The sequence below is a fragment of the Streptomyces sp. NPDC014623 genome (assembly GCF_043088245.1).
Classification (GTDB): domain Bacteria; phylum Actinomycetota; class Actinomycetes; order Streptomycetales; family Streptomycetaceae; genus Streptomyces.
The window spans coordinates 1-41,835 of the sequence record NZ_JBIBZU010000019.1; the positions used below are offsets into that span (position 1 = coordinate 1).

General features: G+C 71.3%; 32 protein-coding genes, 1 pseudogene and 1 riboswitch. Of the genes and pseudogenes, 20 read left to right on the plus strand and 13 right to left on the minus strand.

Going from position 1 to position 41,835, the window contains the following annotated elements; translation table 11 throughout:
* Positions 1-100 precede the first annotated feature (100 nt).
* The gene (locus ACF1FZ_RS26775) at positions 101-640 is read left to right on the plus strand and encodes a DoxX family protein (protein ID WP_391775948.1); all 540 of its coding nucleotides are present in this window, start codon (positions 101-103) and stop codon (positions 638-640) included.
* A 63-nt stretch (positions 641-703) separates the two neighbouring features.
* The gene (locus tag ACF1FZ_RS26780; protein ID WP_391775949.1) at positions 704-1,525 is read left to right on the plus strand and encodes a DUF1206 domain-containing protein; all 822 of its coding nucleotides are present in this window, start codon (positions 704-706) and stop codon (positions 1,523-1,525) included.
* 126 nt (positions 1,526-1,651) lie between these two features.
* Here the strand turns inward: ACF1FZ_RS26780 and ACF1FZ_RS26785 are convergent, their stop codons facing one another.
* Positions 1,652-3,163: an SDR family oxidoreductase gene (locus ACF1FZ_RS26785; protein ID WP_391775950.1), complete on the minus strand. Its 1,512-nt coding sequence runs from the start codon at positions 3,161-3,163 to the stop codon at positions 1,652-1,654.
* Between the two features lie 188 nt (positions 3,164-3,351).
* Here ACF1FZ_RS26785 and ACF1FZ_RS26790 point away from each other — a divergent pair, with 188 nt between their 5' ends.
* On the plus strand, positions 3,352-3,846 hold the full coding sequence (locus tag ACF1FZ_RS26790; RefSeq protein ID WP_391775951.1) for a MarR family winged helix-turn-helix transcriptional regulator: 495 nt from the start codon (positions 3,352-3,354) through the stop codon (positions 3,844-3,846).
* A gap of 96 nt (positions 3,847-3,942) precedes the next feature.
* The gene (locus ACF1FZ_RS26795) at positions 3,943-6,072 is read left to right on the plus strand and encodes an MMPL family transporter (RefSeq protein WP_391775952.1); all 2,130 of its coding nucleotides are present in this window, start codon (positions 3,943-3,945) and stop codon (positions 6,070-6,072) included.
* Here ACF1FZ_RS26795 and ACF1FZ_RS26800 read toward each other — a convergent pair.
* Positions 5,984-6,568, minus strand: coding sequence for a GrpB family protein (locus tag ACF1FZ_RS26800; protein WP_391775953.1), 585 nt, complete (start codon positions 6,566-6,568; stop codon positions 5,984-5,986). The two genes, ACF1FZ_RS26795 and ACF1FZ_RS26800, sit on opposite strands and share 89 nt — an antisense overlap.
* Before the next feature lie 93 nt (positions 6,569-6,661).
* Between ACF1FZ_RS26800 and ACF1FZ_RS26805 the strand changes: the two genes are divergently transcribed.
* Entirely contained in the window at positions 6,662-7,702 is a 1,041-nt protein-coding gene (locus ACF1FZ_RS26805; RefSeq protein WP_391775954.1) for an NAD(P)-dependent alcohol dehydrogenase, read from the plus strand.
* A 59-nt stretch (positions 7,703-7,761) separates the two neighbouring features.
* Here ACF1FZ_RS26805 and ACF1FZ_RS26810 read toward each other — a convergent pair whose 3' ends face one another.
* The 6 genes and pseudogenes from ACF1FZ_RS26810 to ACF1FZ_RS26835 all read right to left on the minus strand — a co-directional run.
* The gene (locus tag ACF1FZ_RS26810; protein WP_391775955.1) at positions 7,762-9,246 is read right to left on the minus strand and encodes a SulP family inorganic anion transporter; all 1,485 of its coding nucleotides are present in this window, start codon (positions 9,244-9,246) and stop codon (positions 7,762-7,764) included.
* A gap of 1,000 nt (positions 9,247-10,246) precedes the next feature.
* Complete coding sequence (locus ACF1FZ_RS26815; protein WP_391775956.1) at positions 10,247-11,113, minus strand: energy-coupling factor ABC transporter ATP-binding protein; 867 nt, start codon at positions 11,111-11,113, stop codon at positions 10,247-10,249.
* A complete protein-coding gene (gene cbiQ, locus ACF1FZ_RS26820) occupies positions 11,110-11,859 on the minus strand; it encodes a cobalt ECF transporter T component CbiQ (RefSeq protein ID WP_391775957.1) in 750 nt (249 codons plus the stop codon). The genes ACF1FZ_RS26815 and cbiQ overlap by 4 nt, the downstream gene beginning before the upstream one ends.
* 6 nt (positions 11,860-11,865) lie before the next feature.
* Positions 11,866-12,234, minus strand: a complete 369-nt coding sequence (locus ACF1FZ_RS26825) for an energy-coupling factor ABC transporter substrate-binding protein (protein WP_391775958.1) — start codon at positions 12,232-12,234, stop codon at positions 11,866-11,868.
* Positions 12,231-12,941: an energy-coupling factor ABC transporter permease gene (locus tag ACF1FZ_RS26830; RefSeq protein WP_391775959.1), complete on the minus strand. Its 711-nt coding sequence runs from the start codon at positions 12,939-12,941 to the stop codon at positions 12,231-12,233. Before ACF1FZ_RS26830 ends, ACF1FZ_RS26825 begins: the two co-directional genes overlap by 4 nt.
* A 29-nt stretch (positions 12,942-12,970) precedes the next feature.
* A riboswitch (cobalamin riboswitch) is annotated at positions 12,971-13,155 on the minus strand.
* A gap of 124 nt (positions 13,156-13,279) precedes the next feature.
* A pseudogene (locus ACF1FZ_RS26835) lies at positions 13,280-13,703 on the minus strand (hypothetical protein); the annotation flags it as partial.
* Between the two features lie 303 nt (positions 13,704-14,006).
* Here ACF1FZ_RS26835 and ACF1FZ_RS26840 point away from each other — a divergent pair.
* Positions 14,007-15,665 carry a catalase gene (locus ACF1FZ_RS26840; protein ID WP_391775960.1) on the plus strand — a complete coding sequence of 553 codons (1,659 nt, stop codon included), beginning with the start codon at positions 14,007-14,009 and terminating at the stop codon, positions 15,663-15,665.
* A 95-nt stretch (positions 15,666-15,760) separates the two neighbouring features.
* Here the strand turns inward: ACF1FZ_RS26840 and ACF1FZ_RS26845 are convergent, their stop codons facing one another.
* Entirely contained in the window at positions 15,761-16,399 is a 639-nt protein-coding gene (locus ACF1FZ_RS26845) for a Dps family protein (RefSeq protein WP_391775961.1), read from the minus strand.
* Between the two features lie 533 nt (positions 16,400-16,932).
* Positions 16,933-17,583 carry a type III effector protein gene (locus ACF1FZ_RS26850; RefSeq protein ID WP_391775962.1) on the minus strand — a complete coding sequence of 217 codons (651 nt, stop codon included), beginning with the start codon at positions 17,581-17,583 and terminating at the stop codon, positions 16,933-16,935.
* 127 nt (positions 17,584-17,710) lie between these two features.
* Here ACF1FZ_RS26850 and ACF1FZ_RS26855 point away from each other — a divergent pair, with 127 nt between their 5' ends.
* Together ACF1FZ_RS26855 and ACF1FZ_RS26860 are read left to right on the plus strand one after the other, a co-directional pair.
* On the plus strand, positions 17,711-18,145 hold the full coding sequence (locus tag ACF1FZ_RS26855; protein ID WP_391775963.1) for an Hsp20/alpha crystallin family protein: 435 nt from the start codon (positions 17,711-17,713) through the stop codon (positions 18,143-18,145).
* Positions 18,146-18,520: 375 nt separating this feature from the next.
* The gene (locus tag ACF1FZ_RS26860) at positions 18,521-18,955 is read left to right on the plus strand and encodes a DUF2267 domain-containing protein (protein WP_391775964.1); all 435 of its coding nucleotides are present in this window, start codon (positions 18,521-18,523) and stop codon (positions 18,953-18,955) included.
* An 84-nt stretch (positions 18,956-19,039) separates the two neighbouring features.
* On the opposite strand, the gene ACF1FZ_RS26865 is transcribed toward ACF1FZ_RS26860, so the two are convergent.
* Positions 19,040-19,168: an LPFR motif small protein gene (locus ACF1FZ_RS26865; RefSeq protein ID WP_280118781.1), complete on the minus strand. Its 129-nt coding sequence runs from the start codon at positions 19,166-19,168 to the stop codon at positions 19,040-19,042.
* 662 nt (positions 19,169-19,830) lie between these two features.
* Here ACF1FZ_RS26865 and ACF1FZ_RS26870 point away from each other — a divergent pair.
* Both ACF1FZ_RS26870 and ACF1FZ_RS26875 read left to right on the plus strand, forming a co-directional pair.
* Positions 19,831-20,310, plus strand: a complete 480-nt coding sequence (locus ACF1FZ_RS26870) for an SRPBCC family protein (RefSeq protein ID WP_391775965.1) — start codon at positions 19,831-19,833, stop codon at positions 20,308-20,310.
* Positions 20,311-20,338: 28 nt separating this feature from the next.
* On the plus strand, positions 20,339-21,955 hold the full coding sequence (locus tag ACF1FZ_RS26875) for a phytoene desaturase family protein (RefSeq protein WP_391775966.1): 1,617 nt from the start codon (positions 20,339-20,341) through the stop codon (positions 21,953-21,955).
* 504 nt (positions 21,956-22,459) lie between these two features.
* On the opposite strand, the gene ACF1FZ_RS26880 is transcribed toward ACF1FZ_RS26875, so the two are convergent.
* A complete protein-coding gene (locus tag ACF1FZ_RS26880) occupies positions 22,460-23,440 on the minus strand; it encodes a mannose-binding protein (protein WP_391775967.1) in 981 nt (326 codons plus the stop codon).
* A 518-nt stretch (positions 23,441-23,958) separates the two neighbouring features.
* Here ACF1FZ_RS26880 and ACF1FZ_RS26885 point away from each other — a divergent pair.
* The 4 genes from ACF1FZ_RS26885 to ACF1FZ_RS26900 all read left to right on the plus strand — a co-directional run bounded on the left by ACF1FZ_RS26885 (position 23,959) and on the right by ACF1FZ_RS26900 (position 30,695).
* Positions 23,959-24,792 carry a type VII secretion system-associated protein gene (locus ACF1FZ_RS26885; RefSeq protein WP_391776029.1) on the plus strand — a complete coding sequence of 278 codons (834 nt, stop codon included), beginning with the start codon at positions 23,959-23,961 and terminating at the stop codon, positions 24,790-24,792.
* Positions 24,789-25,994 (plus strand): ricin-type beta-trefoil lectin domain protein, encoded by a 1,206-nt coding sequence (locus tag ACF1FZ_RS26890; protein WP_391775968.1) that lies wholly within the window; start codon positions 24,789-24,791, stop codon positions 25,992-25,994. The genes ACF1FZ_RS26885 and ACF1FZ_RS26890 overlap by 4 nt, the downstream gene beginning before the upstream one ends.
* A 148-nt stretch (positions 25,995-26,142) precedes the next feature.
* A complete protein-coding gene (locus tag ACF1FZ_RS26895; protein WP_391775969.1) occupies positions 26,143-29,454 on the plus strand; it encodes a right-handed parallel beta-helix repeat-containing protein in 3,312 nt (1,103 codons plus the stop codon).
* The gene (locus ACF1FZ_RS26900) at positions 29,451-30,695 is read left to right on the plus strand and encodes a S8 family serine peptidase (RefSeq protein ID WP_391775970.1); all 1,245 of its coding nucleotides are present in this window, start codon (positions 29,451-29,453) and stop codon (positions 30,693-30,695) included. The genes ACF1FZ_RS26895 and ACF1FZ_RS26900 overlap by 4 nt, the downstream gene beginning before the upstream one ends.
* Positions 30,696-30,762: 67 nt before the next feature.
* On the opposite strand, the gene eccCa is transcribed toward ACF1FZ_RS26900, so the two are convergent.
* Positions 30,763-34,809, minus strand: a complete 4,047-nt coding sequence (gene eccCa / locus ACF1FZ_RS26905) for a type VII secretion protein EccCa (RefSeq protein ID WP_391775971.1) — start codon at positions 34,807-34,809, stop codon at positions 30,763-30,765.
* Between the two features lie 410 nt (positions 34,810-35,219).
* On the opposite strand from eccCa, the gene eccD reads away from it, so the two are divergent.
* From eccD to ACF1FZ_RS26935, 6 genes are all read left to right on the plus strand, one after another.
* Positions 35,220-36,629, plus strand: coding sequence for a type VII secretion integral membrane protein EccD (gene eccD, locus ACF1FZ_RS26910; protein ID WP_391775972.1), 1,410 nt, complete (start codon positions 35,220-35,222; stop codon positions 36,627-36,629).
* Between the two features lie 45 nt (positions 36,630-36,674).
* Positions 36,675-38,285, plus strand: a complete 1,611-nt coding sequence (eccB, locus tag ACF1FZ_RS26915) for a type VII secretion protein EccB (RefSeq protein ID WP_391775973.1) — start codon at positions 36,675-36,677, stop codon at positions 38,283-38,285.
* A gap of 467 nt (positions 38,286-38,752) precedes the next feature.
* The gene (locus tag ACF1FZ_RS26920) at positions 38,753-39,088 is read left to right on the plus strand and encodes a hypothetical protein (RefSeq protein WP_391775974.1); all 336 of its coding nucleotides are present in this window, start codon (positions 38,753-38,755) and stop codon (positions 39,086-39,088) included.
* A 91-nt stretch (positions 39,089-39,179) separates the two neighbouring features.
* On the plus strand, positions 39,180-39,488 hold the full coding sequence (locus tag ACF1FZ_RS26925) for a WXG100 family type VII secretion target (RefSeq protein WP_147961256.1): 309 nt from the start codon (positions 39,180-39,182) through the stop codon (positions 39,486-39,488).
* Positions 39,489-39,625: 137 nt separating this feature from the next.
* Positions 39,626-40,090 (plus strand): type VII secretion system-associated protein, encoded by a 465-nt coding sequence (locus tag ACF1FZ_RS26930; RefSeq protein WP_391775975.1) that lies wholly within the window; start codon positions 39,626-39,628, stop codon positions 40,088-40,090.
* A 121-nt stretch (positions 40,091-40,211) separates the two neighbouring features.
* Positions 40,212-41,835 (plus strand): AAWKG family protein (locus ACF1FZ_RS26935; protein WP_391775976.1); only part of this gene is annotated, 1,624 nt, incomplete at its 3' end.

A 41,835-nucleotide genomic window follows, 5' to 3' on the forward strand; every position in this document is an offset into this window, starting at 1 on the left:
CGGAGGACCGGGCGGCCATTCTCCTGGAGCCATCAACGGCAAACACCCCATCAGCCACACCCGGTCCTCCCGGACCGCCCAACATTCTTAAGGACACCTCATGACCCGCATCAACCGGCGTGACCTCGGACTTCTCGTACTCAGGGTCGGTACAGGAGCCGTTCTGGCGGCCCACGGCAGCCAGAAGCTGACCGGCTGGTTCGGCGGCGGGGGCATCGAGGGCACCACCGCGGCGATGGAAGCCATGGGTTTCCACCCGCCGAAGCACAGCGCGCTGGCCGCCGGAATCGGCGAGGCGGGCGGCGGGATCCTGCTGGCCCTCGGCCTCGCCACCCCCGCGGCCGGTGCAGCCGCTGCGGGCACGATGGCGGGCGCGGTCGCCGTGCACGCGCCTGCCGGCTTCTTCGCGACGGGCGGCGGCTACGAGTACCCGGCCTTCCTCGGCTTCACCGCCGCCGCGATCGGAGTGACGGGCGCCGGACGCTACTCCCTGGACCATGCCACCTGCCATGTCCTCGACCGCCCGTGGATCGTCGCCCTCGCGTTCACCGGCAGCGCCCTGGCGGCGGCGGCCGTCGTCGGCCGACGCGCGAAGGGGCAGGAGAAGGCCGGGAGCGAGGCCGGGGACGAGGGCGTGTAGCTCCCTCGCATTGATCGCTGTTTCAGGGGCATCCGGCAGTGCATGAATGCGAAGGCACTGTCGATGAACGCACGTGGTCAGGCCAGAAGAGCCGCGCGCAGCAAAGCCATGGACGCGGGGGCCCGCGCCGGGTTCGTGGCACGAGGGGTGATCTACCTCCTGGTGGGGCTGCTGGCCCTGCGCATCGCTTTCTCCGACGGAGGCGGGAAGCAGGCCGACCGGGGCGGCGCCATCGCCGAGATAGCCGAGAAGCCCTTCGGGAACGTCCTGCTGTGGGTGCTCGGTGTGGCGCTGGCCGGCATGGCTCTCTGGCGGCTGTCCGAGGCGTTCTTCGGCCAGGCGGGCCCCGAGGGCGACAAGGCGAGCAAGCGGGCCATGGCCGCGGGACGTTTCCTCTTCTACGCCTTCGTGTCGTACTCCGTCCTCTCCTACGCCGCCGGCGACCGGAGCAGCGGGAGCGGATCGAGCGACAAGCAGACCGACGACGTCACGGCGCGGGCCCTGCAATGGACCGGTGGCCAGTGGATCGTGGGGATCGCGGGCGCCGTCGTGATCTGCGCGGGGCTCTGGATGGCCTACCGGGCCGCCACGCGCAAGTACCACAAGCACCTGAAGACGAGTGAGATGACGAAGAGGACCCGTCAGGCCGTCGACGTCACAGGTGTCTTCGGCGGCGTCGTCCGTGGCGCGGTCTTCGCCACGGCGGGCGGATTCGCCCTGGCGGCTGCCGTCCAGCACGAGCCCGGCCGCGCCAAGGGCATGGACGACACCCTGCGCTCCTTCACCGAGACGCCCGCGGGGCCCTGGCTGCTCGTGCTCATCTCTCTCGGCCTGGCGGCGTTCGGCCTCTTCTCCTGGACCAACGCCCGCTATCGCAAGGTCTGAGCCGGCGACGTCCCCGGGAGACGGCGGTGGAGCGCTCCCGGGCCTCCCTGGAGCGGGCCGGTCCCTCCGGCCGGCGGCGGATGGTCGTGCAGCCGCAGGCCGGAAGTGAACGGACGATCGCCACGGTCACCGCCGGCCGCCCGTCGCCCTACGGCGCGCCGCCAGCGCGATGTTGCGTGCCATCCCGCCGAACACCACCGCGTGGAAGGGCGACACGCCCCACCAGTACGCGTGGCCGAGCAGCCCCGACGGATGGAAGACGGCCCGTTGCCGGTAACGGGACCTGCCGTCCTCGCCCCCCTCCACGTACATCTCCAGCCAGGCCAGGCCGGGCAGTCGCATCTCCGCGCGCAACCGGAGGAGCCGGCCGGGCCGGATCTCCTCGACCCGCCAGAAGTCCAGGGAGTCCCCGACCCTCAGCCGCTGGGCGTCCCGCCGGCCCCGGCGCAGCCCCACGCCGCCGATCAGCCGGTCCAGCCAGCCCCTGACCGCCCAGGCCAGGGGGAACGAGTACCAGCCGTTGTCACCGCCGATCCCCTCGACGACCCGCCACAGGGCCTGCGGCGGGGCGTCCACGTCGCGTTCGCGCACGTCGGTGTACAGACTCCCGCCCGCCCATGCCGGGTCGGTGGGGAGCGGATCGCTGGGGATGCCCGGGACGGACGCGGAGGACCACCGTGTCGTCACCCTCGCCTCACGTACCCGTTGCAGGGCGAGCGAGAGAGCGGTGGCGAAGGAGAAGGGCTGCCCGGGCCGGTCCGGGACGTAGTCGGCGATGTCGTGTTCGTGGCAGACGACCTCGTAGCGCAGGGACTCCGCGAGCGGGCGGGCGATCGACGCGGGCACGGGGGTCACCAGGCCGACCCAGTGACTGGACAGACCCGGCGAGAGCATCGGCACCGCCAGGATCAGCCGGCGGGGGAGCCCGGCGACCTGCGCGTACTTCTGCATCATTTCGCGGTACGTCATGACGTCGGGTCCGCCGATGTCGAAGGTGCGGTTCACCTCGGCGGGCATGTGCGCACTTCCCACGAGGTAACGCAGCACGTCCCGGACGGCGATCGGCTGGATCCGCGTCGACACCCAGCTGGGGGTGATCATGACCGGCAGCCGCTCGGTGAGATAGCGCAGCATCTCGAAGGACGCCGAACCCGAACCGATGATGACCGCGGCGCGCAGGGCGGTCGTCGGCACACCCGAATCGAGCAGGATGCGTCCGACCTCTGCGCGCGAACGCAGATGCGGCGAAAGCTCCCGTACGGGGACGTCGCCGGGGGTGAGCCCGCCCAGATAGACGATGCGGCGGACACCGGCCGCCTTCGCCTGCTCGCCGAAGATCCGTGCCGCCTGACGGTCGGTCCTCTCGAAGCCCGGCCCGGCGGCCAGCGCATGGACCAGGTAGTAGGCGATGTCGATGCCGTGCATCGCCGCGCTCAGGGACTCCGCGTCGGTCACATCCCCCTTGACCACCTCGGCCTCACCGGCCCACGGGTAGTCGCGGAGCTTCTCCGGGGTCCGCGCCAGACAGCGCACCCGGTGCCCGGCCTCCAGGAGCCCGGGCACGAGGCGGCCCCCGATGTATCCCGACGCGCCCGTCACCAGGCACCGCAGCCCGCCGCTGTCGTCCTTGCTCTCCATGACCCCTCGCTCCGGCTCGCGTCTCCTTCTCCCACCGTGTCCCCGCGCGGGCGGTTCCGCTTGCCGGCGGGGCCGAAGTGCTGAGGCGGGACGAGCCGGCGGAGCGTTCTCCGCGCGGGGCGGGGGGAGCAGGCCCGCGAGCTGCGGCAGACACCCTGCTGCTCCCGTATGCGCCCTAGTATGGGGCGGTGAACAGCACAGACGACCCTCGCGACGGATCCGGCACGGATGCGGCCGGGGTGTCGGAGCTCCAGGCCCTGGCCGCGGAGCTGCGGCGGATGAACGGCGAGATCAACCGGCTGGTTCACTCCTTCGCGCAGGCTCAGGGCCTCCATGCGACGGATGTGCAGGCGCTGGGCGCGATCCTCGACGCGGATGCGCCGCTGACCCCCGGGCGGCTCCGTGAACATCTCGGCCTGACATCGGGGGCGGTGACGGCGTGTCTGGACCGGCTCGAGCGTTCCGGGCACATCAGGCGTGCACGGGAGAGCCGTGACCGCCGTGTCGTGCACCTGTACTACGAGCCCGCGGCGAAGGCGGCCGCGAGGTCGTTCTTCATGCCCCTCGCGGAGGCGGCGGCCGGTGCGCGCTCCGCGTCCGAGCCGCAGGAGCTGGAGGCCGCACTCCGCTTCCTCGCCCGGATGAACGGCGAATTGGCTCACATGCAGGTTCCCGGACGCTGAACTGCCGCGCCGGTGCTTGAACACGCTCAGCGGGCATGTAATCTCAATCATTGAGATACATCATGAATGAGAGATCGCGGCCGATCCAGGAGTGCCATGCCCACCGCATCGAGGCCGGTTCGCCGGCTGATTCTTGTCCCCGTGTTCCTCGTACTGGCCTGGCTGGTCGTCGGTGGTTCGTTCGGCTCGTACGCCGGGAAGCTCGGGGAGGTAGCCACCAACGACCAGGCCTCGTTCCTGCCGCAGAGCGCCGAGTCCACTCGGGTCGTCGAAGCCCAGAAGGCGTTCAGCAAGCAGGAGACCATGCCTGCCGTCGTGGTCTGGACGTCGGACGAGGACGGCCAGGAGCTCGCTCCGGAGCAGCAGAAGGAGGCGACCGCCGCCCTGGCCTCCTTGAAGGGCGGGCCGGGAGTGGCCGGCGAGGTGAGCCCCGCCCTGCTCTCCGAGGACCGCAAGGCCCTGGAGGGCGTCGTCCAGCTGAGGCCGGACCTGGACGACGAACTCCCTGACGCCCTCGCGCACATCCGGAGCGTCGCACAGGACGTCCCGGGCACGATGGTCGGGATCGCGGGCCCTGCGGCCTCCCAGGCCGACCTGTCGGACGCCTTCGCCGGCATCGACGGACTGCTGCTCGGCGTCGCACTGGTGACCGTGCTCGTCATCCTGCTCCTGGTCTACCGGAGCGTCCTGCTGCCCCTGATCATCATCATCGGCGCGGTCTTCGCACTCGGCGTCTCCTGCGCGATCGTCTACGTACTGGCCGACCACGACGTCCTGCGGGTCGACGGCCAGGTCCAGGGCATCCTGTCGATCCTGGTGATCGGCGCCGCCACCGACTACGCGCTCCTGCTCACCGCGCGCTTCCGCGAGGAGCTCGGCCGGCAGCCCGACCGGTGGACCGCGATGCGCGCCGCTCTCCGTGAGTCCGTCGGGCCCATCACGGCCAGCGCCGCCACCGTGGCCCTGGGGCTGCTGGCCCTGCTGCTCAGTGACCTGACCAACAACCGGGCGCTCGGCCCCGTGGGTGCCATCGGCATCGTGTGCTCGGTCCTGAGCGCCCTCACCTTCCTGCCCGCCGTCCTGGTCCTGCTCGGCAGGGTCGCGTACTGGCCGTCCGGCCCGAAGAAGGGGCAGACCGAGCCCGAGGCCGGTTCGACGGGTGTCTGGTCGCGGATCGCCGGGCTCGTCGACCGCTCCCCGCGCAAGGTGTGGGCCGTGACGCTGGTCGGCCTTCTGGCCTGCGCGGCCTTCATGCCGACGCTGAACTCCAGGGGAGTGCCCCTCGAGGAGATCTTCGTCAACGACACGCCGTCCGTCGCCGCTCAGGAGACCCTCGGCCGCCACTTCCCCGGGGGGTCGGGCAACCCCGCCGTCGTGATCGCCGATGCCGGCCGCTCCGGGCAGGTCGTCGCCGCCGCCGAAGAGGTCCCCGGTGTCGCGAGCGTTTCCGTGATGACGGCCTCCGGCCGCCCGGGCAGCGGTGAACCGCTCGTCGTGGACGGACGGGTCCGTATCGACGCCACCCTGGCGGACGCGGCGGACAGTGACGCCGCCAAGGAGACGGTCACCCGGCTGCGCGACGCCGTCCACGCGGTCCCCGGTGCGCAGGCACTCGTCGGCGGCTACACCGCGCAGCAGTACGACACCCAGAGGACCGCCGAGCACGACCGCAACATCATCGTGCCGGTGGTGCTGGTCATCATCCTCGTCATCCTGATCGGCCTGCTCCGCTCGCTGTTGATGCCGCTGCTGCTCGTCGCCACGGTGGCGCTCAACTTCCTCGCCACCCTCGGCATCTCGTCGCTGGTCTTCGAGCACGTCTTCGGCTTCAGCGGCACCGACTCCTCCGTCCCGCTGTACGGATTCGTCTTCCTCGTCGCCCTCGGGGTCGACTACAACATCTTCCTGATGTCACGGGTCCGCGAGGAGTCCCTGATCCACGGCACGCGCAAGGGCGTACTGCGCGGACTGACCACCACGGGTGGAGTCATCACGTCGGCGGGCGTCGTCCTGGCGGCCACCTTCGCGGCCCTGGGAGTCATCCCGCTCGCCTTCCTGGTCCAGATCGCGTTCATCGTCGCGTTCGGCGTCCTGCTGGACACCCTCGTCGTGCGCTCGCTCCTGGTGCCGGCCCTGGTCAGGGACATCGGGCCGAGGGCCTGGTGGCCGGGAGCGCTGAGCCGGAGCCGCGAGGAAGCGCCGGCGGGGGCGGACTCCCTTCCGTAGCGGCCACCAGGACAAGGAAAAGGCCCGGGACGGCCGTGCGGTCCGTCCCGGGCCTTCCCGCTGCCCGGTGGGCCCGGCTGAGAGGGCGGGCCGCGCGGGGTGGCACGTCGGCCGTGGAGTCCGACGCGTGGCCGCCGTGATTTCTTCGGCGGTGCGTGGCTTGAGTGTCGAACAGGCGAGCAGCGCCGGCGTCCGGGCCGGCCGTCTCCCGCTCGGCGAGGGCATACCGGCGCGGCGCGTCCGGATGGGTGATGAGGGAGTCCCGGAAGAGGACGTCGTCCTTGCGCAGCCGCTCGTCGCGTGCCATGACGCGAAGGCGGGCGGCAGGCACGGAGCGTCTCCGGAGGTGCTCGCGTCCCGGCACTCCGGCAGGGCCGAGGTGTTCGAAGCCCAGGCGGGTGACGGCCTGCGCGACCGCCGGAACGCCGGTGGAGGTCGCCGAGCTCGCCACCTTCCTGATCCCCGGCCGGTCTCCTCCATCCACGGCAGCCACCACCTGGTGGACGGCGGTTCCTCCGCCTCCTGATCCCCGAATGGCGCATCGCCGCCCCGAGGGTCACAAAGGAAGTACGGACAACGAAGGAGAGCCATGAAAGCCGTCCAGTACCGCACCATCGGCGCCGCACCCGAGGTGGTCGGGATTCCCGAGCCCGTGGCCGGACCCGGCCAGATCCTGCTGAAGGTCAGTGCCGCCGGTGTCTGCCACTCGGACATCGCCGTGATGAGCTGGCCCGCCGAGGGGTTCCCGTACGAACTGCCGCTCACGCTCGGCCACGAGGGCGTCGGCACGGTCGCCGCGCTCGGCGAGGGCGCTACCGGTGTCTCCGTGGGGGACGCGGTCGCCGTCTACGGCCCATGGGGCTGCGGCACCTGTGTGAACTGTGCGGAGGGGCGGGAGAACTACTGTCTGCGTGCCGCCGGTCTCGGCATCCACCCGCCCGGACTGGGCAACCCGGGCGCCATGGCCGAATACATGATCGTCGACGATGCCCGGCACCTGACGCCCATCGGCGGCCTGGACCCGGTCAAGACGGTATCGCTGACCGACGCGGGCCTCACTCCGTACCACGCGATCAAGCGCTCGCTGCCGAAACTGCTGCCCGGCGCCGCCGCCGTGGTCATCGGTACCGGCGGCCTCGGCCACGTCGCCATCCAGCTCCTGCGCGCCATGACCGCCGTACGCGTCATCGCGCTCGACGTCACCGAGGAGAAACTGGCGCTCGCGCGGGCCGTCGGCGCCCATGAGGCCGTGCTGTCCGACGAGAACGCCGCCGCCAGGATCCGCGAACTCACCGGTGGCACCGGAGCCAAGGTGGTCCTCGACTTCGTCGGCGCCGAGCCGACCTTGAGGACGGCCGGTGCGGCCGCCTCCATCGACAGTGACATCACCATCGTCGGTATCGGAGGCGGCCTGCTGCCCGTGGGATTCGGTGTCCTGCCGTTCTCCACGTCGGTCTCCGCACCGTACTGGGGCTCACGCGGAGAGCTCGCCGAGGTCATCGAACTCGCCCACGCCGGTTCTGTCGACGTACACGTCGAGACGTACTCCATCGACGAGGCCCCACTCGCCTACGAACGTCTGCACGCGGGCGAGGTCAACGGCCGTGCGGTCATCCTGCCCAACGGCTGACCACCGGGAACGGCTCGCCGGAACGCCTGCCGGAGGCGTCCGGCGAACTGTCCGTGCCCTCAGGGAGCAGCCGTCGTGACGTCCGTCCGGGTCAGCCGCACGGGTTCGGTGCCGGTCGAACTGTGCCGCTCGGCCCAGTTCTCCAGCGCGGTACGGCAGGCGTGGTCCAGATGGTGGAGGCCGGACAGATCCAGGGCGACGGGCCGGTCCCTGGGCAGGGCCTCCAGGCTGTCGAGTATCTTCGGCAGCCGCAGAAAGGTCGCGTTCCCGGACAGCCGGGCACGGACGCCGTCGGCGCTGCTGGCGACGATCTCCAGCTTGATGTGGGAGGCGTCCCAGGCGGCCTTGGCCACGGAGAGGGCCAGACCCGTCACCACGCCCTCGAACATGTTCACCATGACGATCGCCGAGGCCGTGACGACCAGGATCACCGCCTCGCCCCGGTGTTCGCGCCACAGCGCCACGAGCGGTCGGAGCGGGATCAGCTTCCATCCGGCGTGGATGAGGATGCCGGCGAGTGCGGGCAGGGGGATGAGAGCGAGCGCGGAGGGGAACAGCGCTGCGAACAGCAGCAGCCACACACCGTGCAGCACCCGGGAGGCCCGGGTCCGTGCGCCCGCACGTACGTTGGCCGAACTGCGCACGATGACGGCGGTCATCGGCAGTGCGCCGAGGAGTCCGCACACGGTGTTGCCCGCCCCCTGGGCCATCAGCTCCTTGTCGTACTCGGTGCGCGGCCCGTCGTGCAGCCGGTCCACCGCGGCCGCGCTGAACAGGCTCTCCGCGGAGGCGATCAGGGTGAACGCCGCCACGGTCCCCAGCAGGCTCAGGCTCACGAGCCCGCCGAACTCGGACAGGGCGGGGGCCTGGACGGCGTCCAGCAGTCCCTGGACCTGGACCGTCCTGACCGGGAGGTCGAAGAGCAGCGTGACGAGCGTGGCCAGTGCGACCGCGGCGAGGGTGCCCGGGACCGCCCTCACCCGCTTCGGCATCCTGTTCCACCCCACCACCAGGGTGATCGTCGCGGTACCGACCGCGAGGGAGGCGAGAGCCGGAGGACTGGACACGGCATCGGCCAGCAGCCCCGGAACGCCGGTCATCTTGCCCGTACCGGAGGACGGGGCCTCGACGCCGGCAGCCGCGTAGAGCTGGCCGGCGATGAGGACGAGGCCGATGCCCGCGAGCATGCCCTCGACCACCGAGACCGAGATGGCCCGGAACCAGCGGCCCAGCCGCAGGGCGCCCATGGCCAGCTGGAGCAGCCCCGCTGTCAGCACGATCACCCCGAGCGCGGGCAGTCCGAAGGACTGGACGGCTTCGAAGACGAGCACGGTGAGACCGGCGGCCGGTCCCGACACCTGGAGACTGCTGCCGCGCATGAGGCCGGTGACGAGACCGCCCACGATGCCGGTGATCAGACCCAGCTCCGCCGGGACCCCCGAAGCGACGGCGACGCCCACGCACAGCGGCAGGGCGACGAGGAAGACGACGAGTGACGCGGTGAAATCCTGCCGCAGGTGAGGAAACCTGCTGACCCGGTCCATGGCCGCCCTCACCCCGTGCGGAAAGGGGCCGAGCGGACGTCGCCGGGCGGGGGTGCCCAGACGGTGTTCTCACTGATGAGCGGAATTTCTGCCGCAGAGTGATCGACGTGGGATTGCATACCGGTGTTCCTCCTGGCGCGCCGGAGGGAGGCGCGTAGGCATACGTACGAGAACGGGGGCCTGGAGGGCAGGTCGACACGGGCCCGCGCCGGTGGGTCCCGCAGGACCGGGACACCAAGGACACCGGGGACAGGGGCGGGTCCACGCGCACCTGGGACCAGCTCAGCAGCGGAACACCTGCAGCACGGGGGAGGAATGGGCGGCCGAGGACCTGGAGGTGCGGTGCGCATGGCCCATCGCAGCGACGGCCGCCGGTGCGAGCATGCCGCCGTCGCTCGTCACCGCGGAACGCGACGGCACCTCGGGAAGGGGAACGGTGGCGGAGCGGTGCCGGTCACGATGACGCAGAAGGCCGTTCGACTCGCCCCCGCGATCAGGTGTGCCGCATGTGCCGTACTCACCGAGAGCCTCTCCCGCGGACATCCTCGGGAGGCCGGCCGCCCGGCTTTCCGGGGCGTACGGGTGTGTCTCCGGCGCCGGCGCACCGGAGAGCGGGGCCAATAGGAAGCCCATCAGGAAAGCGAGCACGAACCGGACTGCCGCTGCTCGCACCCTGCACCTCCTTCTGGAATCCACTCTCCCTTCGGGACGCTAACAGGCCGGAGAGCTTATGGAGTTAACCCTTCGTGAAGAGTCCGAAAGTCGATGCCCGGCGAGTGGAACTATGCAATGGGGCCTGCGGATGTGCCGCGGTGCCGGTTCTCAGTATTCGAGATTTTTCGCGGATGCGCGGATATTGCATATGCCGACCGAATGCCGATCGTCATATTCGCACAGAAGTTCGTCCTAAGGGTGTGTTAATCGGGAGGGAAAGCGACCGGCGTAAAACGGGCCGGTTTCCGGCGGGTCGCCGTCCAGGGGCCGGGAGGCCGCCGAGGGGTCAGCCGTCGGCCGGCGCCCGCCCGGCCGTGGGCGGCGGGGTGAAGTCCGTCGCGAGCTGCTCCGGGGTGCGGGGCCCAGGTGCCGTGGCGTCCAGCAGGCCGTGTGAGCGCAGCAGTCGTGTGGCGGCGACGCCCCACGACAGCCGCAGCCCCGACTCCCGCAGGAGGTCCGTACGGGCCAGCACCGCGGGCGCGGGACCGGCACGTACACCGGCGGGGGTGAGCAGCGCGGCGTCGTCGGCCCAGCGCAGGGCGAGATCGACGTCGTGCGTGGCCATCATGACGGTGGTGCCGCTGCTGCGGAGGGTGCCGAGCGTGGCGAGCAGGCGTTCCTGGCCGTCCGGGTCGAGCCCGGCGGTCGGCTCGTCGAGGACCAGCACACGAGGCCTCATCGCGACCGCGCCCGCGATGGCGGTCCGCTTGCGCTGCCCGTAGGAAAGGAGGTGCGTGGGCCGGTCGGCCAGGCCAGTGATGTCGAGGGCGGCGAGCGCCTCGTCCACCCGGGCCCGCACCTCGGCGTCCGGCAGGCCGAGATTCAGCGGTCCGAACGACACGTCCTGGGAGACGGATGCGGCGAACAACTGGTCGTCCGGGTCCTGCACCACCAGCTGGACGGTGGTGCGCAGTCGGGTCAGTCCTCTGCGGTCGTACGTGACCGGACGACCCTCCACCGTCAACTGCCCTTCCCGGGGGCGCAACCCGCCACTGAGCAGACGCATCAGCGTGGTCTTCCCACTGCCGTTACGGCCGAGCAGGGCGAGCGCGCGCCCTTCGTACGCCTCGAAGTCGAGCCCGCTGAGCACGGCAGGGCCGTCCTCGTACGCGAAGGACGCGCCCCGCAGGGCGAGCAGCGCCGGTGCGCTCATGACGGAGGCCTCTCCAGTACGAAGGTCAGGGTGACGAGGACCGCGAGCAGGGTGACGCTCACGGCCACGAACCGGACGGAGACGCGAGCCTCGGGAACCAGCACGCGAAGGGTGCCGTCGTAGCCGCGTCCGGCCAGCCCCGACTGGAGCCGTGCGGCGCGGTCGAAGGCCCTGATGAAGGCGGTGGCCCCGAGCCCTGCCAGGGAGCGCCAGGCGGCGGCGCGTGTGGTGTGCCCGAGCCGGGCCGCCTGCGCTTCCCTTGTCCGGCGCATCGAGTCCAGGAGGAGAAAGCTCATGCGGTAGGTCACCAGGGCCACGTCCACCACCGGCGCGGGCACCCCTGCCTTGACCAGACGGGGCAACAGGTCGGACATCGGCGTGGTGAAGGCGAACAGCAGGACCCCGAGTGACCCGGCCGAGGTGCGCAGCAGCAGCTCCCCGGCACGGACCGGCCCGTCCGCGGCCACGGTGACGAGCCCTTCTGGCCCGCCGACCTGGACGAGGAGAGTTGCGGCCCCGGTCGCACAGAAACCCAGGGGCACCCGGTACGCACGCCACAGGTGGCGGGGGCCCACGCCCGCCGGCCCCAGCAACGCGGCGAGGGCGGTGACGAGCACGAGGAGTGCGCCGGGCCAGGGCGGCAGCGAGATCGCCAGAACCGTGAGCCCCAGGCCGAGCACGGCTTTGTCCGCGGGATGGCGGCGGCGCCAGCGACTGCTGTGCGCCGCCGCGTCGATCGGCAGCACGTGCGCTCAGGTCCTCCGGGCCGGGGGCTCCCCGGTACCGCCTTCGGCGGCAGCGCCGTCCCGCTGCGCGGTCGCGCGCAGCTCGCCCTGACGGCGTCCGCGCCGCAGACCGAAGTAGTAGGCGAGGACACCCGCGCCGAGCGCGGCCTGGAGGGCGAACAGCGCCGACTCGATCTCACCGGACGGCGGTTCGTACAGCGGGGAGAACCAGGGCTCGTAGCCGGGATCGATCTCGGTGATCGCTGTCTCGGCCTGGGCGTCGGCGCCCGCGAACGGCTCTTCCTTGCCGTCGCCGAGGCCGAGGGCCAGTGGCAGGACGGCCAGTGCGGCCACGACGAGCAGCAGAAGAGCGTTGATCTTCGTGTTCCTGGTCATCGCGCCACCGCCTCGGTCCTGTCCGTCCCCGTCCGGGTCCGCCGGCCGGAGAGGAACACGCCGAGCCGGGTCAGATCCCCCTTGCTGGACTGCACGAGGAGACGCATCACCAGCACGGTCAGAAGACCTTCGCTCACCGCGAGCGGAATCTGGGTGAGAGCGAAGATGGAGCCGAACTTGCCGAGCGCCCCGATGAACCCGCTGCCCGGGTCGGGGAAGGCCAGCGCAAGCTGCACACTGGTGACGCAGTAGGTGGACAGGTCGGCGACGAACGCGCCGAAGAAGACCGCCACCATCAGCGGCACCTCGAACCGGCGCAGCAGCTTGTAGACCGCGTACCCCGCCCAGGGCCCGACGACCGCCATGGAGAAGACGTTCGCTCCGAGCGTGGTCAGGCCGCCGTGGGCGAGCAGCAGTGCCTGGAACAGCAAGGTGATGGTCCCCAGGACCGCCATGATCGGGGGGCGGAACAGGATCGCTCCCAGGCCTGTGCCCGTCGGGTGTGAGCAACTCCCCGTCACAGAGGGGAGCTTCAAGGCGGAAAGGACGAACGTGAAGGCCCCGGAAGCGCCCAGGAGCAACGTGCTCTCCGGGTTCTCCCTGACTTCACGCGTCAGTGACCGGACTCCGTGGAAAACGAACGGCGCGGACGCGACTCCCCAGGCGATCGCGTGCGCCGGAGGCAGAAAACCCTCGGCTATGTGCATGGCTCAGCAGACCCTCTCCAGCACCTCGTGGATGGTTGAAGTGCCTTGACCGGTCTCCTGGCTCACGGGTACCACCGCCCGAACTCCGCCTTCCCGGGTCACAAGGACCCAGTGGCTGCCCGCGAGGGCCGGAGCCGGACTTCCCGATCACAGTGGCGAGGGCCGCACCGGCATCACACCGGATTTCCCGTACACCAAGGCGTGGTGACAGTAGTGGCAGGTGGAGGCGTATGACAAGCAGGCCCCGCCGCAGAGGCCGCGGCCGGCGCAGGGGGCGCCGTGGGCCACCCGGCACAGGGCTTCGCGCTCCACGCCGCCGCCGGGGCGAGCCGGGCCCGGAGCACGCGGAAGAGGCCGGCGGCGCGCACGCCGGTGAGGTCCTCGACGGAGCGGAGGCTGTCGCAGGGGGGCGTCCAGGACCGAGTCCGCCTCCGCGGCGCGCGGGGCGAAGGCGGCCAGGCCGAAGACGCGGAAACCCGGCAGGTGTCCGGCGTCGTTCCGGTCGCGCGTCCACTGTTCGGTGACGCCGCACTCGTCATCCGTGATCATCACGATGTCAGCCCGTGGACGGGCGGTGGCGTCGAACTCCTTCTCCAGCAGCTCGCCGGCTGTGGGCGGAGGCGTCTGACAGCTGGTGCCGCCGCCGAGGAAGGTCTCCGCGAAGTCGAGGATCCGGATGATACCGGCCGGGAAGCGGAAGCCCCGTACCTTGTCGGCGGAGGAGCACAGGATGCCGACGAAATCGCGCCTGGCGTGGCGGGGCGGGGCGGGAAAACATACGCGAGCGCCCCTCGGCCGCACGGCCGAGGGCAGGCGCCGGCCGGGGCGGGGCACGAACCGGGTGTGCGGCCGCCGGAGCCCTGCCCTCCGCCCGGCACGCCTCCCCGGTCCCGACGCACCGGAGACCCTGCTGTCCGTGTGCGACGCCGGACCGCTCACCCCGTGACGGCCAGTCGGATCCTTTTGACGCGGCGGATGGCGGACGGCGGGTTGCTTTTCCTGTTTGTGGCGTCATTCGGGGGAACACTCGGTCGACGTGCCCCCGACGGAGAAGGAGTGCAGGCCATGACCGATACCGAGAGTGCGCGGCCCGATGAGAACGCCGGACAGCCGGTGCTGACCAACCGGCAGGGACATCAGGTCTACGACAACCAGAACCAGCGCACGGTCGGTGCCCGAGGTCCCGCGACCCTGGAGAACTACCAGTTCCTGGAGAAGATCAGCCACTTCGACCGGGAGCGCATCCCGGAGCGCGTCGTGCACGCGCGCGGAGTGACCACGTACGGCTTCTTCGAGGCGTACGGCAAGTGGGGCGACGAACCGATCGGCCGTTACACCCGTGCCAAGTTGTTCCAGGAGGCGGGCAGGCGCACGGACGTAGCCGTGCGCTTCTCCACCGTGATCGGCGGCCGGGACTCCTCCGAGGCCGCCCGTGACCCGCGGGGCTTCGCCGTGAAGTTCTACACCGAGGACGGGAACTGGGACCTGGTCGGCAACAACCTCGGTGTCTTCTTCATCCGGGACGCCATCAAGTTCCCCGACGTGATCCATGCGCTCAAGCCGGACCCCGTCAGCCATGAGCAGAAGCCGGCCCGGATCTTCGACTTCATGTCGCAGACCCCGGAGAGCATGCACATGCTGGTGAACCTGTTCAGTCCGCGGGGCATCCCGGCGGACTACCGCCACATGCAGGGCTTCGGGGTCAACACCTACAAGTGGGTGAACAACGAGGGCGAAACGGTGCTGGTCAAGTACCACTGGATGCCCAAGCAGGGTGTCAGCAGCATGACCGAGGAAGACGCGGCGAACGTCCAGGCCACCGAACTGGGGCACGCGACGAAGGACCTCTACGAGGCGATCGGACGCGGTGACTTCCCCGAGTGGGAGCTCGTCGTCCAGATGATGTCCGACGACGAACACCCCGAGCTGGACTTCGACCCGCTGGACGACACGAAGACCTGGCCCGAACAGGACTTCCCGCCCCGGCCGGTGGGACGCATGGTCCTGAACAGGGTCCCGGACAACTACTTCGCCGAGAACGAGCAGGTCTCCTTCGGGACCGGTGTACTGGTCGACGGGCTCGACTTCTCGGACGACAAGATGCTGGTCGGCCGGACGTTCTCGTACAGCGACACACAGCGGTACCGGGTGGGCCCGAACTATCTCCAGCTTCCGGTCAACCAGGCGAAGCACGCACGTGTGGCCACCAACCAGCGGGACGGTCTGATGGCGTACGACAACGGCCACGCAGGTGAGAATCCGGAGGTCAACTACGAACCGTCGATCACCGGTGGCCTCCGGGAGGGCCGCTATCCGGCGCACGAGGAGCAGGGGCCGGAGATCCGGGGGCGGCTCACCCGGGCCCGTATTCCGCGCACGAACGACTATCTGCAGGCCGGCCAGCGCTACCAGCTGTTGGAGGAATGGGAGCGTGACGACCTGGTCAAGAACTTCACCGGCCTGTTCGCCCAGTGCGCCCGCCCGGTCCAGGAACGCATGATCTGGCACTGCCTGATGGCGGACAGCGACCTCGGCCGGCGGGTGGGTGAGGGCTTGGGGATCAGCCCCGGGGACGTCGCGCACCTGGAGCCGCTGCCCACCCAGAACCTCGACGACGACGAACGCAAGCGGCTCGCCCGCCTCGGCGACAATCCGCCGCGCGACGTCACCGGACTCACGATGACCCACTGCGTCCCCAACAAGCGCCACACGGTCACCCGCTGACCCCGGCCGCTCCCCGTCCGGAGGCCGGGTCCACGAGCACCGCTCGTGGACCCGGCCCGTCCGGGAGCCGTCGCTCCCGCAGCCCGCCCCCGGCGTCACCGGGCGCGTTTGGCGGAGACAGTCTTCTTGGTGGCGCGCTTGGTACCGGCCGTCTTCTTCGCGGGGGCCGTGCGGGACGGCCCGGACGCCGCGGCGGCCTGTGTCTCGCTGCCGGCATCAGCGGTAATGAGAGCCCCGGAACTGTTCTCCAGGTGAGCACGCACGAACCACTGGAACTGTTCCAGGGAACGGAGGTGCTCGATGAGCAGGTCCTCGGTGACCGGGTCGACGGAGCCTGCCTTCGCGGCGGCCTTCCGGTGGTCCTCGATGATGCCCGTGTAGACGAGGTCGAGTGCCCCGAGGTGGGCGATCGCGTCAGCCCTGTCCACGCTGTAGTCGTCCCACGTGCGCTCGGCGACCAGTGTGCCCGCGGTGCCGCGGGGCACCCCGCCCAGAGCGGAGATGCGCTCGGCGGTCGCGTCCGCCATGTCCCGGACCGCCAGGGTCTGGGGGTCGAGCATTTCGTGTACGGCGATGAAGTGGGGGCCGGTCACATTCCAGTGGATGTGCTTCAGGGTGAGAGCCAGGTCGTTGAGCGAGTGCAGACGCATGGTCAACAACTCGATCATCCGCCCGCCTTCCCTGGTGCTGAGTCCGGGAACGGTGTAACGGGGGGTGGAATTCTGAGGGGACATGATGCTCCTGCGACGATGGGACGGTCTGCCGCCATTCATCTGCCACCGGAACTCCGGAAGTCACCCAGGTCCGCGCCGAAACCACTTGACCGGCCCTGTGGAAACCGGGCCGGGAGGCGCCCGGCCCGGTGCCCGGGGCGCCTGGGCGGTGCCACGGACCGCGATCGAGGCGCGGGACCCCCGGACGTCCGGCGGGCTCCGCGCCTCGATGCCCTCACGCACTCCGTCGAAGGCCGTCCAGCCGCTGCCGACCTTCGTGTGCGGGGTGTCCGGGGTGACGGCCTTGCCGCGCTCGGGGGAGTGGCGTACAGGAAGCCGCCCTTGTCGGTGACCAGGGTGTCGTTGGCGCCGTCGTCCCGGAGGTCCCCGAAGGGCACGAGGGCGGAGGTGGTGGGCCAGGTGCCGCCGTCGGTCCGGCCGGCACCAGGTACCCGGGCCGTGACGCCGTTCCTCCCGCTGCCGGCGGTGGTGGCCGCTGTGCCGTACGCCGCCGGGCCGGCAGGGGCTTTTCACCGTGTGGCGGGCTGGCGGCGTCAGGTCGCGGTCCGTTGGTCGTTGCTGTCCTGGCGGAGTTTGCGGGTGTGGCGGGTGAGGGTGTCGACGCGTGCCGCGAGGCCGGGGTGACCGGCCGCCAGGTGTGTGTGGGTGTCGGTCAGCGGTGCGATGAGGTTGGCGGGGTCGTTGTCGGCCAGGGCGGCGGCGAGCCGGGTGGCCGCGGGCGCGGGGAGGTCGGGGAGGGCGGTGATCTGGCCGGCGAGCTGGCGCAGGTCGGCCGCGTTGTCGCGGGCCCAGGCGGTGACCGTGCGGTCGGCGGCGCGGTGGTCGCGGGTGGCCTGTACGCGTTGTTCGCCGGTGGTGCCGGGGGTGCCGGGGCGCACGCGCAGATAGCGGCGTTCGGCGGCCTGGCGGCTGGCGACGCCGAGAGGCTGGGCGAGGTCGGCCCAGCTGGTGCCTGCGGCCCGGGCCGCTTCGATCAGTCCCGGTTCCCATCCGGCCAGCCGGTCGCGCAGTTGGCGCAGCAGGAGCAGAGCCGCCAGTGCCTGCTCGGAGTCGGCCTGCCGGTCGTGGGGGATCCCTGTGCCGGGCGCCGGCACCTGGGCGGTGCGGACGGCCTCGTCGATGGCGTTCAGTGCTGTGGTGGCTGCGGCGAAGGATGCGGGCTCGCCGGGTCGGGATGTGTTCATGAAGGCCCCTTCACGGGTGTCACCCTTCGGACGACACTGTGGTTGTCATCGTTTGGATGACATGGTACAACGGTGTCAGACGAAGCGCATTGGCAGTTTCTGCCCGACCAGTGGAGGTGTTTTCACAATGTTGATGCGCACTGACCCGTTCCGTGAACTCGACCGCATCGCCCAGCAGCTGACGGGTGTGTCCGGGACCTGGTCGAAGCCGTCGGCCATGCCGATGGACGCCTACCGCGAGGGTGAGGAGTACGTGATCGCCCTCGACCTGCCCGGTGTCGCGAAGGACGCGATCGACATCGACGTGGAACGGAACATGCTCACCGTCAAGGCGGAGCGCCGGCCCGTCGCGGTGGGTGACGACGTGCAGGTGGAGCTCACCGAGCGGCCGCTGGGTGCCTTCTCCCGCCAGCTGGTCCTGGCGGACACCCTGGACACCGAGCGCATCAGGGCGGATTACGACGCGGGGGTGCTGACCCTGCGGATCCCGATCGCCGAGCGCGCCAAGCCCCGCAAGATCGCCATCGGCGGAGAAGCCGCTCACAAGCAGATCGGCACCTGAACCGGGCGATACCCGCACCGCACGGGCGGGATGGGGCGGGCATCCTCACGCCGCGCCCGGCGCCGTGTGCGGGGTGGGTGGCCCCCGGCTTCGGCGGGCCGCTTCGCCCCCCGCTCCGCGCCTGTCCCGCCCGCGGTGTGAACGCGCTCCCGGAAGCACGTTCACACCGCGGGCGGCATGCCGCGGAACCCCACGGGGAGCGGGATGCGGCCCGAGCACCCGCCCTGCCCCGCGGAGTTCCACCGGGGCGCTCTTCCGGCGGCCCGGGCGTACCCACTCGGACAACTCTCCCTCAATGATCAACAGTGTGGCTGCCCGCCATCGCCCACCTGGTGACCGCAGCAGCCGCCGCTCGGCGAGAAAGGCACTTCAACCATGCGCTCCCTGCGTGAACAGCCCCGTGCCACAGCGGGTGTGACGTTCGAGCAGATGCTGGAAACAATCAGGTACGAGGGTGCGTACCCCACGCGCGAACGAGCCGAGACCGTCACCCACGCGGTACTGGCCGGACTCGGCCGCCAGCTCTCGGAGGACGGACGAGCCGGCCTCGCCGCCTGCCTCCCCGCCGAGGCCGCCCTCACCCTCACCGCCCAGGTCCGCGACCCCGGCCCGCTCACCGGCTGGGGATTCGTCAAGGACCTCGCGGTGCGCACGGGCGGCACGCCCGCCACCGCCCGCTGGGACGCCGGAGCCGTCCTCGCCCCCGTGGCCCGTATGGTCGACTCCGGTCAGCTGGACCTCGTCCTCGCCGAGCTCCCCTCCGGCTACGCCCTGCTGTTCGGCCGGGCGGAACTCGTCCAGGCCGCTTGACCGCTTGACCGGATCAGGGGGACCACGCACCTGAAGCCCGGGCCGGCTCGATGAGCCGGCCCGGGCCGGGGGAGGTGATGCTGATCAGTGGTGGCCGTGGGCGGTGTCGGAGGCTCCGCCGAAGAGCCGCGCGACAGCACGGAAGGGCAAGGTCACGACGGTGGCAATGGCTCCGCCGATGGAACGGATTACGTCCGCGATCGCCTTCAGCATGTGAATTCCTCCCTTTCGGTGCCACCGCGGCGCTGACGAAGCCGCGATGGGGTGTTCATCAGGCTCGTACCCGGCCGCGAACCGGGGAAACTCACGCCCTTCAGCGGTGAGGAATGAGCGGGCCGTCACCGTGGAAGGAATGCCGTCCTTCACGGAAGACGCAGCGTGCAAAGCCGTCTTCCGTGAAACGTACGGCCGACGACGGTGATTTCCTCGGTGCCCTGCAGGACTCCGGAGGCGGCGGGGCGAGCTCCGGGCGGTGAGGACCGCCTACGCCAGGGCTCCCTCGTGCCCGCACGCCGGAGTGCGGGACGGCAGAAGGGGTGCGGATGCCGCGGTGCCGGCAGGCGTAGGGAACACGCGGGCGCCCCCTTCCCTTCCGTCGCCGTGCTTCGCCCCTTGTTTCCCGTTTTCCGTGCGGAACGTGCACGCTTTTCGTGCTGCTCGACCAGCGATACGCACGAGACGGCCTGGGCGGCCAGGACGTCCCCCATGAATTCGGTGCCATGGACCGGCCGCCGGGAAATTACCGGAAACCCTCCCCGGGCGCGGTGTTCCGCAGGCGGCGAATCCTCCGGGCGCCTGCGAGAGTGGGATATGAATAGGACCGGGCAGGCCGGGTACTCGTGGCGAGCGCATCCACACGAGGGGCTGGAGGGCCGATGGCGGTACGGAACCGGTTGATCGCACGTTCCGTGGAGGACGTCTGGGCTGTCCTCGCGGATGCCACGCTCTACGGCGACTGGGTGGTGGGCACGTCGGAATCCAGGCCCGCGGAAGGTGAATGGCCGCGAGTCGGCTCCAGCATCACGTACACCGTGAGGCTGGGGTGGTGGTCGGCGTCGGGGCGGACCGTCGTCCGGCGCTGCGAGGCGCCCGGGGTGCTGGAACTCGAGGCGGACAGCGGACGGCTCGGCACGGCGCGGATCGCCGTCGAGATACGTCCCTGGGGGGAGAACGCCTTGGTGATCATCGACGAGCACCCTCTGCGGGGACCTGCCGGTTCTCTGCACAACCCGGTGGCGGACGCGCTGATCCAACTGCGCCACCGCAGCATGCTGGCCCGTTTGGCGGACGTCGTGGAGAAAGCTGCGACTCATACGCGTGAACCGGTACGGCAGCGGTCCGGGAGCCCGCGGTAGCGGACCACGAGAACGCCAGGAGGTAACGATGCCGGACGCGGTGGTCATCGGTGCGGGACCCAACGGTCTCGTCGCGGCCAATCTGCTCGCCGACGCGGGCTGGAGCGTCGAGGTTCTGGAGGCGCAGCCGGAACCGGGCGGCGCGGTGCGCAGCGACCGGGGTGTCCACCCCGATTTCGTCAGCGACCTCTTCAGTGCCTTCTATCCGCTCGCCGCCGCCTCCCCGGTAGTCGCCGGCCTGGAGCTGGAGGAGGACGGCCTCAGCTGGAGCCGTGCCCCGCGTGTGCTCGCGCACCCGCTGCCGGACGGCCGGTGCGCCGTACTCGAACAGGGGGCCGCGCACACGGCGGCGGGCCTGGACTCCTTCGCGGCCGGCGACGGGGCCGCCTGGCTCGGCCTGTGCGCCACGTGGAACCGCCTCGGTCCCGACATCCTGGGGGCTCTCTTCACGCCCTTCCCGCCTGTGCGTTCGGCTGTTCGCGCCGCCGCCAGGCTCCGGGCAGCCGGTGGCCTCCGGCTGGCCCGGTCCCTGTTGCTGCCCGTCCGCCGTCTGGGGGAGGAGGAGTTCCGCGGCGAGGCCGGAAGACTGCTGCTCGCGGGCAACGCGCTGCACGCGGACCTCGGCCCCGAGGCGGCGGGAAGCGGAGGCTACGGCTGGCTGATGTCCATGCTCGGGCAGACGTACGGCTTCCCGGTGCCGGTGGGCGGTGCAGGCGCGTTCACGGGGGCCCTGGTGCGGCGGCTCGAGCGGCACGGTGGCGTGGTCCGCTGCGGGGAGCGCGTGAGCGAGATCGTCGTACGTGGCGGACGGGCCGTGGGCGTACGCACAGCGAAGGGCGAGGCCGTGCCGGCCACCCGTGCCCTGCTCGCCGACGTGTCCGCACCGGCGCTGTTCGGCGAGCTGATCGACGCACGGCATCTCCCCGGCCGCGTGCTGGACGATCTGCGGCGGTTCCAGTGGGACTTCGCCACCTTCAAGGTCGACTGGGCCCTCGACGGCCCGGTGCCCTGGACCGCCGGGGAGGCCTCCACGGCGGGGACGGTCCACCTGGCCGACGGGGTCGACGGCCTCACCCGCTTCGCCGCGCAGATCGCGACGGGCCGGGTACCGGACCGCCCCTTCCTCCTCGTCGGGCAGATGACCACGGCTGACGCGACGCGCTCGCCGGCCGGAACCGAATCGGCCTGGGCCTACACGCACGTCCCGCACCGGATCAAGGGCGACGCGGGTGAGGACGCGCTGACCGGGCGCTGGGACAGGCGGGAGCAGGAGATCATGGCGGATCGCGTGGAGAACGAGATCGAACGCTGGGCGCCAGGTTTCCGCTCGCTCATCAGATCCCGCCGCCTTCTCGCACCGCCGACGCTCGAGGCCATGGACGCCAACCTCCACGGCGGAGCGATCAACGGAGGCACCGCAGCCGCCCACCAGCAGCTGGTGTTCCGGCCCATGCCGGGCACCGGCCGGCCCGAGACGCCGGTGGAGGGCCTGTTCCTCGCCTCGGCGTCCGCGCATCCCGGCGGGGGTGTGCACGGCGCCCCCGGTGCCAACGCGGCCCGCGCGGCACTGCGCGGACGAGATCGCCGCTCCCGGTCGGTCCGGCTTCCCTGGAAAGTCCGTGCCGGGCAGAGCATCGAAGGGTGATCCACGGCCGCAGAGCAGCACAGCCGCACGGGTCGTCCGAGGGACGGGGCAGGCCGAGGGGTCTCCTCCAGATCGTCTTCCCGGAGCGGATGCGACGGGTTCCCCGCCTCCTGACGAGCGGCGCGACGACGAACAGGCCACGTCCGCCTTCGTCGTCCTCACCGCTGTGGCGCGGCCGCGGTGAGGCGTGATGCGCGTCCGCGGCCTCGCACACGAGGGCGCGGGCGCGGGTGCGGAGTACGCGGAGCGGTCCTTCGGCACATCCGACCGCGTTGGCCACCAGCTCGCCGGCGACGAGTTCGGTCGCGAAGGGTGCGGCTCGCCCAGGTCCCACGGGAGTGGTGCACGGGGGAGGGGGCCCTGTCCGGCTCCCTCCGGTCTGCTTCCTCGGCCGCGGCCACCTGCCCGCTTCCGAGGGAGTGCCGGGCGGACCGGTGTACCGCTCCGGGGGCGGCCACGAGATGTGGCCGCCCCCGGAGCGGTCCGGCCCGCCGCAGGCCGGTGTCAGGTCGACCAGACGACCCTGCCGTTGTGCACGATGGCCACTTTGGCGTCGGCACGGAGTACCAGCTGGGCGCCCGCGTAGTCGTGGGTCCGGGTGGCCCAGATCGCACGGTCGGCACCGTTGTGGACGACGAGGTTGCCGTCGGGCTGGAAGATCGCCCGGTGGTTCTCACCGAAGGTCATCGACGCCCAGATGGGCTTGCCGTGCTCATTGTGGAGGACGAGGTTGCCGTCGGTCTGCATGACCAGGCGGATGCGGTTGTTGGTCCAGGCCTGGTTGACCGCCAGGACGCTGGGTGCCGAGAAGGTCACGGTCGTCCAGTCCGGCTTCGGGGCCGCCTCGGGCTTGGGCTTGGGCTTGGGCGTGGCCTTGGGTGTGGCTTCGGGCTTCTTCGCGGCCGGGCTGCTCGTCCTCGGCTCGGGTGCGGGCTCGGGAACAGCCGCCTTCGGAGGGTCGCTCTTCTTCGGTCCCTCCTTGCTCGGGGACGGGCTGGGCTTCCCGGCCACGTAGTCGCCGAGCGCCGCAGGAGCGGAGTTCGGGTTGAGGACGGTGTCGGCACCCTCCGCCGCCGGCCGCATGGCGGTCTCGTCCTGCCCCCTGTCGTTCGCACTTCCGACCAGCAGCAGGGGTATGGCGACCAGGGCGGCGCCGACGAAAGCAGCCCCGGCCAGGAGCGGCGTCCTGGGGCGTCCGCCGTCGGTACCGGTGCCGGTCGTGGTGCCGGGCGCCGTCTCGGCGGTCGTCGCCACGCCGATGCTCCGCCGGGGCACCGCAGTGGTCTCGGCGGCGGCCGAGGGCGGTGCCGGGGCGGGGACGGCCGTCCCGGCCGGGGCGGTGCCGGGCTCCGTCCCGGGAGAGGCGGCGGCAGGGTCCGGCGTCTCCTCGGCCGGTGCGGGGGACGGGGACGAGGCCCCGGCCTCCTGTACGTCGGAGGCGGCTGCCGCCGCGTTCGCGCCGGGGACGGGGTGCTGGGAGGACATGTGGTTGCTTCTCCTCGGTTGCAGGTCTGCCGGTGGGCAGCGGTCGGTCCGGACGGACGCCGGGGCCCCGCGGGCGCTGGCGAGCGCCGCGCCGAGGTGGCCGGCCCGGCCCGGCCCCCGTCGACGGATTCCGCGTGGTCCGGCGCGGCGGCGGCCGGTCCCACGCCTCTCCCCGCTGCGAGGTGTACCCGTACGGCCTCGGCCGGGACGTCCGGGCCGGAAGGCGCTGTACGTCGAGGAGGCCGATGGCATACCCAACGTAGTCCGTCGACGGGACGGCAGCTGCCCCCTCATCCCGAACGCACCTGTCACTTTGTCCACTGATGCCTCACTGATCCCGGAAAGTTAACTGTTCGGGCAGCAAACGGGCGCTCATGAGCCTGAAACGGATCTCCGGCGAACTCCCACGGAGGAGGTGCATATGACATCCTGTTGGCTCCCCGATCTGATCGGTGCCGGCGTGCGCGCATGCCGTCCGGCGCCCGAGGGTTCGTACAGAAACAAGAGTTCAGATGGAGATGCGGCCCGCAGAAGGGCAAGTCGGCATAGATGCCGCCCCGTTCGTCGTTCCCGGTACGTCCTCCCCGGCCGCCGGCCCTGAGTCGCCCGTCTCCGCCGGCACCGAGGACGCCGGTGCCTCCGCGATACCGATACCCGAGTCCGTGAGAGCCGCGGCCCGCCGGGCGCCAGGGCACTGGATCGGGGTGGTGGACCCGGAGTGGACCGAGGCGCGGACTCCACCGGAGTGGGCGGTGCTGGGGGAGTGGCAGTCGGACGAGAGCGGCAACGTGGGGGAGTACCGCGCCAACCCGGAGTACCGGCCCTCGGCGAGGGTCCTCGGCTGGCCGGAGCCCACCGACCCGGTCGACGCGGCGGCGCAGCGAGCCGCCACCGGTCACGGCACGGTGGAAGCGGCACTCACGGCACTCGCGGAGGCGGACGTCACCGTGGTGCGCGGGCCGGACGGCGGGCCGCTCACCGCCGCAGGCCGGGACGGGGCCCCGGTGATCCTGGTGTTCACCTCACCCGCACACGAGTTCATGTCCGCGGCACTTCACCATGACACCGTGCCGGCACGGGAACTGGCCCGCTCACCGGGAGGTCCCGGCACCATGCTCATGGTCAACGCCGGTGCGGCGGCCCCCCTGCTCGTCCCGGCGGACAGCCTTCCCGGGCCGGTGCGCGCCGCGGACGACGAGAGGACGCCCGCAGCGGAGGCCGCACCTGAGGAAGGCCCTGACGCCCCCACCGGCGCGGCGGACCGTCCCGGTGCTCCGGCCCCGACGTCCTCCGCCGACCGTACCGACAGTTCATCCGATCCTTGGCCCCTCACCTCAGGGAGGACCCCGTGACGCGTTCGTCCCCACACCCCCCCACCTCCCCCACGGCTCGCGCGGAGTCGGCCACCGAGAGCGAGGAGAGGGCTGCCACCTCCGCGCCCGCCGCCCCTTCCGTCCCCAGGACCGGGCCACCGGAGGCGAAGGCCGGGGCAGCGGCCGGAAGGACCGGTACGGAGGACCCGGAGGCCGGGAACGGATCCGAAGCGGCCGGGAAGAAGACCGAAGGGGGCGAGAAGGCGTCCGGGGAGGCCCGCACCACCGAGCCCGAGACCGAGGTCTCCTCCGGTGCCCGGCCCCAGGCCGAGCCCGAGCCCGAGGCCGGGTCCGGCGCCACCGCGGCCGCCCAGAGCCGGTTGCCCGCACTCGTGCGGACCATGACCGCGACTGCGATCGACCGGCCGCAGCAGCAGGCGGGGCCGGTGGGCCGGCCGGGTAAGGCGGTGCTGGCAGGAGCGGCGGTCGCGGGGGCACTGCTCGTCTCGGTGCCGTTCCTGGTACTCGCCGGGAACGATGACGGGGGCCCCGAGCAGCCCTCGGTGGCGGCGGCGGGAACCGTGCTCGACGGGAGTTCGCAGGAGGCACCGGGTGAGTTCGCGGTGACCCCGCCCGAGAGCGCTTCCCCGGACGAGGACAAGAAGGACGAGGACAAGAAGAAGGACACCGGGGAACCGGTGTCCGGGAAGCCGGTGAAGCAGGTCCCGGCGCCGAGCGGGACCGAGGACGCGCCGAAGAAGGCCGCCGAGCCCGAGGAGGAGCCGAAGAAGACGAGTCCGAAGAAGGAGACCGGTGGTGCGGAGCAGCCGGCCAAGGTCGCTTCCGGTGCCGCCCTCAACACCCCGGTTTCCCTGCGCAGTCATCTCTCCGGCCGTTGCATCGACGTGCCGGCCCACGACTTCAGCGACGGCAAGGCACTGCACGTGTGGGACTGCGACAACAGCGTGGCGCAGAAGTGGAAGTTCGCCTCGGACGGCACCGTCCGCATCAAGGACAAGTGCCTGGACGTGGCCGGCGCGAACTTCAGCAACGGCACGCCCATCCAGATCGTCTGGTGCAACGGCAACGCCGCCCAGAAGTTCACCCTGAACGGCAGTCACGACCTCGTCAGCACGACCGTAGGCATGTGCGTCGACATCAGGGACGGCAACCGGAGCAACGGGGCAGCGCTGCAACTGTGGACCTGCACGGGCTCCGACAGCCAGAAGTGGAGCACCTGACCGCGGCGCCTCGACGCCGGGAGCACCCCTCCCGGAAACCCGCATGCCCCGGACACGAGGCATGATGAACACCGTCGGCTAGCCGGCACGCGCCCCCGGCGAGCGGGGGCGTCCGTAGAAGAAGCCGCCGTAGCAAGGAGGTTGGTGCGTGTCGCGCCAGGTACTGTCGGTCGGCCCCGGGGACCGCTTCTCGACGATCGGTGAGGCACTCGCCGCTGCCCGGACCGGGGCGCTCATCAGCGTCCGGCCCGGGACGTACGCGGAGAACCTCGTGATCAGCACCAGGGTCACCCTCACCGCCGCCGAAGGGCGGGGCACCGTGGAGATCCGGCCGCGTTCGGGCAGCGTGGTCGCGCTGCGCGCCGACGCCGTGATGCTCACCGAGCTGACCCTGCGCGGCGGTGACGCCGAGCTGCCCGCCGTGGACGTACGGCGCGGGCAGGCCGCGTTCGACGGCTGCGAGATCATCGGCGCCGCCTGGACCGCGATGCTGGCCGGGGGGACGGGCTCCCTCGCGCTGCGGGACTGCCGGGTGAGCAACCCGCAGGGCGCGGGGATCGTGGTGACGTCCACCACACCCACCACCGTGGAGTCCTGCACACTCGAACACCTGGGGACCAGCGGCCTGGTCCTCGCCGAACAGGGCGAGGCACGCATCCGTGACTGCACGGTGCGGGACGCCCGCGGCAACGGCCTGCTCGCCAACGGCGAGACCCGCGGCAGCGTCGAGGACTGCGACATCTCCTCCACCGACAAGCCCTCCATCGCCCTGGAGCAGGACTGCGCCGTCTCGGTGGTCCGCACCGTGGTGCACGACACCAGCACCGGTGTGCACCTGAGCAGCGCAGGCCGTACGACGCTGGAGGACGTCCGGGTCAGCGGTGCCTCCGGGAACGGGATCGCACTCGCCGGCGGTACCGACCCGGTGCTGCGCCGCTGCCGTGTCTCCCGTGTCCGCGGCCACGGCGTGCTGGTCACCGACCGGGCGCGCGGCACCTTCGAGGACTGCTGGGTGGACGGCGCGCAGGGAGCGGCACTGAGGGTCGCCGGATCCGCCTCCCCGGCACTGACCGGCCTGACGGTCCGCGACTGCGACGGGGTCGGGTTGCTCCTCGACGAGGGCTCGGCGCCGGAACTGGACCGCCTGGAGGTGATCGGCGGCTCACCGGCGGTCTCGGTGCTCGGCGGCGCCAACCCGTTGCTGCGCCGGGCCCGGCTGGTGGAGCCCGCCGGCGACGGCATCGTGGCCGCCGGGGACGCCCGGGGGCGCGCCGAGGACTGTGAGATCGTCCGGCCGAAGGGCGCGGGTGTGCGCGTGGCCTCCGGCGGCACCCTCTACCTGGCCGGTGGCGGGGTCTCCGACACCGCCACCAGCGGCCTCGTCGTGGAGGACGGCGGCAACGTCACCGTCCGCGACTTCCGTGTCGAGATATCCGGCGAGGAGGGCGTGGTGGTCGCCGCGGGCGGTGAACTGACCGCCAACCGCACCTCGGTGCACGCCCCCAAGGGCCACGGCTTCCTGCTCCAGGAGGGCGCGCTCGCCTCCCTCAGCGGCTGCGAGGCCACCGGAGGCGCCCAGGACGGCTTCCGGGTGGAGTCCACCGCGCCGGTCTCGCTCGTCAACTGTCTCGCCCGGGAGAACGAGGGCGGCGGCCTGGTGCAGACCGCGCCCGGCGAACGGCTCGCGGTCGAGGGCCTGAACAGCACGGGCAACGGGAAGCGGGACGCGTGGGGCACCGGCAGCGCCGAGAACACCGACCCGGCCGGGTCCGGCGCCGCGGACGGCCCCTCCCCCGACCGCGCGGACGGACCGCTCGGCGCCCTCAACGCGCTGATCGGCCTGGAGAACGTCAAACAGCAGGTGCGCACCCTGGTCAACCTGACCCAGCTCGCCCAGCGGCGTGAACAACTGGGCATGCCCGCCCCGCCGATGAGCAGGCACCTGGTCTTCGCGGGTCCGCCCGGCACCGGCAAGACCACCGTCGCCCGCCTCTACGGCTCGATCCTGGCGGAGCTGGGTTCGCTGCGCAGCGGACATCTGGTCGAGGTCTCACGCGCCGACCTGGTCGCACAGGTCGTCGGCGGCACCGCGATCAAGACCTCCGAGACCTTCCAGCGTGCCCTCGGCGGGGTGCTGTTCATCGACGAGGCGTACACACTCACCGCGGACAGCGGCAACGGCGGTGCCGACTTCGGCCGCGAAGCCGTGGACACGCTGCTGAAGCTGATGGAGGACCACCGCGACGACGTGGTGGTGGTCGCGGCCGGCTACTCCCGGGAGATGGACTCCTTCCTCGGCTCCAACCCGGGTCTGGCATCCCGCTTCTCACGGACCGTGGAGTTCGAGAACTACTCGGTGCCCGATCTCGTCGCGATCATGGAGAGCATGTGCGCCCAGCACCAGTACGAGCTGGGTGAAGGCACCGCAGACGCTCTGGCCGTGCACTTCGAGGCGATGCCGAAGGACGCCGGCTTCGGCAACGGCCGTGCCGCTCGCGGGGTGTTCGAGGAGATGGTGGACCGGCAGGCCGTCCGGCTCGCCGCACAGCCGCAGGTCAGCGAGCGAGACCTCCGGCTGCTGCTGCCGGACGACGTGTCGGCCACCGCCGCCGAGACGGCCTCCGGGACCGCCGTACCGGACGACGACCCGCTGACCCGCCTCGGTGACATGATCGGCCTGGCCGGGGTGAAGCGCGAAGTCGCGGATCTGGTCAACCTCATCACCACGGCCCGCCACCGTGCGGCGGCCGGGCTGCCGGTGCCCTCGCTCAGTAATCATCTGGTCTTCACCGGTCCGCCCGGCACCGGCAAGACCACCGTGGCCCGCCTCTACGGGGAGGTCCTGACCCAGCTCGGCGTCCTCGAGAAGGGCCAGCTGGTCGAGGCGGCCCGCGCCGACCTGGTCGGCCGCTACATCGGCCACACCGCCCAGCTCACCCGCGAGGTCTTCGAACGAGCCCGGGGCGGCGTGCTCTTCATCGACGAGGCGTACACCCTCACTCCCCGTGGCGGCGGCGCCGACTTCGGCCAGGAAGCGGTGGACACCCTCCTCAAACTGATGGAGGACCACCGCGACGAGGTGGTCGTCATCGTCGCCGGTTACACCGACGAGATGGAGGGCTTCCTCGCCTCCAACCCGGGTCTCTCCTCCCGGTTCCCGCGCCGGATCACCTTCGCCGACTACTCCTCGGAGGAACTGGTCACCATCGTGCGCGCCCAGGCCTCGAAGATGGGCTACGAGTGCGGGCCCGGCACCGGCCCCCTGCTCAAGGAGTACTTCGACGCGGTCCCCCGGGACCGTTCCTTCGGAAACGCGCGCCTGGCCCGCCAGGTGGTCGAGTCGATGGTCACCCGACAGGCGGGGCGGCTCAGTTCGCTGGCCGCACCCACCCTGGACGACCTGCGCATCCTCCTCCCCGAGGACGTGACGGCCGCAGCGCCGAAGGTGGCTCCCCGATGAGGCCGCCCGTCCGGGGGGCCGGCCGCCTGCTGTCCGGCGCCGGCCTCGCCGCCGCACTGCTGCTACCCGCGGCCGTGCCGGCCCAGGCGGCTCCCCTCCCACGGGTCCCGGCGGCCGACGGCAAGAAGGGCCAGGAACTGCCCGGTATGCCCTCGGCGCTCGACCCGGAGGCCGACGAGGTGTCCTGCACCCCCGCCTCCCGCCAGGAGGCGAAGAAGCAGGACTGGTCGCGCCAGCGCCTCGACCTGGACCGGCTGCACCGGCACAGCACCGGTGCGGGGGTGACCGTCGCGCTGATCGGCACCGGGGTCGCTCCGGACGCGAACGGGCTCGGCGGCCGGGTCACCGCCCAGGGCGCGGCCGCTGACGACTGCGTCGGGCACGGTACGTTCCTGGCCGGGCTGATCGCCGGGACAGGAGGGGGCAGCCCCCGTCTCGCCGGGGTCGCCCCGGGCGCGAAGATCCTGGCCCTGCGCGGCACCGACCGGAGGGGGCAGCCGGACTCCGCCCTCGTCGTGGACGCACTGCGTGAGGCGGCCGCCGCCCGGGCCGGGGTGATCGCGGTGGCCGTGGCCCTGCCGCGCCAGGACGCGGCGCTGAGCAGCGCGGTCGCCGAGGCCCGCCGCGCGGGCGCGGTGGTGATCGCCGCGGCCACCCCGGACCCGCCCCCCCGGGGCGGCGCAGACGAGCCCGCCTCCCGCACCTACTGGCCGGCCGGCGAACCCGGTGTCCTCTCGGTGGCCGACATGCTTCCGGACGGCACCCGTCCGAAGGGCTCCCTGCCCACCGGCGGCATCGACCTGGCCGCCCCCGGAGCCGGGGTGGTCTCCGGCGGACCGCGGGGCGACGGCCACTACCTCGGCGGGGGTGTCCCGGTGGCCACCGCCTACGCCGCCGGGGCCGCCGCAGCGGTCCGCGCCGCCCACCCAGGCGGCTCGCCCGATGACGTCATCCGCCGTCTGACCGCCACCGCCTACCCGGCCGACATCCCCCAGCTGGACGCCTACGCCGCCGTCACCACGGTCCTCGGCGGCCCCGCCGCGTCCACCGGCGCCGAGCGTGCCGCGGACCCCGTGAGTGTGCGCGACACAGCCTCCGCCGACCGTGCCACCGGCCGCGCCACCCTCTTCGTCCTTCTGGGCTCCGCCGGCGTCCTCGCCGTCCTCTGGGCCGGTTTCGCCCTCTCCCGGGCCCGCGCCCGCGGATGGCAGCCGGCACAAGCGTCCCGGACGGAACCGTAGCGAGCTGAAGCCCTGACGACGACACCCTCCTGAGGCGTTTCCAGGAGGGTGTCGTCGTCGTGTTCTCTCAGTCCTGCTGCCCCAGGTTCTCCTCCACCAGCGCCGTCTGCATCAGCCGCGGACGGCGGCGGGCGATGTACAGGGCCCGGCCCGGCGGGAGGTTGAGGGGTTTCGCGTCGCCGAAGAGACGGCCTTCCGTGGGCGGGCAGGAGAGAAGCACAGCGGGGTTGTTCGCCTCGTCGAGGCGGCGGACGAGACCGTCGCTGAGACCTCGGCCGGCGCCCATGGCGCTGCGGGCGACGACCAGGTGCAGGCCCATCTCGAAGCCGAGGGTCAGATGGTCGAAGAGCGGCTCGAAAGGACTCTGGAAGGAGTTGCCGGACACCATTTCGTAGTCGTCCACCAGCACGAACAGACGCGGGCCGGTCCACCAGTCGCACCGGCGCATACGGGCGGGGGCGATGTCGGCGCCGGGGAGGCGGGTCTTCATCGCGCGGGCCGCGCCCTCGATGGTCTCCTTCAGGTTGTCCAGGGAGATCACATGTCCGATGCGGTACTCCTCCGGGACGGCGTCCACCAGGGTGCGGCGGTAGTCCACCGCGATGATCTTCGCCTCCTGCGGGGAGTAGCGGGCGGTGATGCCCTTGGTGATGCTGCGCAGCAGGTTGGTCTTTCCACTCTCGGTGTCGCCGACCACGATCAGGTGCGGGGTGCGGCTGAAGTCGTGCCAGACCGGTTCCAGGGCGTCCTGGTCGATACCGAGCGGCAGGCGCATGCCACCGCCCTCGGTGGCCTCGGGAGCAGGCAGTTCGGCGAGCGGGAGCCGGTGGGGGAGCATCCGGACCTGCGGGGCGGGTGCGCCCGGCCAGTGCCGGGCGACTTCGGCGACCAGGTGGGAGACGCCGTCGCCGAGGTCGTCGAGAGAACCGCTGCCGTCCAGCCGGGGCAGGCCGGCGAGGAAGTGCATCTTGCTGTCGGCGGTGATGCCCCGGCCGCCGCTGCGCGGTACCGAGCGGGCCTTACGGGTGTCGATCTCGGAGTCCATCGGATCACCCATCCGCAGTTCCAGGCGGGTGGCCGCCTGGTCACGGACCTGGGCGGACAGCTCCACCCAGCGGGTGGTGGTGATGATCAGGTGGATGCCGTAGTTGAGTCCCCGGGCGGCGAGCTCGTTGAACTTCGGGATCAGGGCGTCGTAATCCTGGCGGACCGTGGACCAGCCGTCGACCACCATGAACACGTCGCCGAAGGGCTCGTCGGGGAATTCACCGGCGGCCCGGCGGCGGCGGTAGGACTGCATGGAGTCGAGGGTGTGGTCCACGAAGAACTGCTCGCGGCGGGCGAGCAGGGTCATCACCTCGGCGACGGCCCGGTGCACCCTCTCCGGGTTGAGGCGCGCCGCGACGCCGCCGACGTGCGGGAGGGCGGCGAGCTGCGAAAGACCGCCGCCACCGAAGTCGAGGCAGTAGAACTGGACCTCGGCGGGGGTGTGGGTGAGCGCCAGGGCGGCTATCAGCGTACGGGCGAGAGTGGACTTGCCGCTCTGTGAGCCGCCCGCGACGGCGACGTGGCCGCCCGCTCCGGAGAGGTCCACGACCAGCGGGTCGCGGCGCTGCTCGAAGGGCTTGTCCACGAGGCCGACCGGGACCCGCAACCTGCCGGTGCCGGACCAGCCGGCGGCCGTGAGACCCCGTTCCGGGTCGGGAGCCACGCCGGGCAGCAGGGCGTCCAGCGGGGAAGGCTCGTCCAGCGGCGGCAGCCACACCTGGTGGGCGGCGGGGCCGGAGTCGCGCAGCCGGTCGAGGGCCACGTCGAGCAGGGCCTCCTCATCACCCGCCTCCTCGTTCTCCGGCTCAGGCTCGGGGGCCGCGGCCAGGGTCCGGGGCACCACCCAGCCGCTGGTCCACGGCACCACCTGGCTGGCCACCCGGGCCTGCACCACCGCGCCGGTGCGGCGCCGGTAGGTGCCGGACGAGTACGCGGCGCGGAACCGGGTCAGGGACTCCACGCCGGACTTCAGGTAACCGCTGCCGGGCTGGGCCGGCAGCTCGTAGGCGTCCGGAACGCCGAGCACACCACGGCTCTCCATGGCGGAGAAGGTACGCAGGCCGATGCGGTACGACAGATGGCTCTCCAGCTGGTGCATGCGCCCCTCGTCCAGGCGCTGCGAGGCGAGCAGCAGGTGGACCCCGAGGGAACGGCCGAGACGGCCGATCATCACGAACAGGTCCATGAACTCACGGTGCGCGGAGAGCAGCTCGCTGAACTCGTCCACCACCACGAACAGGCTGGGCAGCGGGACGAGGTCGGTCCCGCTGGCACGGGCCCGCTCGTAGTCCAGGGCGGAGGTGTAGTTGCCGGCGGACCGCAGGAGTTCCTGACGGCGGATGAGTTCGCCGTGCAGGGCGTCCTGCATGCGTTCCACCAGGGCGACCTCGTCGGCGAGGTTGGTGATGACGGCGGAGGTGTGCGGAAGTTCCTCCAGGCCGAGGAAGGTGGCGCCGCCCTTGAAGTCGACCAGGATGAAGTTGAGGGTCTCGGAGGAGTTGGTCAGGGCGAGGCCGAGGACGAGGGTGCGCAGGAGCTCGCTCTTGCCGGAGCCGGTGGCGCCGATGAGCATGCCGTGCGGGCCCATGCCGCCCTGTGCGGACTCCTTGATGTCGAGTTCCACCGGGCGGCCGTCCACACCGACCGCGATGGGAACCCGGAGCCGGGTGGAGCCGGTGTGCCGGTTGAAGAGCGTGTGCGGGTCGTGCCGGTGCAGGTCGGGGATGCCGAGCAGCGTGGTCAGCTCGACGTCGGTGTCCATCGGCTGCGCGATGTCGGTGCCCAGACTCATCCGGCGGGGGGTGAGCAGCCGGGCCAGTGACTCCGCGCCGAAGAGGCCGAGCCGGTCCGGCCGGCCGAGCGGCACCGAGCGTTCCTTCCGGCTGCGGTCGGTGCGCACGAGGCTCACCTGACCGGGGCCGACGGTCAGCCGCAGCGTGTTGCGGCCCGGGCGCCAGCGCAGCGCCCCGGATATGTCGAGGGCCAGGGCGTTGCGGTAGCCGTGCCCCTCCCAGCGGTGGCCCTCGGGCACGGTGACGCCGTCCAGGACGACGATCGTGTAGGGCTCGTCGCGGCCGGGGCGGGCTTCCGGGTCGAAGCCGGGGCGCTCGGCGAATTCGGCGCCGAGCAGGTCGTCGAGCTCCGTGAGGTCGGCGGTGATCCGCCGGGCCTGGCCGGCACCGTCCTCCTCGTACGGGTCCAGCGCGTGCGGCAGCCACTTGACCCACTCCCAGTCGGGCCGCCGCTCGTCACTGACGCACAGGGCGATCCACAGCTCCTCAGGAGCGTGGAACACCGCGAGCTGCCCGAGCACGGCGCGCACCAGGGCGCGCACGGCCTCGGCGCCGGGGTCCTCGCCGCTCTCCCCGGACGGCGGGGCGCCGGGCTCCAGGCCGGGGGCCTCCTCGGGGCGCAGCAGGATCCGGGCCGAGGAGCGGAGGTAGAGGCCGAGGGGCTGTTCCGGAATGGTGGAGTAGGCACGGATGAAGCGGCGCAGGGCGTGTGCGCAGAGGGGTTCGAGGTCCTCCACCGGGCGGGTGGAGACCGGGTCCAGGGTGAGCGCGAGCTGCTGCTCACCGACCGCGAGCCGGACCTCACCGAAGTCCTCGTCGGCCGGGCGGCGTTCCCACAGCCGTGAGGTGCGGGCCAGCGAGCGGAGCGAGGCGGGTTCCGGGTGGCGCCAGGCGAGCGCCCGCTGCTGCTCCGTGATGGTGGTGCGGACCCGCTTGCGGGTCTGCGCCAGGTAGCGCAGGTAGTCGCGGCGCTCACCCTTCAGCCGCTGCTTGCGCTCGCTGGAGCGGCGCATCAGCTGGCCCAGCAGCATCGCACCGGCGGAGAGCGCCATGACGCCCATCGCCAGATACATGAAGACGCTGTTCCCACCGCCGGGCCGCAGGAACATCAGCATCATCGACACCGACATCAGCGCCATCGGCAGATAGGTCCAGATCGCCGAGGTGTCGGGCACCGTCTCGGCGAGGACCGGCGGCTCCTGGAGGGTCAATTGCCCGTCGGGCATCTCCGGCCCACGCCTGCGGGCCGGGCGGCGAAACAGCACGACACTCAAGGAACAGAACCTCCGGTTCACAAACGTTCCGGCCCGCACCGGAATTCCGGCGCACCCGGTGGTGGAAAAGGCCGCACCGCGCTGATTCCCCGGGCCCCGCGTGAGGTGCGGTGAACCCCGGATGAATGTTTCGAGCGGATGGCGGGATGCGGGCAACTTCCGTGATGGCCAACCACATACCGGATAAATGGAGCCCGGTCCGCAGCACGACCCGGTGGTCGTAGGCAGTAGTGTGCATTCACGGAACGCGACCTGTCCACGCGGGAGGGGTCGTCACCGGGCCCGGCGGACGCAAATACCGTGCCCGGCCCCCCGGTTCGCGGCCGGACGGACCTTCCGTACTGTTCGCACATCCCCTCTCGCGGGGAAGTCCTCCTGCCATAGCCTTCCGGAAGACGAGAGTTCAGCTGATGACCGACAGCGCGGTGGCCGAATCGTGCCGCCTGACCGTACGTGCACCGAACGTCAGCGTCGATCTGGCGGTGCCCGCCGACGTGCCGGTCGCCGATCTCCTGCCCACCCTGCTGCGTTACGTCGGTGAGGAGGCGGAGGAGGCGGGCCTGGACCACGCCGGCTGGGTGCTCCAGCGACTCGGCGACGCGCCGCTCGACGAGGAGACCACCCTGGCCCGCGCCGGGCTCGCCGACGGCGCCGTGCTCTACCTGCGCCCGCACACCGAGGCGCTGCCCGAGGCGCGGCTCGACGACCTGGTGGACGGGATAGCCGAGACCGTGGGCCGGCGGCTGCACACCTGGTACCCCGGGGCGGCCCGCGGCCTGCTGGTGGGCACCGCGGTGGCGACCGTGGTGACCGCCCTCGTGCTGGTGTTCTGGCCGGGGGTGACGTCCAGCTCCGGCGCCTCCCGGGCGGCCTGTGCGGCCTTGGCCGGACTGCTCCTCCTCGCGGGCGCGGGCTCCGCCAGCCGCGCGGTCGGCGACCGCCTCTCCGCGACCGCGCTCGGGCTGCTGGTCGCCCCGTGCCTGGCACTGGTCGGCTGGATACTGCCCGGCGGCGATCTGACCGGCCCCGACGCAGGACAGGTCGCCGGCGCCCGGCTACTGGCGGCGGGCGCCGCGGGCGCGGGCGGCGCGGTCCTCGCCCTCGCCGCCACCGCGGTGGGCGCCCCGGCGCTGCTGGCCACCGCGACGGTGTCGGTGGCCACCGCGATCGCCGGGGCCCTGATGGGATACACGGGTCTGGACGTGCCGGCCGCCGTGGCGCTGGTGGCGACCGTGATCACACTCGCCGCCGGGGCGGTGGCCCCCTTCGCCTTCAAGCTGGCCGGGATGCGGATGCCGGCGCTGCCGTCCTCCGCGAGTCAGCTCCAGGAGGGTATCGACCCCTACGCGGGTGACGAGGTGGCCGAACGCACCCAGCTGGCCGGACGCTGGGTCACCGCGCTCTTCGCGGCCACGGGCACCGTCGCCGCGGCCGCCCTGGTCGTCCTCGCCGAGAACCCCGACCTGCCCGAGGTGCTGACCGGACTCTCGCTGAGCCTCCTGCTGCTCCTGCACTGCCGCGGCCTGGTGCACATCGGGCAGCGGCTGACCCTGGCGCTGCCCGGGATCTGGGGGCTGCTGCTGATGGCCCGGGCCTGGGCCGTGGACAGCGACGCGGACGGCCGCGTGGTGGTCTTCGGGGTGCTGCTCGCCACGGCGGCCGGCCTGGTGACAGCCTCCTGGACGGTCCCGGGCCGCCGCGTGCTGCCGTACTGGGGCCGTGCGGCGGAGCTGGCACACACCGCCCTCGCGGTCGCGCTGCTGCCGCTCGGTCTGTGGGTGGCGGGTCTCTTCGGCTGGCTCCGCGGCCTGTTCGGCTGAGCACGCCCGTACGCCACTGGATGAAAGACGAGTTGAGGAGAGGCTGTGCAGTCCAAGCGCGACCAGGTACAGGCCCACAGTTTCATGATGGGCAGGCTCAGCTCGGGCCTGCTCACGGCCGACCCTGACGCCCCGGAGAGCCCACTCGGGCGGACCACCCGAGGCGTGGTCTTCGGCGTGCTGGTGACCCTCCTGATCGGTGCGGGCGCCACCGTGTACGGGCTGCTGCGTCCCGGCGGCAACGACGGCTGGCGCAGCGACAGGCACCTGGTGGTCAACCGCGAGACCGGTGCCCGGTACCTCTGGACCGGTACCGACGGCGTACTGCACCCGGTACGCAACTACGCGTCGGCGCGGTTGATCGGCGGCTCCGACCTGGCGACCGTGGACGTCGCCACCGCCTCGCTGCAGGGCATCCCCGTGGGATCCCCGGCCGGCATCCCCGGCGCCCCGGACACCCTGCCCGGGGCCGACCGGCTCGACGGCGGCGCCTGGCACATGTGCGTCACCGGTCCGGGCGGTGCCGTGCCCAGCACCTCCGGTGCCGTCACAGGCACCGGGGTGGAGAAGCCGGGAGCCACCACCCTGGTCGCGGGGGCGCCGCTGGACTCCCGCGGCGTCGGCGCCGACCGCGGCGTCCTGGTGCGCGGGCCGGACCGCACCGAGTACCTGGTGTGGCGGGGCAGCAGACTGGAGCTGGACCGCGCCTCGGATGCCCGTAACGCCCTCGGCTACGGCTCCGAGCGGCCCATGCCGGTGTCGGCCGCCTTCCTCGACGCGCTGGCCCCGGGACCCGCCCTGAAGCCGCCCGAGGTGCCGGGGCGCGGCGGGGAGGGCCCGGAGCTCGGCGGTGAGGCCAGCCGGATCGGCCAGTTGTTCAAGATCAGCGTGCCGGGCGGGGGCAGCACGTACCACCTGCTGCGCAAGGACGGTCTGGTGCCGCTGACCCGGCTCGGCGCCGCCCTGGTGCTGGGCGACCCGGCCACCCAGGAGGAGGCCTACGAGGGGCGGTCGCCCGAGGTGCGCGCGGTCGGCGCGGACGCGCTGCGCGAGCACAGGGCGAAGGACCCGGGCACCGCCGGATCCGCGGAGCTTCCCGATGCCCCTCCGTCCCCGCAGCCGACGCCCCGCGGAACGGCGCTCTGCGCGCAGGTGGACGGCGACAACGGCGGCGCCCGGATCAAGTCGGTGCTGGTCCCGCTGAGCGAACTCGCCCCGATCGCCGTGTCGGAGGGAACCGCTCCGCCGCTGGAGGCCGCCTGCGTCCGGACGGATGCCACGGTGGTGCGGCCCGGGCACGCGGCCCTGGTCCGGGCCCTGCACGCGAGCGGCGCCGCGCACGCCGGGACCACGTACCTGGTGGCGGAGAACGGCGTGAAGTATCGCGTTTCGGCCAAGGACTCCCTGGCGGCGCTCGGCTATGCGGACGGAGACATCAGCTCGGTCCCCGCACCGCTGCTGGCGGCCCTCCCCACCGGCGCCGACCTGGACCCGGCCGCTGCCTCCGGTACCGCGAAACCCAAGGTCACAGCTCCGCAGTGCGGGACAGACGTGCGGCCGGGGCAGGAAGAGGAGGAGGCCGAGACAGGCAAGGCGGACCAGGCCGGCCAGGCGGCCACGGAGAGCATGCCAGGCGCAGAGGCCACCACGCCCTGAATTCCGGCAAACAGCACATATGGCGTCACAGAAAGAGGGAGGGGCGGGGTGGCGTGACTTTATGCTGACCCCTCGTCGCTCTGCGGTGGATTCGGTATGCATCGAGCCTTACGGGAAAGCTCAGAATTAGCTCAAATCTTTTTGCTGGCCGCCCCCTCGGGGGTCTGGCACGCGTCCGTGCCCGCTTCGCCGGGAACGGGCCGTCGCGATGACCGTTTCCACTGTTTCCCTGCCCGCTTCCCGACCGTATCGGGCCGGGACGGGTTCGGAGCCCGTCCCACTCCATCAGACAGGGCGGTCCCGTTCATTTCGCGGAAACCTTTGGACAACTCCATTGCCATGCAAGGATTCGCGCGAGCTGACTTATGCTCAAATCTTCCCTGCATATGTTGCGCCGGACAGTAGATTCTCTTTAGCCTCAGCGGGCAACGGTGCGAGGGGACTCGCCTGAACGAAGGGAGCGTGACATGGCGGACGGTTCCGGCAGGAAAGCGGACTATGCCAAGGGCTTGGGAGGTGTCTCCTCCCTGGAGTCGGCCCGGGCCGCGGTCGAGAAGATCCAGAACAACGTGGCCGAGGTCGCGGCGCGTTCGGGAGTCGGCGGTGACGAGGGCCAGGCTCTGCTGAAGCTCTTCCGCAGCTGGAACGGCGAGGCCCAGAAGGTCGTCGTCCAGATCAGCAAGATGATCGACGCGCTCCAGGAGAACGTGACCTCGGCCAACCGCCTGGCGAAGGAGAACCAGGACCTGACCGAGGTGCTCAACAGCAAGACCAGCCAAGGCGTCTTCGAAGCGCTGCGCTGACCCATCCCCCGCGGCACCCGGGCCCCTCCGGGGAGGCCGGAACCCGTGAGCTTCCCGGGCCTTGGTGCCCGGTCCCCCGAGAGGAGACGTCATGGCCGACGGCATCATCGATGTGCAGTACGCCACGGTCCGCAACGCTATTGAGGAGCTGAAGGGCCAGACCCAGCAGATCATCACGACCCTCAACAACCTGGAGGACGAGCTGAAGCCGCTCGTCATGTCCTGGGAGGGTGACGACCAGCAGATGTACCGCGGGGTCCAGGCGGAGTGGGACCAGGCCACCAAGAACATGGCCCTGCTCCTCGGCGACAGCGGTGAGCTGGTGCAGAGCATCCACGACAACCACTCGCGCGACGAGCGCCGGAGCGCCGACAACTGGGGCAACGTGCGGGCTCGCTGAGGTCCTCCGTCCGGATCGTGCCGGGGCCCATGCGCCCCGGCACGATCCGGACGACAGGCCCCTGGGGCCGGCCGGTGCCCCTCTGCTTCCGGCCGGCCCCCACCCCCGACCGGCACCGAACGGCAGGAGGACGTCCCATGGCTGGTGAGAAGGCCGACGTCAAGCATTTCGACCTCAAGCAGATGGAGAACTTCCGGGACAACGAGGTGCAGCCGGTGTACACCGTCGCGAAGAAGCACCGGGAGGACGGCGACGGGGCGCACATCAGGCCGCTCGGTCACCTCGTCGACGGCCACACCACCCCGGACAACCTCTCCCAGGACAAGCAGCTCCTGCGCATCGGGAAGATGGTCACCGACCCCCTGGTCTCGGGGCCGAAGCTGGTCGAGGGCGTCCGCACCGCGGCCGAGGCCATCGACAAACTGCTGGGCGACCAGATGGACCTCTTCAAAGAGCTGAAGGAAGCGCTCACCGACACCATCGAAGAGGCCAACAAGACCAAGGACAAGAACCTCGACGCGATCGACGCGCAGACGCTGCTGCAGACCTTCGACGAGGTGGACACGCTCACCAGCGGGTCGTCGGAGACAGAAGAAACCTGATCTTGCGGGCGGCGGCGGTCCCCGGCCGCCCGGCTCGCACGCGTGAGAGACACCCGGCCGCACAGCCACACGAAGAGACCGTGCGCCGACACGGAAGACAACCGACCAGAAAGGGCGCCCGGTGGCCGATCGGTACGATCCCAACTCCGTTGCCAACATCGACAAGTTCGACAACGCAGGCGACGCGTCGGCCGATACCTGGGCCACTCTGGTCACCCACATCACCGGCTATCCGGTACCGGACCGGAGCACCGTGTTCGACACGCTCCGCTCCGACCACGGTGGCAAGCTCTTCCGGATGGACATCAAGGAGCGCAGCCTCGGTCTGCTCGTCAAGGACTCCGGGTTCCTGACGAACAAGGGCGAGGACTACGACATCTGGTTCTTCGACAGCGGCAAGAAGCGGTCGATCATGCAGGCCCGGATCGTCTTCGAGGGCCGTGTGAAGGCCGGCGACGAGATCATCTGGGCCGGTCCCGGCTCCGACAACGTCCAGGACGCGCAGGTCCGTGAAGGCAACGAGTTCACGGACTACAACAAGGACAAGATGAGCACCATCCCGCTCGCCCGGTACATGAACGGGCCACGGGCTGCGCTCCTCGGGTTGCTGGGCGGCAGCACACAGGACGCCCGTTTCAGTAACCTGGGTGTGCCCGGAGCCGACGTGGTGGACCTGAATTCCTTCAACACCACCGGCGACTCCTTCGACTTCGCGGCCAAGTTCTTCAAGGACCACGCGACGGTGCTCAAGGACTGGGAGGACCGTTTCGGCCGGGACGACGCGAGCTGGAAGGGCGAGGCAGCGGAGGTCTTCCGCAGCCTGCTGAAGAAGATCCGCGAGAACTACGACAGTTACGTCGAGACCTTCAACTCCTCGGCCGGCACCGGAGACGAGACCGGCACCGGCAACACGGTGTACTCGCGCGCTCTGTCGCTGGGCCGCTCGTACCTGGTGGACTCCGCCAACAAGCTGCTGGACGCCTGGCTGACCTGGGCCAACTCCTCGTACTACGACCCGCACCGGGTGCTGCGCTACGTCCTGGACGACCTCGCCCAGTGGGTGGACACGAACAACGTCGCCGAGACGGAGATCAAGTCCTACAGCACCCGCTACTCGACGACCGTCAGCCACAGCCCGAAGGGCAACTTCTCCCAGGTGCACCCCGAGTACGGAGACCTCACGGACATCGCGAACTGGGCGAAGGTCGGCGACAAGGCCGTGAAGATCTGGACCCAGGGCGTCGACGAGTACCTGGGCAAGCCCGCGGCCCAGGTGCAGTCGGCTCTGAACAACCACTTCCTCGAACTGGGCGAAACCTTCTCCGACAACGTCCCCAAGCCGAAGTCGACCAGCACGGCCTCGGAGGACTACCAGGAGAGGAAGCTCGAGGAGGAGAAGGAGGAGATGAACCGGCAGAACGAGGAGAACAAGCGGTACCAGGACGAGCTGCGCGAGGAGCAGAAACAGCAGCGCGAGGAGGACAAGCGGTACCAGGACGAGTTGCGCGAGGAGCAGAACCAGCAGCGCGAGGAGGACAAGCGGTACCAGGACGAGCTGCGCGAGGAGCAGCGACGCGAGCAGGAAGAGGCCAAGAACCTCCAGGACGAGCTGCGCAACGAGCAGAACCAGCAGCGCGAGGAGGACAAGCAGTACCAGGACGAGCTGCGCGAGGAGCAGCGACGCGAGCAGGAAGAGGCCAAGAACCTCCAGGACGAGCTGCGCAACGAGCAGAACCAGCAGCGCG

Bases quoted from the DNA above. Each gene is read 5' to 3' on its own strand.
- ACF1FZ_RS26855 (WP_391775963.1), top strand. From the start codon at position 17,711: ATGTTGATGCGCACTGACCCGTTCCGTGAACTCGACCGCATCGCCCAG.
- ACF1FZ_RS26830 (WP_391775959.1), bottom strand. From the start codon at position 12,941: ATGCACATAGCCGAGGGTTTTCTGCCTCCGGCGCACGCGATCGCCTGG.
- ACF1FZ_RS26865 (WP_280118781.1), bottom strand. From the start codon at position 19,168: ATGCTGAAGGCGATCGCGGACGTAATCCGTTCCATCGGCGGAGCCATT.
- ACF1FZ_RS26815 (WP_391775956.1), bottom strand. From the start codon at position 11,113: ATGAGCGCACCGGCGCTGCTCGCCCTGCGGGGCGCGTCCTTCGCGTAC.
- ACF1FZ_RS26810 (WP_391775955.1), bottom strand. From the start codon at position 9,246: ATGGACCGGGTCAGCAGGTTTCCTCACCTGCGGCAGGATTTCACCGCG.
- ACF1FZ_RS26780 (WP_391775949.1), top strand. From the start codon at position 704: ATGAACGCACGTGGTCAGGCCAGAAGAGCCGCGCGCAGCAAAGCCATG.
- ACF1FZ_RS26875 (WP_391775966.1), top strand. From the start codon at position 20,339: ATGCCGGACGCGGTGGTCATCGGTGCGGGACCCAACGGTCTCGTCGCG.
- eccD (WP_391775972.1), top strand. From the start codon at position 35,220: ATGACCGACAGCGCGGTGGCCGAATCGTGCCGCCTGACCGTACGTGCA.
- ACF1FZ_RS26785 (WP_391775950.1), bottom strand. From the start codon at position 3,163: ATGGAGAGCAAGGACGACAGCGGCGGGCTGCGGTGCCTGGTGACGGGC.
- ACF1FZ_RS26930 (WP_391775975.1), top strand. From the start codon at position 39,626: ATGGCTGGTGAGAAGGCCGACGTCAAGCATTTCGACCTCAAGCAGATG.
- ACF1FZ_RS26880 (WP_391775967.1), bottom strand. From the start codon at position 23,440: ATGTCCTCCCAGCACCCCGTCCCCGGCGCGAACGCGGCGGCAGCCGCC.
- ACF1FZ_RS26805 (WP_391775954.1), top strand. From the start codon at position 6,662: ATGAAAGCCGTCCAGTACCGCACCATCGGCGCCGCACCCGAGGTGGTC.
- ACF1FZ_RS26850 (WP_391775962.1), bottom strand. From the start codon at position 17,583: ATGAACACATCCCGACCCGGCGAGCCCGCATCCTTCGCCGCAGCCACC.
- ACF1FZ_RS26920 (WP_391775974.1), top strand. From the start codon at position 38,753: ATGGCGGACGGTTCCGGCAGGAAAGCGGACTATGCCAAGGGCTTGGGA.
- ACF1FZ_RS26840 (WP_391775960.1), top strand. From the start codon at position 14,007: ATGACCGATACCGAGAGTGCGCGGCCCGATGAGAACGCCGGACAGCCG.
- ACF1FZ_RS26870 (WP_391775965.1), top strand. From the start codon at position 19,831: ATGGCGGTACGGAACCGGTTGATCGCACGTTCCGTGGAGGACGTCTGG.
- ACF1FZ_RS26845 (WP_391775961.1), bottom strand. From the start codon at position 16,399: ATGTCCCCTCAGAATTCCACCCCCCGTTACACCGTTCCCGGACTCAGC.
- ACF1FZ_RS26860 (WP_391775964.1), top strand. From the start codon at position 18,521: ATGCGCTCCCTGCGTGAACAGCCCCGTGCCACAGCGGGTGTGACGTTC.
- ACF1FZ_RS26900 (WP_391775970.1), top strand. From the start codon at position 29,451: ATGAGGCCGCCCGTCCGGGGGGCCGGCCGCCTGCTGTCCGGCGCCGGC.
- ACF1FZ_RS26795 (WP_391775952.1), top strand. From the start codon at position 3,943: ATGCCCACCGCATCGAGGCCGGTTCGCCGGCTGATTCTTGTCCCCGTG.
- ACF1FZ_RS26925 (WP_147961256.1), top strand. From the start codon at position 39,180: ATGGCCGACGGCATCATCGATGTGCAGTACGCCACGGTCCGCAACGCT.
- ACF1FZ_RS26775 (WP_391775948.1), top strand. From the start codon at position 101: ATGACCCGCATCAACCGGCGTGACCTCGGACTTCTCGTACTCAGGGTC.
- ACF1FZ_RS26885 (WP_391776029.1), top strand. From the start codon at position 23,959: ATGCGGCCCGCAGAAGGGCAAGTCGGCATAGATGCCGCCCCGTTCGTC.
- ACF1FZ_RS26825 (WP_391775958.1), bottom strand. From the start codon at position 12,234: ATGACCAGGAACACGAAGATCAACGCTCTTCTGCTGCTCGTCGTGGCC.